This is a genomic window from uncultured Slackia sp. (assembly GCF_934630525.1).
Lineage (GTDB): Bacteria > Actinomycetota > Coriobacteriia > Coriobacteriales > Eggerthellaceae > Slackia.
In genome coordinates this window covers 173,014-230,684 of the sequence record NZ_CAKTVX010000003.1, presented here as the reverse complement: position 1 = coordinate 230,684, position 57,671 = coordinate 173,014, and the positions used below count along the sequence as shown (strand labels likewise).

47 protein-coding genes and 2 pseudogenes (2 of these 49 only partly in view) are annotated in these 57,671 nt (G+C 57.8%); 37 read left to right on the top strand and 12 right to left on the bottom strand.

All coding sequences use genetic code 11. The annotated features are described in order from the left end of the window. A protein-coding gene (locus tag Q0D41_RS04270; protein WP_294375693.1) for a hypothetical protein crosses the window boundary here: on the top strand, window positions 1-1,019 show its end. Its footprint begins 1,741 nt before the window's first position; the window shows 1,019 of its 2,760 coding nt (coding positions 1,742-2,760); its start codon lies off the left edge, out of view; it ends in the stop codon at window positions 1,017-1,019. Between the two features lie 39 nt (window positions 1,020-1,058). Here Q0D41_RS04270 and Q0D41_RS04265 read toward each other — a convergent pair whose 3' ends face one another. From Q0D41_RS04265 to Q0D41_RS04240, 6 genes are all read right to left on the bottom strand, one after another. After that, a complete protein-coding gene (locus Q0D41_RS04265) occupies window positions 1,059-1,394 on the bottom strand; it encodes a hypothetical protein (RefSeq protein ID WP_294375690.1) in 336 nt (111 codons plus the stop codon). A 369-nt stretch (window positions 1,395-1,763) separates the two neighbouring features. Further along, window positions 1,764-3,506: a protein kinase gene (locus Q0D41_RS04260; RefSeq protein ID WP_294375687.1), complete on the bottom strand. Its 1,743-nt coding sequence runs from the start codon at window positions 3,504-3,506 to the stop codon at window positions 1,764-1,766. Window positions 3,507-3,555: 49 nt separating this feature from the next. Continuing rightward, entirely contained in the window at window positions 3,556-4,803 is a 1,248-nt protein-coding gene (locus tag Q0D41_RS04255; protein WP_294375683.1) for an OmpA family protein, read from the bottom strand. A 15-nt stretch (window positions 4,804-4,818) separates the two neighbouring features. Then, window positions 4,819-5,799, bottom strand: a complete 981-nt coding sequence (locus Q0D41_RS04250) for a hypothetical protein (protein ID WP_294375680.1) — start codon at window positions 5,797-5,799, stop codon at window positions 4,819-4,821. 3 nt (window positions 5,800-5,802) lie between these two features. Beyond that, on the bottom strand, window positions 5,803-6,237 hold the full coding sequence (locus Q0D41_RS04245; RefSeq protein WP_294375678.1) for a hypothetical protein: 435 nt from the start codon (window positions 6,235-6,237) through the stop codon (window positions 5,803-5,805). A 3-nt stretch (window positions 6,238-6,240) separates the two neighbouring features. Further along, complete coding sequence (locus Q0D41_RS04240; RefSeq protein ID WP_294375672.1) at window positions 6,241-6,963, bottom strand: hypothetical protein; 723 nt, start codon at window positions 6,961-6,963, stop codon at window positions 6,241-6,243. Between the two features lie 1,532 nt (window positions 6,964-8,495). On the opposite strand from Q0D41_RS04240, the gene Q0D41_RS04235 reads away from it, so the two are divergent. After that, window positions 8,496-9,416 carry a metallophosphoesterase gene (locus tag Q0D41_RS04235; protein WP_294375670.1) on the top strand — a complete coding sequence of 307 codons (921 nt, stop codon included), beginning with the start codon at window positions 8,496-8,498 and terminating at the stop codon, window positions 9,414-9,416. A 43-nt stretch (window positions 9,417-9,459) separates the two neighbouring features. Here Q0D41_RS04235 and Q0D41_RS04230 read toward each other — a convergent pair whose 3' ends face one another. Next, on the bottom strand, window positions 9,460-10,851 hold the full coding sequence (locus Q0D41_RS04230; RefSeq protein ID WP_294375668.1) for an MFS transporter: 1,392 nt from the start codon (window positions 10,849-10,851) through the stop codon (window positions 9,460-9,462). Window positions 10,852-11,248: 397 nt separating this feature from the next. Here Q0D41_RS04230 and Q0D41_RS04225 point away from each other — a divergent pair, with 397 nt between their 5' ends. From Q0D41_RS04225 to dzr, 13 genes are all read left to right on the top strand, one after another. Further along, entirely contained in the window at window positions 11,249-11,728 is a 480-nt protein-coding gene (locus Q0D41_RS04225; RefSeq protein WP_294375665.1) for a hypothetical protein, read from the top strand. Window positions 11,729-11,917: 189 nt separating this feature from the next. Next, window positions 11,918-12,514, top strand: coding sequence for a Holliday junction branch migration protein RuvA (gene ruvA, locus Q0D41_RS04220; protein WP_294375662.1), 597 nt, complete (start codon window positions 11,918-11,920; stop codon window positions 12,512-12,514). Window positions 12,515-12,553: 39 nt separating this feature from the next. Then, the gene (gene ruvB, locus Q0D41_RS04215) at window positions 12,554-13,621 is read left to right on the top strand and encodes a Holliday junction branch migration DNA helicase RuvB (RefSeq protein ID WP_294375855.1); all 1,068 of its coding nucleotides are present in this window, start codon (window positions 12,554-12,556) and stop codon (window positions 13,619-13,621) included. Between the two features lie 273 nt (window positions 13,622-13,894). After that, on the top strand, window positions 13,895-14,311 hold the full coding sequence (locus tag Q0D41_RS04210; RefSeq protein ID WP_294375659.1) for a hypothetical protein: 417 nt from the start codon (window positions 13,895-13,897) through the stop codon (window positions 14,309-14,311). A gap of 254 nt (window positions 14,312-14,565) precedes the next feature. Continuing rightward, window positions 14,566-14,769, top strand: a complete 204-nt coding sequence (locus tag Q0D41_RS04205; protein WP_114615674.1) for a cold-shock protein — start codon at window positions 14,566-14,568, stop codon at window positions 14,767-14,769. 253 nt (window positions 14,770-15,022) lie between these two features. Then, complete coding sequence (locus Q0D41_RS04200) at window positions 15,023-15,790, top strand: response regulator transcription factor (protein WP_294375650.1); 768 nt, start codon at window positions 15,023-15,025, stop codon at window positions 15,788-15,790. Between the two features lie 356 nt (window positions 15,791-16,146). Beyond that, complete coding sequence (gene ddrc, locus Q0D41_RS04195; RefSeq protein WP_294375647.1) at window positions 16,147-16,620, top strand: dihydrodaizein racemase (ifcA); 474 nt, start codon at window positions 16,147-16,149, stop codon at window positions 16,618-16,620. A gap of 18 nt (window positions 16,621-16,638) precedes the next feature. Continuing rightward, window positions 16,639-17,361 (top strand): putative electron transfer flavoprotein beta subunit IfcB, encoded by a 723-nt coding sequence (gene ifcB / locus Q0D41_RS04190; RefSeq protein WP_294375644.1) that lies wholly within the window; start codon window positions 16,639-16,641, stop codon window positions 17,359-17,361. Beyond that, window positions 17,361-18,269 carry a putative electron transfer flavoprotein alpha subunit IfcC gene (gene ifcC / locus Q0D41_RS04185; protein WP_294375642.1) on the top strand — a complete coding sequence of 303 codons (909 nt, stop codon included), beginning with the start codon at window positions 17,361-17,363 and terminating at the stop codon, window positions 18,267-18,269. The genes ifcB and ifcC overlap by 1 nt, the downstream gene beginning before the upstream one ends. A gap of 75 nt (window positions 18,270-18,344) precedes the next feature. Beyond that, a complete protein-coding gene (gene tdr / locus Q0D41_RS04180; RefSeq protein WP_294375640.1) occupies window positions 18,345-19,805 on the top strand; it encodes a tetrahydrodaidzein reductase in 1,461 nt (486 codons plus the stop codon). 135 nt (window positions 19,806-19,940) lie between these two features. Then, a complete protein-coding gene (gene ddr / locus Q0D41_RS04175; RefSeq protein WP_294375638.1) occupies window positions 19,941-20,801 on the top strand; it encodes a dihydrodaidzein reductase in 861 nt (286 codons plus the stop codon). Between the two features lie 141 nt (window positions 20,802-20,942). Further along, window positions 20,943-21,428: a hypothetical protein gene (locus Q0D41_RS04170; RefSeq protein WP_294375634.1), complete on the top strand. Its 486-nt coding sequence runs from the start codon at window positions 20,943-20,945 to the stop codon at window positions 21,426-21,428. Between the two features lie 84 nt (window positions 21,429-21,512). Then, entirely contained in the window at window positions 21,513-23,447 is a 1,935-nt protein-coding gene (dzr, locus tag Q0D41_RS04165; RefSeq protein ID WP_294375631.1) for a daidzein reductase, read from the top strand. Window positions 23,448-23,621: 174 nt separating this feature from the next. Here dzr and Q0D41_RS04160 read toward each other — a convergent pair whose 3' ends face one another. After that, entirely contained in the window at window positions 23,622-23,741 is a 120-nt protein-coding gene (locus Q0D41_RS04160) for an SDR family oxidoreductase (protein ID WP_294375628.1), read from the bottom strand. Window positions 23,742-24,111: 370 nt separating this feature from the next. Here Q0D41_RS04160 and ifcE point away from each other — a divergent pair, with 370 nt between their 5' ends. The 5 genes from ifcE to hydF all read left to right on the top strand — a co-directional run bounded on the left by ifcE (window position 24,112) and on the right by hydF (window position 31,554). Next, window positions 24,112-25,950: a putative FAD-dependent oxidoreductase IfcE gene (ifcE, locus tag Q0D41_RS04155; protein WP_294375625.1), complete on the top strand. Its 1,839-nt coding sequence runs from the start codon at window positions 24,112-24,114 to the stop codon at window positions 25,948-25,950. After that, window positions 25,943-27,661 (top strand): [FeFe] hydrogenase, group A, encoded by a 1,719-nt coding sequence (locus Q0D41_RS04150; protein WP_294375623.1) that lies wholly within the window; start codon window positions 25,943-25,945, stop codon window positions 27,659-27,661. Before ifcE ends, Q0D41_RS04150 begins: the two co-directional genes overlap by 8 nt. A 1-nt stretch (window position 27,662) precedes the next feature. Continuing rightward, window positions 27,663-28,745 carry a [FeFe] hydrogenase H-cluster radical SAM maturase HydE gene (hydE, locus tag Q0D41_RS04145; RefSeq protein WP_294375619.1) on the top strand — a complete coding sequence of 361 codons (1,083 nt, stop codon included), beginning with the start codon at window positions 27,663-27,665 and terminating at the stop codon, window positions 28,743-28,745. A gap of 24 nt (window positions 28,746-28,769) precedes the next feature. Continuing rightward, window positions 28,770-30,221: a [FeFe] hydrogenase H-cluster radical SAM maturase HydG gene (gene hydG / locus Q0D41_RS04140; protein ID WP_294375616.1), complete on the top strand. Its 1,452-nt coding sequence runs from the start codon at window positions 28,770-28,772 to the stop codon at window positions 30,219-30,221. A gap of 73 nt (window positions 30,222-30,294) precedes the next feature. Next, on the top strand, window positions 30,295-31,554 hold the full coding sequence (gene hydF / locus Q0D41_RS04135) for a [FeFe] hydrogenase H-cluster maturation GTPase HydF (RefSeq protein WP_294375614.1): 1,260 nt from the start codon (window positions 30,295-30,297) through the stop codon (window positions 31,552-31,554). Window positions 31,555-31,978: 424 nt separating this feature from the next. On the opposite strand, the gene Q0D41_RS04130 is transcribed toward hydF, so the two are convergent. Next, window positions 31,979-33,721 carry a hypothetical protein gene (locus tag Q0D41_RS04130; protein ID WP_294375611.1) on the bottom strand — a complete coding sequence of 581 codons (1,743 nt, stop codon included), beginning with the start codon at window positions 33,719-33,721 and terminating at the stop codon, window positions 31,979-31,981. Between the two features lie 839 nt (window positions 33,722-34,560). Here Q0D41_RS04130 and Q0D41_RS04125 point away from each other — a divergent pair. The 9 genes and pseudogenes from Q0D41_RS04125 to fdhD all read left to right on the top strand — a co-directional run bounded on the left by Q0D41_RS04125 (window position 34,561) and on the right by fdhD (window position 44,705). Next, the gene (locus Q0D41_RS04125; RefSeq protein ID WP_294375852.1) at window positions 34,561-35,760 is read left to right on the top strand and encodes a helix-turn-helix transcriptional regulator; all 1,200 of its coding nucleotides are present in this window, start codon (window positions 34,561-34,563) and stop codon (window positions 35,758-35,760) included. A 144-nt stretch (window positions 35,761-35,904) separates the two neighbouring features. Beyond that, on the top strand, window positions 35,905-37,596 hold the full coding sequence (locus Q0D41_RS04120; protein ID WP_294375608.1) for an FAD-dependent oxidoreductase: 1,692 nt from the start codon (window positions 35,905-35,907) through the stop codon (window positions 37,594-37,596). A 211-nt stretch (window positions 37,597-37,807) separates the two neighbouring features. Continuing rightward, window positions 37,808-38,710, top strand: coding sequence for an NrfD/PsrC family molybdoenzyme membrane anchor subunit (gene nrfD, locus Q0D41_RS04115; protein ID WP_294375605.1), 903 nt, complete (start codon window positions 37,808-37,810; stop codon window positions 38,708-38,710). Window positions 38,711-38,761: 51 nt separating this feature from the next. After that, entirely contained in the window at window positions 38,762-39,169 is a 408-nt protein-coding gene (locus Q0D41_RS04110; RefSeq protein WP_294375602.1) for a GntR family transcriptional regulator, read from the top strand. A 33-nt stretch (window positions 39,170-39,202) separates the two neighbouring features. Next, a complete protein-coding gene (locus Q0D41_RS04105) occupies window positions 39,203-40,144 on the top strand; it encodes a slipin family protein (protein WP_294375599.1) in 942 nt (313 codons plus the stop codon). A gap of 338 nt (window positions 40,145-40,482) precedes the next feature. Further along, window positions 40,483-43,191, top strand: coding sequence for a molybdopterin-dependent oxidoreductase (locus Q0D41_RS04100; protein ID WP_294375597.1), 2,709 nt, complete (start codon window positions 40,483-40,485; stop codon window positions 43,189-43,191). A gap of 14 nt (window positions 43,192-43,205) precedes the next feature. Continuing rightward, window positions 43,206-43,271, top strand: a pseudogene (locus Q0D41_RS10050) (4Fe-4S binding protein); the annotation flags it as partial. A gap of 96 nt (window positions 43,272-43,367) precedes the next feature. Next, the gene (locus Q0D41_RS04095) at window positions 43,368-43,838 is read left to right on the top strand and encodes a 4Fe-4S dicluster domain-containing protein (protein WP_367113808.1); all 471 of its coding nucleotides are present in this window, start codon (window positions 43,368-43,370) and stop codon (window positions 43,836-43,838) included. 66 nt (window positions 43,839-43,904) lie between these two features. Next, window positions 43,905-44,705, top strand: coding sequence for a formate dehydrogenase accessory sulfurtransferase FdhD (gene fdhD / locus Q0D41_RS04090; RefSeq protein WP_294375592.1), 801 nt, complete (start codon window positions 43,905-43,907; stop codon window positions 44,703-44,705). Between the two features lie 115 nt (window positions 44,706-44,820). Here fdhD and Q0D41_RS04085 read toward each other — a convergent pair. Further along, window positions 44,821-45,093, bottom strand: a pseudogene (locus tag Q0D41_RS04085) (FAD-binding protein); the annotation flags it as partial. A 209-nt stretch (window positions 45,094-45,302) separates the two neighbouring features. Between Q0D41_RS04085 and Q0D41_RS04080 the strand changes: the two are divergent. The 6 genes from Q0D41_RS04080 (at window position 45,303) to Q0D41_RS04055 (ending at window position 53,402) form a co-directional block, all read left to right on the top strand. Next, window positions 45,303-47,915 (top strand): molybdopterin-dependent oxidoreductase, encoded by a 2,613-nt coding sequence (locus Q0D41_RS04080; protein WP_294375590.1) that lies wholly within the window; start codon window positions 45,303-45,305, stop codon window positions 47,913-47,915. A 14-nt stretch (window positions 47,916-47,929) separates the two neighbouring features. After that, window positions 47,930-48,508: a 4Fe-4S dicluster domain-containing protein gene (locus tag Q0D41_RS04075; RefSeq protein WP_294375587.1), complete on the top strand. Its 579-nt coding sequence runs from the start codon at window positions 47,930-47,932 to the stop codon at window positions 48,506-48,508. Between the two features lie 114 nt (window positions 48,509-48,622). Beyond that, window positions 48,623-49,294, top strand: coding sequence for a molecular chaperone (locus Q0D41_RS04070; RefSeq protein ID WP_294375584.1), 672 nt, complete (start codon window positions 48,623-48,625; stop codon window positions 49,292-49,294). Between the two features lie 163 nt (window positions 49,295-49,457). Next, complete coding sequence (locus tag Q0D41_RS04065; protein WP_294375582.1) at window positions 49,458-51,179, top strand: DUF3365 domain-containing protein; 1,722 nt, start codon at window positions 49,458-49,460, stop codon at window positions 51,177-51,179. Then, a complete protein-coding gene (locus Q0D41_RS04060; protein WP_294375580.1) occupies window positions 51,172-51,888 on the top strand; it encodes a response regulator transcription factor in 717 nt (238 codons plus the stop codon). The genes Q0D41_RS04065 and Q0D41_RS04060 overlap by 8 nt, the downstream gene beginning before the upstream one ends. A gap of 38 nt (window positions 51,889-51,926) precedes the next feature. Then, the gene (locus tag Q0D41_RS04055; RefSeq protein WP_294375577.1) at window positions 51,927-53,402 is read left to right on the top strand and encodes a radical SAM protein; all 1,476 of its coding nucleotides are present in this window, start codon (window positions 51,927-51,929) and stop codon (window positions 53,400-53,402) included. Between the two features lie 327 nt (window positions 53,403-53,729). Here Q0D41_RS04055 and Q0D41_RS04050 read toward each other — a convergent pair whose 3' ends face one another. Beyond that, a complete protein-coding gene (locus tag Q0D41_RS04050) occupies window positions 53,730-54,557 on the bottom strand; it encodes an Abi family protein (RefSeq protein WP_294375574.1) in 828 nt (275 codons plus the stop codon). Window positions 54,558-54,848: 291 nt separating this feature from the next. Here Q0D41_RS04050 and Q0D41_RS04045 point away from each other — a divergent pair, with 291 nt between their 5' ends. After that, window positions 54,849-55,070, top strand: coding sequence for a helix-turn-helix domain-containing protein (locus tag Q0D41_RS04045; RefSeq protein ID WP_294375572.1), 222 nt, complete (start codon window positions 54,849-54,851; stop codon window positions 55,068-55,070). A 215-nt stretch (window positions 55,071-55,285) separates the two neighbouring features. Here Q0D41_RS04045 and Q0D41_RS04040 read toward each other — a convergent pair whose 3' ends face one another. Then, window positions 55,286-56,800 carry a response regulator transcription factor gene (locus Q0D41_RS04040; RefSeq protein ID WP_294375570.1) on the bottom strand — a complete coding sequence of 505 codons (1,515 nt, stop codon included), beginning with the start codon at window positions 56,798-56,800 and terminating at the stop codon, window positions 55,286-55,288. A gap of 298 nt (window positions 56,801-57,098) precedes the next feature. Here Q0D41_RS04040 and Q0D41_RS04035 point away from each other — a divergent pair, with 298 nt between their 5' ends. Next, window positions 57,099-57,671, top strand: partial view of a molybdopterin-dependent oxidoreductase gene (locus Q0D41_RS04035; RefSeq protein WP_294375568.1) — the beginning only. It continues 2,184 nt past the right edge of the window; the window shows 573 of its 2,757 coding nt (coding positions 1-573); it begins with the start codon at window positions 57,099-57,101; its stop codon lies off the right edge, out of view.

Below are 57,671 nucleotides of genomic sequence, written 5' to 3'. Positions count from 1 at the left end.
GGGTGCCGGGCGAGGCTTTCTCTGAAGAAGACCCGTGGCGCGTGCTTTTGTGGCATTTCTTTTTCGATGAAGCGACCGACACCGAAATCGAGGAATTCGTCGCGGCGCTGAAAGGTGCGCTCATCCACGATGCGGCGGTTACAGGGTCGAGCGAGTACGTCGCATCGACGGCGCGCGCCTATGTGGTGAAAAGGCTGCTCGCGTCGGCAGCGGCGCGCGGCGACGACTGGGATCGCGCGCTTGAGCATGCGCTTGGTCTTATGTTGTGCTGGATGTTCGACGTTGAACGCGCCGACGACGAATCGGTGGCGCTTGCGAACGACGGCCTGCTTACGGGCGGCGGCGTGGCGCCTTCTCGCAAGAAGCCGAAGGCGGGCCGCGTGCTTTCGTTTGACGCGTATATCGTTGACGGCCCTGCGCGCATCGACCTCGAAGAGGGTCGTGAGCTGCGCGTTCACCCGTGGCTTCGCCCGCGTGTGGGCATTGGGCATGCGTTCGAGAAAGACGAATGCCGCCAGCTTGGGTGCCGCCGCGCGGAATTCTCAGGCGAAAAGTCATGGGGTGCCATGAATCTTCCGGGGCAGCAGGAATGCTTGGCCCTTGGTGCAAATGGTCGTGCGCAAGACCCGGTTTCCAGAGAGCATGCCTTGCTGCTGTATGCGGGAAGCGAACCGCAGGGCAAGGAAAAGGGGTGGCTTGTCTTCGATTTGGCGTCCACGAACGGCACGCTCATCGTGCGTTCGAATGCCGATGGAAGCATGTCGAATGTGATTGCCGGCTTTGGTGCGAACAACTACGCCGATGCGAGGGCGCTGTCGTTTGGGCCTGCGTGCGCGGGCGATGAGCTGCTTCTGCGCGAGGTGGCCAGGCGTGCGGGTGCGGTGGTCCAGATGTGCGGATCGTGCATTATGCCTGGTGACACGCTGGTATTCGGCTTTGCCGTGATGGAAGATGCCAACGGCGTGGTTTCGTTCGGTGCGCGAAACGGTGCGTTGTGCCTGCGCGTGCGCGAGGCTTAGCGGGCGCGTTTGGCCGTGCGCGTGCATGGGGCATTCAGTCTAGCGAACTGAAACGTTCACCCAGCCCGAATGCTGCGAAGATGTGATGCGGCTTCCCTCGACAAGAGCGCAGCTTAAACCGGGGCGCAGTTCGAGCACGTTCGTGGTTGAGAAGCTCGGTTGCTGCACATAAAGCGGGCGCTCGCTTGTGTTGGTCGCGATCCAGCGGCCGTGGTTGCTTTCGTCGGGATGCACGGCAAGCCCGCCAATCGTGCGTGGGCACTTGCACACCTGGTCGGCATCGATGCGCGTCGCGACGGAGCAGGTGTAGAAAATGATGCAGCGGGAGCATGCGGTGGCATTGCCTTCATAAGGCGTATTGGTGGCGTATTCCATAGTTGCTTCCTGTGCTTTCGTTGCTGAAGTTGTTTGACCTGCGATTATGTGCGCGGTCGTAGCGGCCGGGCCGTGTTTGCATCGCGGCAGAGCTGTGCCCGCTTGTAGTTGGGCAATGCCTGCATCGCGGTTGGGCGGCGCTGCGTTGGCGTCGGTCGTGCTCGTCGGCCATTTCCGGGCGACTCGCCGCGCAGTTTCGCCCTTCGACCTTGCGGCAACCTGTTAAACGCTACGAGCATTTAACAGGTTTCAGCCCGCGTTGGCGCCGTGCGCGCCAATTCTCCCGATCGCTTCGGGCGACTTCAACGCGCAGCGTGTTCTCCAATCCCCGCTCGTTGTGCGTGATTCTGCCTTAGCCCATGTGCGGCCCTACTCTGCGTGTTCCGCGAAGCCGTTTTCCCTAAGCCACGCTTTCGCGGGTGGGAAGCCTTCCTTTTGGTGCGCCTCGTCATGCGCGGCCGACTTTCTAATATAGGAAAGCCCGAGCTCGCGATTCTCCTCGACGTGGTGAACCGCGCCCTGCGCGATGTATGATCCTGAATACAGAGCACATCCCAGGAAGAACTGCGCCACCACGGCTCCCTTCGCCGCCGCCTCGCCCATAAACAGCATGACGTCGGCTTCTGAATACTTGATCGAAGTTCCCCCGAGGTTGTCGCGGGCGCAAATGGCGAGGTAGTACAGGGCGCTCACGCAGCCTTGGCGTGCGAGCCGCTCGAACACGCCTACTGCCTGCGCATAGTGTCCCGAGTTGAACTCGTCAAGCGCTTGCGCGAGCGTGCCCGCCTCGAACGAAGGCGCGTCTTGCGCCAAAATTCGTCCGCCGCCAAGGGCCGCGTTCAGGCCAAGCAGGTGAAGCTCGTGGCGATACGATGCCTTGTCGCGCGGTAGGGCATTCTTCAGCTGCGTCGTAGTCGGACGCTGGGCGGCGTTGACGGCCAGGCATGCTCCGAGCGTCGCGCGAAGCTTCGCATCGAACGCGTCGACTGCGGCGCGTGCCGCCTTCTCGACGGCAGCGGCGGATTCTTCGGTGCCATATGTCGAGCGCAGGGTTTCGGCGATGTCTTTCTTCAAGAAATCGAGCGTCTCGGCGTCGTGCGTGAAATCGTTGAGCGCAGCTTCCTCGAGGTAGATGCCTTTTTCTCGTGCGTATTCGATAAACGCGGGAAACGGCGTGATCGAGCGTTCGTGCGCGAAGCGTTCGCGCTCGTCGGTCCAAGCAGGGTCGTATCGAAGGCTGCCGTCGCTATTCTGGGCGACCACGCCATACGCGGGCGGCTTGTTTTCGCCTGCGAGCAGCGCGAGCATCGTTGCCGCGAGAGAATACGCGTCGCTGCCTTTGCGCAGGTCAGTTTCGCCACTTGAAGGAAAGCAGCTTTCTGGAGACGAGAAGCCCTGCGTCCCCCAGGCGAGTCGAGCCTGGTCGCGCGAGGTTTGCGCGATGCCGAAGTCGATGAGGCGCACGCATCCCGTTGAATCGAGCAAGATGTTGCTGGGCTTCACGTCGTGGTGGATCACGCCTACGCGAAGTTCCGTTTCCGCCGTGGCGAGGAAGGCGATGACGGGCGACATGGTCGAAAGCATCTCCTCGACCGTCATGCCTCTTCCCGTGCGGCGAAGGTGCTTCGCAAGGGTGTCGCCATCGAGCCACTCCTCGACGATACAGCTTTTTTCTTGGGCGCCGACTGCGTGCGGCATGCACACGGTGCCATGCGCGAGGGCATTGGGAAGCACGCGGAAGTTCGAAAACTTCTTCAACGAACGCCACTCGAGCAGGCACTCTTCGCTATTCTCGAACACCTTTACTGCGACGGGCGTGCCGCTGGGAGTGTGCGCTTTGAAAATGGTCGCTTGTCCGCCGCGGCTCGCCACTTCCTCGAATGCGAGATTTTGCGGTGTTTGGCGAATGTCGCTGCGCTCGGGTGTGGCGGGGGTGAAAAGCAGCTCGCGCGAGAAAGGGGTGCTTGGTGCCGGCATGGCGGCCGAATCCGCCAGCGTAGGCGCTGATGCATCTGCCAACATAAGTGTTGTCGATGGCGGGGTTGCCGCCACGGCTTCCGGCATCGCTGTCGAGGTCGACGACCCCGTTCCCGTGAGAAGTTCTTGGCTCATGCCGACCTCCTTTCGCGCTCAGACCTTTGCGTGCGATGCGGCTTTGTGATTACGCTAAGGATAGCGTAATCACCACGCGGCGGTCGCTCTTAGCTGCTGTTTCGTCGAACGTTCCGGTGTTCATGGAGGTTGCGCCTTCATCGCCGCGGCCAATCGCCTCGATAGAGCCGGGGTTGACGCCCGCTGCGATTAGGGCGTCGCGCACGGCTTCCGCGCGGCGCTGGCTCAAGTCGACCAGGTCGCTGCGCGAGAATGCGGGGGAGGTGGCGGTGTAACCTTCGACGATCACGGTGGCGCCGCTGTTGCTCGTAATGGTGCCTGCGAGTTCGGCGAGCGTCGTTTTGGCCTGGGCGGGGTCGATGAATTCGGCGGAGTCACCCACGAAGGCGAGCACCGTTTCATTCAGAACAACCTGGGCGCTCTGGCCGCGCTCAAGGTGGGGGAAGCTGAGCGAATCCTGTTCGAAATCGATGGTCGAAACGGTTGACAGGTCGGCGTCGCAGCCAAGGCGCGTGAGCACGTCGGGCTCGACAACCGCCACGCCGCCGGTCGCTTCAACGAGAGTGGGATAGAGGCTTTGGAGCTTTGTCGCGATGGAGCTTGGGATCACCTGCTCGCCGCTCGCCTGGCCGAGGCCGTAGAAGTGCACTTCGATGCCCGAGAAATTCGCGAGAGCGCCCATGCTTGCCAGCTGGTTCGCGATGTCGTTCGCATCGGCGTTCAGAAGGTCGCTCGATCCGGCCAAAAGCCCCGTGGGGTTCAGACCCGAGCTAATCACGTTGATCACCATTTTCGAGCCGTTGTCGTGGGCGCGCAGCTCGTTGGCGGCGTTGTTGAGGGCGGAAAGGGTATCGATCTCGCCGGTTTGGGCGCGGGCGCCGCACACGCTCGTGAAGTAGTCGGCGAGGAATGAATCGATTTCTTTTTCTTGGCCGGCCTGCGAGTTCTTCGTGGTGGCGAAGGTTTTCCCGTGCGGGGTCGAATTTGCGTCGCAGGTGAGGTAACCCGCGTAATTGCCCTGCTCAATGGCCGCCTTTGGGTAGGCGAGGCACGTTGTGGGAATGCGGAACGCGCTGTTCTGGCTAGCGGAAGTCACGACCATGCAGCTCACCGGCTCGGTAATGGTGGATGAATCGACCGCTGCGGGGTCGATGGCGTAGCTTCCGGGCGCGGCGCTTTGCGCGCCGCTGGAACCCTCGGCCGCGCAACCCGTGGCGAATGCCGCGATGAGAAGCGTGAGCAGAAACGATGCTGCGATGGTTGCCGTGCGAAGGGCGGTGTTGTTCTTGAAGCTCATGGCAATCGGTCTCCTTTACGCTGCTTTTGCCTGGTCAGAGGCGGAGTTTTCAGTGTCTACGATGTCGTTGGGGGCGGCGCCTGCGGTCGGGTCGCCTACGGTCTCGCTGGCGTCGACTGCGGTTTCGGCGTCGGCAGCGGTGCCGGTCGGGTTGGCGGCTGCAGCGTCAACGTCGGCCGCCGCGTTGCCGCCCGTGTCAAGGCTGTTGGCCGCTGCCTCATTCGTCGCTGCGGCTTCGGCTGTGGGGGCATTCTGCTCGGCGGCAATCGCGTTGGGGTATTTCTTTGCGATGCGTGCGTCGAATTCCGCGGAAAGCGTGGCGAATTGCTCGCGTTCCGTCTTGCGCTGGGCCTCGATTTCGTCCACGAAGCCGATGAAGCAGTTGTGGCTGTCGTCCGATTTCGCGACGAGTTGCTGGAATACCTGCTCGCACGAGCCCTTCGCCGCGGCGATGCTCTGGCGTCCGGCGGCGAGCGCGACGCGGGCGGCGGTGGCGATGTCTTCGTCGATGTGGTTTTCGATGATGCGCATGCGCTCGATTTCCGCCTGCAGGGCCTCGGCTTCTGCGCGAATGTCGAGGCTCTTAATGAGGAAGGCCGCGATGGCCTCGCCAAGCGCGATGCCTGCCATGATCAGGACAAACGCCATGCTGTCGATCGAGAGGCCGGAAACGACCTCGCCCGAGACGCTCGTCGTGGTCGAAGCCGCTTCGGTGGTCGCACGCAGGAAGGCGCCGGCCATGGCCACGAAAAGCGATCCGATGATCGCGCATGCGGCGGGGCCCTTTTCGCCGGCGGCGATTTTCTCCGACGCGACCCAAGGCAGAATGATGAGCAAGAGGCTTTGGGCGACGGCTACGAGTCCGGCGAAGAAGTTGTTCGGGCTGAAGGTGCCGAACGGGTCGACGTCGAGGAATACGCACACGGCTGAATAGTCGAGGCCTGCGTTGGCCAGCGCCAACATAAGAAGCAGCGCGGTGCTCGTGACTTTGTTCATGGCCTACTCCTTCGTCTCGAGGGTTGCGCGCGGTGCGCGCGGCTGGCTGGTCTGGCGTGCCTGGTGGGCCGCGCGCTTCGGGGTGATGCGCTCCAGGCGCTGCTCGGCCTGGATGATCTGGCTGCGAACGGCTGCGCGGTAGGTGGATTCCATCGTTTCGGTGTAGCGGGTGAGCGCCTCCTCGATTTCCGCGAGGTGCTTTTCGGCCGTGCAGGCGGTTTCGTGGTAGAACAGGCCCACGCCTGTTTTGAAGAACGTCGCGTAGCTGTCGGAGCGCGCCAGCTGGCGGCCGCGTTCCTCGTCGTAGTTGGGCGCTTCGGGAATCACGAGGCCGATGCTCGCGGCCGGGTTGCCGATTTCCTTCTTCGATGCGGAAGGCGAAACCGACATGCGGGCGGGGCCTTCAGGCAGGGTGATCTTCTTGCGGAACAGGTTCATTTCCTAGCCCTCCTTCTCGATGACGTCGACGTTGCGCGTGCCCAGCACGCCGACCAGGTTGTAGGGCGGCTGCACGTTTCCGCGGCGCGCGGCCCATTTGAGGTGCGTGTCGCTGAGCACTTCGTAGTTGCAGGCGGTGAAGGCGTGGCGCGCTTCGAGCGCTTCCGACGTGCGGTTCACCATGCGGTTCGCGCGCGTCTGCATGGCGGTCCAGGCGGAAAGCTGGCTTTCGACCTGGCGCGCGGCCGCTTCGCGCTTGGCCACCTGAACGGCCTTGTCGTGCTGCTTGATGGCCTCGCGATCGGCTTCGGGCAGTGCCGAGATGTTGCGGTCGTCCACGTGGACGGGCTGGTCGACGGCGGCTCGGGCTTCGTTGGCCGCGCCGCTGAGGCGGCTGCATGTCTCCTGGCACACGGCCTGCACCTCTTTCGCGGTGTTCATGACGCGGCTCAGCTGGATTTCCTGGAGGCTCTGGTCGCTGCGCGCGGAGCCTTCGAGCTTCGAGAGGAAGGGCGAGTTGCAAACGTGGTCGGAGGTTTTCTGCTTGACCTGCTTCGACCACAGGATGCCGCTAATGGCGGTGGTCCACTTCTTCGGCGAGAAGATCGCCTTGCTCGTGATGCGTATGTTGCGGTCGAGCTTGTCGAGCTCGAGGTCGATCCACTCCAGAGCCTCTTCGCACTCCTTGATTGTCGTGATCGACGTTGGCTTTTTGACTTTGCCCATGGCGCGCTCCTTTCCGGCGGGTGCTTGTTGGGTGGGCCGCTTTCGCGTTTCGCTTTCGCGGTTCGCCTTCTACATGGAAAACGGCGGTTGGTTTTTCTGGAAAACTGACGCCGCCTTGGCCGGCGGGTAAAGCACGGTTGCGTTGTCGCGGGGCCGTGCTTCGCGCTCTATTCCGGCGAGGCGGCGTGGGGCAGGTGGGGCGGCCTAGTACGGATAGGCTCTGCCTCCGCAGTGGGGGCATTGGGTCCACAGCACCTCGGTGGTGTGCTCCTTATTGAAAACTTCGTAGCAGTTGCTGCATTCAAATGCTTGCTCGACCATGGCGGGCTCCTTTTCCGGCGGGGGATGCGTTTCGGACGCGCCGCCGTTCGCGCGTCTTGCCCTCTACATGGAAAAGTGCGGCTGCTTTTTCTGGAAAATGCGAAAGGCCTGGTGGGAGTGGCATTGGAGGTTTGGTGGACATGGAGTTGGGTATGAGGCTAGCGGCTTGGCGGGCGTGGCGTCGGCGTGCCGCTTGCGGCCTGGTGGGCGATGTGGGAAATGCCTGGTGTTCGAAATGCTGGCTGTGCTGGCGCGGCCTCGCGGTCGAGATGCTTAGGGCTTGGGTGCGCGGAAACGTAGCTCGTGCCGCTTGCGATTTGGTGCGCGGGTCGGATGCGGTTGCGGTCTGGCGGGTGAAATGATGCGCGTGCCGTCTGTGGCCTGGTAAACAGATTGTCGACCTCCCGTTCAAACCTTGCGTTGCGTCTTGTTGGGTCGTTTCTGCCAGGAAATGCCACAAGGGGGCCTCATTGCAGGCATGTTGTTCGGACGAAATGGGGAATTCGGCGTTGAAGATATTTGCGACCTGCGGTTTTGCGGTCGCAGTATCGGATTGCTCGTTATGGGGAGCCTAAAAAGAGGCCCCCTTGCGGCGTTTTCTGACAATTCGGAACGATTTCTCTGCAGGGAGGCCCCATCGTGGCATTTTCTGCCGGTTTTGGTTTCTTTGCTGGGCGTTTCTTCTGCGTTGTTTTCTGCTGGGTGGCGACGATGTGAGTCCGGACCCCATGTGCCAAGTGGGGAAGGTCGTTCGTTTGATAGCTAAAATATCCCGGTGATTCGCGCCTCCTCGAAAGGGTTTTAAGGATGCTCGATAATCGGCGGCGATGCGCTCGTGGAATCGTTATTTGTATGCTCGCAAGGAGTATACTCATGCCCACACGAGGCTTGATGTTGCCGACACGTGAAATTGGGTCGTGTCTTTCAGATAAGAATAAAAGCCTGGCGGGCTCAATCGCTTGCGCAGCCGCCTGTGTAGCAGGGCGGTTTCGAATGGTCGTTCTGAATGGGCACAGGCATGTTGACAAAACAATGTGCAGGGGATTCGCGCGATTGCCGGGTCCTGCTATTTGCATGGGCATTGCCTCGTTGGACACGCTATGGCCGAAATTGCGTAGAGTACGGCCGGGCTCGTTGTTGCCGATGCTTTTTGAATTCGAGGTTCTGCTGACGTGGGCGCGCGAATTGCGCTTGGAATACGAGGTGGGCTCATGAAAACGCTGGTTGTGGGCGATTTGCATTTGAAGCAGCAATTTGTGCTGCCCCGCATTGACGAGATGCTGGCTGGTGATGCGGAAATTGGGCGTGTCGTATTTTTGGGCGACGCGTGCGATGACTGGGGCGCGAACGAAGCCGATGAGCTAAACGCTATGGAGTTTTATGCGAAATGGGTTCGCGAGCATCGCGGGCGCGGCATGCGAGTCGACGTGCTGCTGGGCAACCACGATTTTTGCTACGTGCGCGGCAAGCGTGGCCCGGGCTCGATTATGTCCATCATGCGCAATCTGCGAACGATTCTGGAAGATGCCCTGCAGGCAAAGGTCGCCTGTGCAGTTGGGCCGTATTTGTGCTCGCATGCGGGTGTGACGGGAGTGTGGGCGAAGCGGTTTTTGGCCGACGTGCCTGCTGATGCGGTATCGATTGCCCAGCGCTTGAATGAGATGCTCGCCGATTCGTCGCATTGGGGCGATTTGGACAGCTGTCCGCCATCGCGTGGGGGCTGGTCGCTGCCGGGGCCTTTGTGGGCCGACTTGCGCGATATGCTCGACGATGCATTGCCCGGCGTGCCGCAAATTGTGGGTCATTCGCCGGTCGAGCGCGTGGAGAACTATGCTGGCGGTTGGATGGCGGCAGGTCGCGACCCCCTGTGGGCATGCGATACTATGTCACTCATGAGCTATGGTGCGCCCATCGGCGATGGGTCGATGTTGCTTGTTGGCGAGCCGGGTGCAATGGATGGGTCAACCGGGTTGTGCGGCTCGTGTGACCCGGGCGCTCCCGGCGAACTGCGCAGCCTGGGCGTGTCGAATGGGGCAGGTGATGCCGCCGAAACGCTTGAAGCGTACGCAGTGCCATTTCCTGGCGAGGGCACATTCGCCGAAGCGTGCAAGCGATATTGGGAAGCACGCTAGCCGGCGACGTTTTGGGCTGGTCCCGGCGCCGGTGGCTTCCTCCTTATTTCTTGCGGTAAAACGCCATGCACACGAGGGAAATAATGCAGAACGCCGCCGCGCACAGCAGCATGTGGAAGAAGCCCTGTGCGCCCGGCGTGGCAGAAACAAAACCGAGCAGCAGCGCTGGTGCCACGGTGGTGCCCACTTGACGAACCAGCGCAATGGTTGCGATTGCGGCTCCGCTTTCTGTGGGGCTCGTGTTTTCGAGCACCATGTAGTTGGTGGGTGCGCCCATCGCAAAACCCATACCCAGGCCCATAATAGACAAGCTGACGATGAGCAGAATTGCGTTTGCGCTGTTCAGGCTTACAAACGCGAGGAATAAAAAGCCCGCGGCCGCCACGGAGAGGCCGCCCATCATAACGGGTTTAGAACCGAATTTATCGATAAGCTTGCCGCCAATCGGCGGGCCGAACATGCTCACGATGCCTACGGGCAAAATATACAAGCCGCCCGAGCCGACCGGCGCGCTCATGATGAACTCGGCGACTTCGGGGATAATCGTCATGGTGATAATGACGCAGCCCACAAAGAAACTCACCACCATGGTGATGACGATAGGCCTATTGCCGAGGTATTCCAAATGGAACACGGGGCTTTTTGCGCGACGCTCCGCCAGCACGAATGCGGCGAGTGACGCGACGAAGCCCAAGGCGGGAGCAAGTACTTCTGCAGATGCGAGCGATTGGCCGACGTGCCGCACATCGATGTGTTGAACTGCGAACAGGAACAGCAGCACCGTGACGACGAGCAGTATTGAGCCGGGGATATCGAGTGGCGTCGAGTCTTCGACGTTGTGGTTCGGAAGAACGCGCAGGCTCGCGACAATGAGCGCCAAGCATACGGGAATGGCGAAGAAGAACAGCGCCGACCAGTGATCGTTTCCTACGATGGCCACGACCAGGCTGCCCACGGCGGCACCGATAACGTTTGCGATGCCAGCAACGGCGGCGGCTATGCCGAGCGCCATGCCTTTCTTTTCTTGAGGGAGCGTCGCCCCTATTTCGGCGTTCGCTACGGGAATAATGCCGCAGGCGCCAACGGCTTGTACCAAGCGGCCGGCGAGCAGGACGGGGAAGCTATCAAACATTTGCGACAGGCCGCAAATAAGCGAGCCTGCCATGAACACGAGCAAGCAACCGATGAAGACCGGCTTGCGGCCGCGGATGTCGGCGAGCTTGCCGATAACGGGGATACATGCGGCGTAGAACAGCGTGTAGATGTTCACCATCCAAATGCCCGCGGTGTCGCCTAGGCCGAAATCTTGCTGGATCACGAGACGTACGGGTGAAATCATGCCCACGTATAGTCCGCCGAGCAAAAGGCCCAAAAGATATATGGCGAAAATGGCGCCAACGCCGCTTTGCGTGTTCGATTCGATATTTCCGCGCATGAAGGTCCCCCGTGAAGCGTTCAAACCCCTCTATGGTAGCACTGGGAAATCGGGTTCGTGGTTTCTGCACGAGAGCTTAATGTGAAGGGTGCAAGGTGCAGGGGGAATGCGACGCGTGGGGTGCGAAACGCCGTCCGGCTCGAGGCTTCTCTCGTTTCGCCCGTGAATTTCTTGGGCAAAAATGGCGTGCTTTTCATCAGGCATCTTATTGATGGTTACGGTGCTAATTTGCGATTGCCACGGGTGTGGAAGCTCTTTTTCGGGCCTGTTTACTCCTGTTTTTCGCTTCTTGCCTGTCCTATGCGTTCCCGCTTCGTTTCTCGACGCACAAGGCGCTCGTATGGGACAATGCGAGCAACGAACAGCTCAGCGAAAATCGGGCGAAAGGGAGGCGGCAATGGCGAAGCATATGACGAGGCGTGCATTCGTGGCGGTGGCGTGCGGCGTCGTTGCCGCGGCGGCGTGCGGTCCTGTGGCCGCGACGATGCTTGGCTGCACAAAGCAGGACGCGAGCGACTCCGCGTGGACGTGGGAAGAAGACGCCGACTTGCCCGTGTTGTGCATGGAGGTTTCCGGTGGCGCGATTGTCGCCATGCCGGGCAATGGCTGGAAGCCGCAAGGCGAGTGGATCCAGCTGCAGCTTTCGGGCGGCTCGATTCCGGGAAAGGAAATCGAGGCCATAACTCAGGAAGGCGCCACGCTGGTCGTGCGTTTGAAGAAACCGGCAAGCGACATGGAGACCATGGATTTGTGCCTTACCGAGTATCGCGTGGCTGGCGGTGACGCCTCGAGCGTTGAATCGGTCGTGGTTGAAGACAAGGGCGAGCGCCTTGATGCTCAGCTCGGCGTCGATGGCGAGGCCCGCGCCGTGCAATAGGAAGAAACTTCGTGCGCCCTTTCCCCGTCGACGCTTTTCGTCTTAAGGGCAAAACGTGCAGTTGTCGCAAAAAGAGCGGCGGCTGCGCGTTTTTGTTTGTGCCGCTATGGTATATTTGCGAACAGACGTTTGTAGATTGATTCGTGGCACGCGCGGTTTTCGCCGCTTGTCGCTTGTGAGAGGTTGCCGATGATTGCATTCCTGAAAGGCACGATGGCCGGCCGAAGCGTCGATGTGGCCTTCGTCGACGTGAACGGCGTCGGCTTCGCCGTGTACATGCCCGCGACCGACATTGTGAAACTTCCCGAGGCGGGCGCCGACGTGGCGCTGTTCACGCATCTTGCCGTGCGCGAAGACGCCATGACGCTGTATGGTTTTTTGTCTCAGGAAGAGCACACGTTGTTCCTGCGCCTTATTGGCGTGTCGGGCATTGGCCCGAAGGCGGCCCTTGCGGCGCTTTCCACATTCAAGCCGGCCGAGCTTATTTCTGCCATTCAGTCGGAAGATGTGAAGGCCGTGTCGACCATTCCGGGCGTGGGCAAGAAAACTGCGCAGCGCCTTATTCTGGAATTGAAAGGCAATTTGGCGCAGGCGGGCGAACAAGACCTGTTCAGCGCCGCGACGGCAGCGGCAACCGAGCGCTTGCAGGGCGCGCGCGACGGCCTGCTTGCCATGGGCTTCACGCTGGCCGAGGCCGATTTGGCGCTGAAGGGCGCTCCCGAGGAACTGAATACCGAGGGCGCGCTGTTGCAGTATGCTTTGAAGCGACTTGGCTCGGTGGGGTAAAGGAAGTAATTCGTGGCTGAAGGCATTCAAATAGAGGGCATGGTGTTCGAGGCGTCTTCGGGCGGCTCGGCGGCGGGCGGCGCGGGCTTCGCGCAGCAAACGCCGCGCGAGCGTGTGGTCTCGAGCGACCTCACCGAAGACGATTTGGCGCTTGATCGCTCGCTTCGCCCGAAATACCTGGACGATTATCTGGGCCAAACGCGCGTGAAAGACAGTCTGTCTATTCTTATTCAGGCGGCCAAGCAGCGCGGTGAATGCATGGACCACGTGCTGTTCAGCGGCCCTCCGGGCTTGGGCAAAACCACGCTCGCCACGGTTGTCGCCAATGAGCTGGGCGCGAATATTCGCACCACGAGCGGCCCGGCCATCGCGCGTCCGGGCGATTTGGCGGCTATTTTGACGAATCTCGAAGAGGGCGACGTACTGTTCATCGATGAGATTCATCGCCTGAATCGTCAGGTGGAAGAAGTGCTTTATCCCGCGTTGGAAGATTGCGTGCTCGATATTGTGGTGGGCAAGGGGCCGGCTGCGCGCAGTATTCGCCTCGACCTGCCGCACTTCACGCTCATCGGCGCAACCACGCGCACAGGCTTGCTTACCGGGCCTTTGCGAGACCGCTTCGGCATCGTGTTTCGCCTGGATTATTACACCCCCGAAGAGCTGGCCGATATCGTGAAGCGCTCGGCGGGCATTTTGGATGTGGCGGTCGACGGAGAAGGCGCCATTGAAATCGCGCGCCGCAGCCGCGGTACGCCGCGTTTGGCGAACCGCCTGCTCAAGCGCGTGCGCGACTGGGCGCAGGTGCGCGGCAACGGCGATATCGACGAAGATACCGCAGCGGCAGCGCTGAGCTTTTTCGAGGTCGACTCGCTTGGGCTCGATGGCCTTGACAATAAAATCCTTGAGCTTCTGTGCGATTCATTTGCGGGGCGTCCTGTAGGTCTTACCACGCTTGCATCGGCGCTTTCGGAAGATCCGGGCACGGTGGAAGACGTGTATGAGCCATTCCTTATTCAGCAAGGGCTCATTATGCGCACGCCCAAGGGCCGCCAAGCAACGGCGAGAGCGTTTGATCACCTGGGGCTGAAGATGCCCGGAGCGGAATAGCGAATGAGCCTGGGTATGCGCTAAAAGCCAGCGAGCATGCTGTTTCGCCGTTCTGCCGAACGGCGAAAGTGGCCGATGCTGTGCGAAAGCGTGGCGGGGATGAGCTTGGTCAAGAACTAAGGGTCAGCGAGCGCGAGATTCGCGGAGCGAATTCGCCCAAAAGAGGAGCGAAGCGTACTTCGGTACGCGAGCGACGATTGCGAGCGAAGGCGACCGCGCAGCTCGCGCGCAGCGTCGAGCGGTTTCTCCGTTCGGCAGAACGGAGAAACAAATATGTTTCAGCAAGATTATTTGATGCGCCTAATTTGGCAATTCGTCGAGGCGATGCGTCGCACGGTCGAGAAAGACGACGATCCCGATGCGAAAGCCGAATCGGTGGAAGACGCTATCGCGAATGCGCTCGAAATGGACGCGAACGTGGTGCTGGGGTTGGCGCCCGAAAGCTTCGCGGGCATTCTGAGCGTTTCGGGAACCGACCCGCATGTGGTCGAGTATTTGGTGCGCGGCATGGCTCTCGAATCGTATTACCTTGAGCAAGCCGGCAAACAGCAGGCGGCCCAGCTGCGATTCGACCAGGCTTGTGCGCTGGCCGCGGCATACGGCATCGACGCACCTGCTGCGGGCGAGATTCCCGTGATGGACGATTTCGACGAGATGCTCGAAGCCGACGGCATCACGGGCGAGGAGTAGTTTTCGTTCGCGCGTTTTTAACCGCACGTCAACAGTTCGCGGGCGAATTGAAAGTTTTCAAAATTCATAAAGAAATGCCGCGCAATCTCACTAAAATGATAACAATCGCCGAAGTAAGACCGAATGGCACCCGTGCCGTCGTGGACGATGGAAGCGTTTTGTTCCATCGTGAACGGTGGGGCAGGTTTTGGTGGACCCAGAGCGATCTGGGCAGATTACTTCCCCGGTAAGTCGGGGAGAGAAAGAGGCCGAAAATGGCTGAAGGAACTGTCAAATGGTTCAACCCCGAGAAGGGCTACGGATTTATTTCCCAGGCCGATGGCGAAGATCTCTTCGTCCACTTCTCCGAGATCAAGATGGACGGTTATAAGACCCTCGACGAAGGCCAGCGCGTGTCTTTCGAGGTTACCACGGGCCAGAACGGCAAGCTGCAGGCCAGCGACGTTCATAAGCTCTAAAGCGCAAAGTACCAAGCGCTCGCTCTAACAGAACCACGAATCGAAGGAGGCCGTCCCGCGGGGCGGCCTCCTTGCGTTGTGGGGCATGCTTGGATGCGCCTGTTAAATGCTCGTAGCATTGAGCAGGTGCGCTTGGCGGGAATCACTCGGATAAAATCTAATATCCGAATGATTAAAAAGTGGCATCAGAACAGGACGTATAATTAGACAGTACGATGCAAAAGTGTTCAAATGGGACAAGGGGCGGTGCGTTGTGGCTGACTTCAAAAACGATGGCACGAAGGGGAACGATTATTTGGATGCTTCGTCGAGAGAACTCTACGATATTCATATGGCGCTGCGGGACGACCCAAGCGTTGGCGCCGAGCCGCTGAGGGCCGTTGTCGCTGATGATGACAGCATTTTTGTCGAAGGCATCGCTGCGCTTGTGCATGAATGGGATGAATTCGACCTGGTGGGCAAAGCAACGACGCTCGAAGGCGTGCGCGCGCAATGCCGCGAGAAAAAGCCCGCCGTTGTTATGATGGGCGCCACGTTCCACGGTTCAGGCAGCGCCGATACTATTCGCGACATTCTTGCCGAAGATCCCAACATTCGCATCATGGTCGTGGCGTCGATGGGCGAGAGTGGCTTCGTGCTCGATGCGCTGCGCGCCGGCGCAAGCGGTTTTGGGTCGCGGGACGAAATGACGGCCGATAGGCTTCGTTCGCTGTTTTGGGCTTTGGCCTGCGGCGATATCGCCTTTTCCGGGTCGCTTGGCACGGTTCTTCAAGGCGCTCTTATGAATGATATGGCTGGCAAGGCGGCTGTTTCCGTGGCAAGCGAACGCTTCGATTCTCTCGATGAGCGCGAGCGCACGGTGTTGGCGGCGCTTGAAGAGGGGCTTTCGAACGCGGAAATTAGCGCGCGCCTCTTTTTAAGCGAGCCAACGGTGAAGAAATGCATCGGCAGCATTATCCAGAAGCTTCATGTAAGCAATCGCGTGCAGGCGGCGGTGCTTTCGGCAAAACGCGGCTTGTAGAGCGTTCGGTCCAACGCGTGCGATACCTGCGCATATGCAAGTTCGCGTGGCATTTTCTGGACGGTAGATTCTGTCCAGCGATGCTTTAATTTCATAGACTAACCTTATGGATTCCGCTTTGTGCGGGATCCATTTTTTATTCTTTCAAGATGCCAGTCGTATATTCGCCAGGTTCGAAATGCTTATTTTTACGAGCCAATGGCTACTCCTCATTATCCCCACAGAACGCGTTAGCCCAGCAACAATAGCGGTGTCAAAGCGCGTCGATTTCGTTGCCAGTCATGCTGCTCAAGGGCGAGTCTGCAGCATTGGCACTCCATAACGCGGCGCGCGCCTCAAACGAAAGGGGATTCGTTATGAAAGCTCAACTGAATCGTATTGCCCTGCGCGCGGCAGACGCCGATAAGGCCGTCGCCGACCTGCATGCCCTTCTGGGCGTGACTTTCTATGGGCCGTATGACGATGAGCACATGGGCTTGCGCGTTGCTCTGCCCAAGACTGGCGGCATCGAGGTTATGGCTCCCATGCACGACCACGACGCCATTGGCGCGTACCAGCGCCTGCAGACCGAGGGCGAGGGCGTGAGCGGCATTGCCGTGCGCGTTGATGACTTCGAGGAGGCTCGCGCCGCGTTTGCCGCAAAGGGACTCAAGCCGATTTCCGAGTTCTGGCACGGCAAGTTCCACGAGATGATTTTCGCTCCCTGCCCCGAAACTCACGGCCTCGAGATTGCCGTGAATGAGTTCCCCGATGCCAATGGCGCGGCTATCCAGGTTGCCTTGGACATGGGCGCCGACTGGAAAGACGTTTGCGACGTAGACGCTGAGTAGAGGAACGGTTGGGGACACATGACAACGATTGCGATTTTCAAGTGGGCGATGGACCCGCATGACGAGAGGGTTGGTGTTGACGGCAACGTGAAGTGGTCCGCCAATAAGCCCGTCGCCGGCGACGACGATCATGAAGTCGTGAAGGTTGCGCTCGACATTGCCGGAGAAGGCGAAGTCGTGGGCATGACGATGGTAGGCGGCGATACCGCTTTCGCGGCCGCTCGTGGTGCAAAGAGCACCATCGCCATCGAGGGCGTCGACGCGCTGGCGCAGCCCGTCGAACTCGCAGGCGCTTTGGCTGCTGCGGTTCGTGCGCAGGAAGGCGTGGACGCGGTTGTTATCGGCGATAGCGCCTGGGAGCCGATGGTGCCGAGCCTGCTTGCGAGCATGCTCGGATGGCCGTGCGTTCTTGCCGCCGATGGCGCCCGCCGCGAAGGCGACGCGCTGGTCGTGACCCGTCGTTTTGGCGCGGGCACGCAAGACGTGCAGGTTGATTCTCCTGCGGTTATCGCTGTGGCAGCTCGCCGTGAAGAGGAGAGCAAGCCGGGCATGCGCGCGACGCTTGCAGCCCGCAAGCTCCCGGTTGAGAAAATCGCTGGCAGCGCAGAAGGCTTTGCGCATATGGATTCTCAGGGCACGCATGCTCCCGAAAGCGCTCCTGCGCGCATTTTCGACGGAACGAACCCCGAGGCAGCTGTCGAGCAGCTCGTGGCGGCCTTGAAGGCAGAGGGGGTGCTGTAATGAGCAACGTATGGGCAATTATCACCGACGAAATGTCGGCTGCTGCAGTGGCGGGCGTGGCACTGCGCTCGGGCACTCCCGCCAAAGCGCTCGTTTTCGGCTCTTCGGAGCTTGCGAATCGTGTTGCTGGCTTCGGTGTTGAAAGCGTGACCTGGTACGATGCCGACAAGGCGCTTCCCGAGGCCATGGCGGGCACCATTGCCAAACGCGCCGAGCAGGAAAAACCCGTCGCGGTTGTCTCTTCCGATTCGGCGACGTCTCGCGCTCTGCTCGGGCCTGTTGCGGTCGCCTTGGGAGCGGCTGTTACGGGCAAGGTCATTGCCGTGAAGGTTGACGGCGAGGCTGCGACTGTCGAGCGCTTGGTTGCCGACAGCGAAGCGGTTGACGTGCTTGCGGCGCCCGGCAGCGTGGTATGCACGATCGCCGATGGCGTTGATGAGGCGGAAGCCTCCGAGCCGGTTGTCGTGTCTGAGGGCGCATTCGATGAGGATGCTCGCATGAAGGTGCTTTCCACCAATGCCGAAGGCGAAGGTGGCGCGGGCCTGCAGCAAGCAGAACGCGTGGTCGGCGTTGGTTTGGGCATTGGCCCGAAGGAAAACCTCGCGCTCATCGACGAGCTTGCGGGCATCATGGGCGCCGAAGTCGCTTGCACGCTTCCTTTGTGCGACAACTACCACTGGTTCGAGCACAATCGCGTGGTGGGCACCTCTACCCAGAAAATCTCGCCTCGCTTGTATCTGAGCTTCGGTTCCTCGGGCGCGCCCCAGCATATGACGGGCGTGCGCGCATCGAAGGTCATTGCGGCTGTGAACAATGACCCCGAAGCCCCGATTTTCCGCGAGTGCACCTACGGCATCGTTGGCGATGTTGAAAAGATTCTCCCTGCATTTATTCAAGCCCTGAAGTAATTGCAGCTGCGGCGGGCGCAGCCGTGCGGGCTGCGTCCCTCAGCGGCGCGATTTAGGCATACCAAGGAGGAAACAATGGCAGAATTCGACGTTGAATACGATCTCGTCGTCGTCGGCGGCGGCGCGTCGGGCAAATCGGCAGCGCTTATTGCCGCGCGTGCGGGCAAGAATGTCGTCGTTATCGAGAAGATGCCCGAAACCGGCGGCCTCTCGGTGTTCGCCGAGGGCACGGCTGCATTTGAATCGAGCGTGCAGAAAGAGCTGGGAACACCCCGCCTGAGCAAATACCATTTCCCCACCAAGCAAGAGGGCCTCGATAAAATCATGGGCTACAGCCACCAGCGCGCGAACTACGAAGTTGCCCGCGCGTTCGTGGAGAACTCCGCCGAGACCATCGACATCTATCGCGACCTGGGCGTTGTGTATAAGACTTGCGACATCGCGGCGGAAGACGACCCCAATGAGGTTTGGACGTTCCATTTGCCCGATGGCTTGGGCGCGCATTGCCAGGAGGTTCTGCTCGACGCCATTCAGAAGCTCGATGTGGACATCTTCACCGAGACCCCGGCCAAAGAGCTCATCATCGAAGACGGCCGCGTCGTGGGCGTTGTGGCCGAATCGGAAGGCGAGCCGCTTCGCATTGGCGGCAAGGCAGTGATTCTGGCGACGGGCGGCATGGGCTCGAGCCCCGATCGCATTTTCAAGTACAGCTGGTTCGCGCCGGCGGCGTACAACATGAACGTGCTCACCCCGCTGCAGAACGTGGGCGACGGCCTCGACCTCGCGCTTTCTGCGGGCGCCGACCCCAACACCATTACCACCTGCCCGCTGCTCGCCGCAGGCGGCCGTGACATGACCATGGATTCCCAGGTCGGCGGCGCAGGCGTGAACCCAGGCGTGTGGATCAATAAAACCGGCCATCGCTTCGCGGCCGAGTCGGTTGCCGAAAACCTCGGCGATATCGGAACGTATTACGGCAAGCAGCCCGGCGGCATTGTGTGGTCCATCCTCTCCCAGGTAGACGTTGACCGCCTGGTGAGCGAGGGCTCCGAAATCGCCATCGGTGAGTTCGTGGTGTACCACAAGCCCATGACGGGCCTTCTGCCCGAGCTTGAGGCGCATTTGGAATCGGGCCTGGTGAAGAAGGCCGATACCTTCGAAGAACTCGCCGAGCAGATGGGCGTGCCCACCGATGCGTTCGTCGAAACCATGACCGCCTATAACGAGGCGTGTGAGAAGGGCGTCGATGAGGCGTTCTTCAAGAAACCGCAGTATCTGCGCGCGCTGGCCGAGCCGCCGTTCTATGGCATTCCTTTGGCAACGGGCACCATGGGTTCCGCCGGTGGCATTAAGGTCAACGGCAATATGCAGGTCATCACCTCCGACGGAGACGCGATTCCGGGCCTGTATGCGGTCGGCCTGGATGCCACGGGCCTGTACGGCGATTCCTACAACATGGAAATTCCTGGCTGCGCGAACGGCTTCGCCCATACTTCGGGCCGTATCGCTGCGCGCCACGCGATCGCAAACATGTAATTGTTCACCGCGGCTGTACGGCATGCGGCCGCGGTGCCTCACTCATTCTCACAAGGACCTCAGGGCGCATATATGCGCCTGAGAATATGGCTTCCCGTGCGCGTGGGGCGCGCGGGCCAATGAAAGGGGAAACTCATGGCACAAGAGGTTAAGGCTCCGAAGATTTCCGGTGCTCCCGAATTCGGCAAGTGGATCTCTCCCGAAGAGTCGGTCGGCCAGCGCTTGAAGGGCAAGAAAATCCTGCTCACGGGCACCACGAAGGGCGTGGGCCATGTGGCGCAAGAGCTTCTGTGCGCCCAGGGCGCCATCGTATGCGGCTCCGGCCGTTCCAAGGGCGTTGCCGCGGCGTATGCCGAAGAGCTTCGCGCTAAGGGCTACCAGGCTTACGGCGATGACTGCGACCTGTCCGATTACGAAGCCGTGAAGAAGTGGGTCGCCGAGTGCGCCGAGCGTATGGGCGGCATCGACGTCGTCATCAACAACGCGTCGCACCCTGGCATGGCTCCCTTCGGCGAGATGACTCCCAAGATTTGGAACTATGGCATCGAAAACGAGCTCAACCTGGTCTACAACGTGTGCAACTGCGCATGGCCGTACCTGCAGAAGGCCGAGCACGGCGCTTCCATCATCATCACCGCTTCCACCTGCGGCCTGCAGGGTTCCAACTCGCCCCAGGCATGCCATGCTGCCGCTAAGGGCGCCTGCATCGCCATGGCTCGCCAGCTCGCCGCTGAAGGCGGCCCCTTCGGCATTCGCTGCAACTCGGTGACCCCGGGCCTGGTGTGGACCGAGGCTATGGCCAACATCCCGAAGGAAATGGCGACGGGCCTCATCGCTGCGCAAACCACTCAGCGCGCCATCGACCCCATGGACATCGCCTACACCTACTTGTTCCTGGCTTCTGACGAATCTCGCCAGATCACCGCGACCAACATTGCCGTCGACGGCGGCTGCGCTGGCGCTGTGACGGGCGGCATGCAGGGCGAAATCGAGTAGGTTCACGCCTGCAAGCTATTGATGTCCGGCTATTTTGCGTGACGCGTCGTTTTTCGATGTGTCGTTTCGAAAGCTTCTTAATTTGTTTGGTTGCAAGGGGATTTCTCGGAAGCGGGAATCGACCAACGCATTGGAGGAGAAATGAGCAAGTTTAAAGGTCCTCAGGGCTTTGGCGAGTGGATGAACATTTGGATGAATGTGGCGATGGGTCTCATTATCACGCTTGCCATCAATGTTGCTGTTTGCATGCAGCTCGGTATGAACATCATCACCTCTGAAGCCGTTATTGCTTCGTGGGTTTCTAGCTTTGTTATTGGTTATACGGTCGGTAATTTGGGTGATCCTATGGGTTGGGCGCTTAAGCTGGCCGCTTCCGTAAAGGCGAAGGGATTCGCGACGTGGCTTATTCAGGCCGTGGTGTTGGGCACGTATTTCGGCATGCTGATTCTGCTTGGAAATATGCTCATCAATAATCTGCCCCAGGGCTTTGGCGCTTTTATCGGCGGATTTGCGACGTGGGCGTTGTTTGTCGAGATATGCGCTGTTGTTGCCGTGTTTGTCATTATCAAGCCCTTCATGGCCCTGTCTGCTGCTCTTTCGGGGTTCGACCCGAAAAAGGCCGAGTAGCAAAACCGTAGCACAGATGTTACAGAGCGCTTCCGCTTCATGCGATAAGGCGCTCGATTACCGAAATGAACAAGGGGGTTCGCTATGCAGCATCCTAAATATCCTAACCTGTTTTCCAAAGGCAAGGTCGGTAAGCTCACGGTGAAGAATCGCGTGATTCGCAATTCCATGGGCACGTACCTTAATATCGGCAAGACCTGCGATTTGTCCGACCGCAATCTGAAGCATGCGGCTGAAGCTGCCGAGGGCGGCCCGGGCATCGTGTTTTTGGACAACTGCCTTATTATGAAAGGCTATCACATGGGCCTTGCCGCCTATGACGACACCTACATTCCGGGGCTTTCCATGCTCGCCGAGGCGATGCACGACCACGGCGCCATCGCGGGCATGCAGCTCGCGCATCCCGGCCGCGACATGGGCTTTGCCGGCGGCGACGACGCCGTCGCGCCTTCGGCGGTGCTGCCTGAAATCATGATCAATGCCGGCGCTGCCATTCCGCGTCCTTTGACCATTGACGAGATTTACCAGGTCGAAGATCAATACGGCAAAGCCGCGCTTCGCGTGAAGCAGGCTGGCTTCGATTTGGTGGAAGTCCATGGTGCATGCGGCTGCTTGCCGTGCAACTTCCTCTCGCCGCACGACAACCAGCGAAACGACATCTACGGCGGCTCGCTGTTCAACCGCCAGCGCTTCTTGGTTGAAGTCATTCGCACCATCAAACGCTATGTCGGCCCCGATTATCCGGTGAGCGTGAAGCTCGACATGGACGACTGCGAGCCCGACGGCATTCGCCTGGACGAGTGCATCGACACCTGCAAGGTGCTCGAGCGCGAAGGCGTGGCGCTTTTGAACCTCGTTACCGCGACGCATGTGACGGCGAACTTCTCCACGAGCTTCTATCCGTGGTCGTATTGCGCCGACATGGCCGCCAAGGTGAAGGAGCAGGTGCATATTCCCGTTATGGTGACCGGCGCCATTCAGTCGCCCGAGGCCGCCGAGAAGATTCTCGCCGATGGCAAGGTCGACTTCGTGGGCACCGCGCGCCAGTGCCTGGCCGACCAGGCATGGGTCGAGAAGGCTCGTACCGGCCACGAGGAAGATATTCGTCCCTGCATCCGTTGTCAGATCGGCTGCACCGACCGTGGCATTTTGGGGCATCATCCCATTTCGTGCGCGACCAATCCCACGCTGTTCCATTATTACGAGGAGCTCTACCCCAAGGCCGAAACGCCGAAGAACGTCGCCGTTGTGGGCGCGGGCCCTGCGGGTTGCGAGGCTGCGCTCACGCTGAAGAAGCGCGGTCACAATGTGGTGGTGTTCGAGAAGCGCGAAATCGGCGGCACGATGATCGAAGCTGGCGCCGCGTGGTATAAGTCGGACATCAACCGCTTCATCGAATACCATCGCACTCAGCTCAAAAAGCACAACATAGAGGTTCGCAAGCAGGAAGTCACGCCCGAGGACATTGCGGCGGGTGGCTTCGACGCCTGCATCGTGGCCATTGGCGGCGAGCCGCGCAAGCTGCACGTGCCGGGTATCGACAAGCCCATCGTGACCGAGGGCATCGATTTCCTCTACGGATCGAAGAAGGTCGAAGGCAAAACCGCTGTTGTGGTGGGCGGCGCTACCACCACGGCCGAAATCGCGCTTGATTTGGCCGAAAAGGGCATGGATGTGACCATCGTGAAGCGTGGCACGAAGTTCCTGAACCCTGCCGGTTGCCAGATGGATATCGAATACACCATTCGCCTTCAGCAGCATGGCGTGAAGCTCATGACGGGCTATCGTCTCGACAGCGTGACCGACACTTCGGCCATCGCCATCGACCAGTATGGCGAAACTGTCGAGCTTCCCTGCGACAACGTGGTTATTTCCGCCGGCTTCCTTAATCGTCCTGGATTTGCTGAGAAGCTCGAGGAAATCAGCGACATGGCCGTGTATATGGCAGGCGACTGCAAGAAGGTCGCCGAAATTCCCGACGCGACCCATGCTGGCTACGCTGTAGCGCGCATGGTGTAGAAGAACGCCTCTCCTATGTGCCGCGCGGGCTTACGCCTCGCGGCACGATTCCTCTCGCAAAAAGAAGCCGCCCATCATGGGCGGCTTCTTTTTTGTGCTCCACGGAGCAGGCGAAGGGAGGGAGAAAAAGGGTGCCTGCTCCAGGAAGGAAGGGAAGACAAACGGGTTTGCGTTCTAGGCGATTTGCTGGCCTCCGTCGAGGGCGAGGAATTCGCCCGTGCAGTATGACGCCATATCGCTTGCCAGGAACAGGATGCCGTTGGCGATTTCCGTCGGGTCGGCAGTGCGGGCCATGGGGACGGCTGCTCACGGTGTTGCGTCGACGCTGAAAATCAATGACGAGACCGATTGGCGATTCCGCCGAGGAGTTGACAATCGCGGAGACGCTTTCGAAAGCCGTTGGGTATTTTGGCGATATTGGTGCTGTTGTTGTGGCCAGGGGCCGCTTGTTTGCGGGGCTCCGTGTGGGTAAATTTCTACCGCACAAATACCCTATCGGATGAGCTAATTAGCCTATACGAACGTGGGAGAGCCAGCTTTTCCACGGTACACTTTCAGTGCTTGAGAGCATAGCCTGGCGGCAATGCGAGGGCTTGCGGGGTGGCGAGCTCTTGGTGGGGTTGCCGCACGGCTATGGGTCAACCCACATATCAAAGGGGGATATATGGCGAAATTGTCCGTAGTGCCGCGCGCCAAAGACGACGGCAAGTTCGGCGCGTTTCTCGAAGAGTACGGGCGGCGCGTCGAGGCGACGCCTCCAGGCATGTGCGCGGTGGCGTTCCAGCTCGACCTGCTGCGCGCGGGCGGCTGCCAAACGTGCGGCAAGTGCGTGCCGTGCCGCGAGGGGATCGGCCGCATCGAGGAGCTGCTCGAGGAAGTGCTCGCGTTTCGGGCCGAGCCCGGCGCGCTCGACGAGGTCCGCGCGCAGGCGAACGTCGTGCGCGACACGGCCGATTGCGCTATCGGCTGGCATGCGGCCGAAGTGCTGCTGCGCGGCCTCGATGCGTTCAAGGCCGAGTTCGAAAGCCATGTGAATCAGGGGCAATGCCGCGAAGGCGTCGCCCAAACGGTGCCGTGCGAAACGCTGTGCCCGGCGCATGTGGACGTGCCGGCGTACGTCGCGCTTGCGGGCGCGGGCGATTATGCGGGCGCTATTGGCATGATTCGCAAAGACAACCCGTTCCCCACGGCGTGCGCGTACGTGTGCGAGCACCCCTGCGAGAACCGCTGCCGCCGCACGCTCATCGATGCGCCGGTGAACATTCGTGGCATTAAGAAGTTCGCGGTCGACCAACTCGCCGCCGACAAAGTCGCAACGCCCGCGCCTGCTGCCGCGACGGGCAAGAAGGTCGCCGTCGTGGGCGGCGGCCCGAGCGGTCTGACCTGCGCGTATTTCTGCGCGCTCATGGGGCATGAAGTGCACGTGTTCGAGATGCGCAAGCAGCTCGGCGGCATGATGCGCTATGGCATTCCCGCCTATCGTTTCCCGCGCGAGCGCCTCGACGAAGACGTGCGCGCCATCGTGGGGGCGGGCAACATTTCCGTGCATTATGAATCGCGCATCGACGCCGAGGGCATGAAGCGCCTTTCGGATGAATACGACGCGGTCTATGTCGCCATTGGCGCGCAGGGCGGCAAAACGCTCAAGCTCGAAGGCGCCGCCGCGCAGGGCGTGATGAGCGCCGTGGAGCTGCTCACCAAGATCGGCGATGGCGAATACCCTGACTTCACGGGCAGGAACGTCGTGGTCATCGGCGGCGGCAACGTCGCTATGGACTGCGCGCGCACGAGCGTGCGTGCCGGCGCGGCGAGCGTGACGGTGGCTTACCGTCGTCGCCTTGAAGACATGACGGCCCTTCGTGCCGAAATCGATTCCGCCATGCAGGAAGGCGTCGAGATGATGACGCTTCAAGCGCCCGACCATATCGAGGTCGAGGACGGGCACGTGGCGGCGCTGTACACCCAGCCGCAGTTCATCGGCCCGGTGAAGCGCGGCCGCCCCGCGCCGCAGAAGGCCGACAAGTCGCTTGCGCGCATCGACGCCGATGTGGTGCTCATCGCCGTGGGCCAAGATATCGAAAGCGCGCCGTTTGAAGAGGCGGGCATGCAGGCCGATCGCACCTACTTCGAGGCCGACGAAGGCCTGAAGTCGGTCGGCGAGCTTGACAACGTGTTCGTGGGCGGCGACTGCCAGGTTGGCCCGAAAACCGTGATCATCGCCATTGGCGCCGGCAAGGTCGCCGCGCGCAACATCGACGATTTCCTCGGCTTCGACCACGAGCTCGACTGCGGCGTGGAGGTTCCGTCTGCGGCTGCGAACTGGCGCGATGCCTGTGGCCGCGTGAATATCGTGGAGCGCCCCGCGCGCGAGCGCAAGGGCGACTTCAACGCCGTTGAGGTGGAAATGACCGCCGAAGAGGCGTTCCAGGAAGCGCGTCGCTGCTTGCGTTGCGACCATTACGGCTGCGGAGTTCTCGACGAGGGAAGGGTCCAGTATGTGTAAGGTTACCATCGACGGAATCACCGTCCAGGCGCCCGAGGGCTCGACCATCCTCGATGCGGCGAAACTCGCCGGCGTGGACATTCCCACGCTGTGCTTCATGAAGGAAATCAACGAAATCGGCTCGTGCCGCGTATGCGTGGTGGAGGTTGAAGGCGAAGACGCCTTGGCCGCCGCATGCAACACGCCCGTCTTCGACGGCATGGCAGTGCGCACGAACACGCCGCGCGTGATTGCAGCGCGCCGCGCGAATGTGGAGACCATTTTGGCGACCCACCGCAGCGAATGCACCACGTGCAAGCGCAGCGGCACCTGCGCGCTGCAGGCCGTGGCGAACGGCTGCAACGCGGCCGATTTGGGACGCGACCCCGACTACGAGTTCGAGGCGTGGGACGAAACGTTCCCGCTACAGCGCGACGCCACCAAGTGCATTCGCTGCATGCGTTGCGTTGCCGAATGCGCGAAGGTGCAGCAATGCGCCGTGTGGGAGGTATCTGGTCCCGCTGCGCATCGCGGCGTGCGCGTCGCCGGCGGCGCCGACATTGCCAGCGCGAACTGCGCGCTGTGCGGCCAGTGCGTCACGCATTGCCCCACGGGCGCCCTTACTGCGTGCGACGACACGTCCAAGGTGCTTGCGGCTTTGGCCGACCCCCAGGTAATAACCGTGGTCCAGGTTGCGCCCGCTATTCGTTCGGCGTGGGGCGAGGGCGTGGGTGTGCCTCGTGAAGAGGCGACGCAGGGGCGCATGGTTTCCGCGCTGCGCGCGCTCGGCTTCAATTACGTCTACGACACCGATTTCGCGGCCGACCTCACCATCATGGAAGAAGCCAACGAGTTCATCGAATGGGTGAAGGCCGAAAAGCCGCGCCCGATGTTCACGAGCTGCTGCCCGGGTTGGGTGCGCTTCGCCAAGCAGCACTACCCCCAGTTCGTCGGTCAGCTTTCCACGAGCAAGTCCCCGCACGAGATGCTGGGCGCCACGGCGAAGGCGCTTATGTCGCAATCGGCTGATAAACAGGATAAACGCGTGTTCGTCGTGTCGGTTATGCCTTGTATTGCCAAAAAATACGAGGCGAGCGTGCCGCAGCTTTCGACCGAGGCGGGCAAAGATGTCGACGCGGTGCTCACCACGCGCGAGTTTGACCGCATGCTACGCATGTTCAACGTGAATTGCGCCGATTTGCCCGAAGGCGACTTCGACGATCCGCTGGGATTGTCCACAGGTGCGGGTACTATTTTCGGCCGCACGGGCGGCGTGATGGAAGCGGCGCTGCGTTCCGCGGCGTTCTTCCTCACCGGCGAGAAGCCTGATTTCAGCACCTGCGACACGACCGCGGCAACTCCCGAGCGACCCTGGGTCGATAAAACGCTCGATATCGCCGGAATGCAGCTTCGTATCGCCATTGCGAGCGGCCTTTCGAATACGGCTGCGCTGCTCGATGCACTCGAGGCCGGCGCGGCGAGATACGATTTCGTCGAGATCATGGCGTGCCCGGGCGGCTGCGTGGGCGGCGGCGGCCAGCCCATCGCCTTCAACCAGGAGCTCGCGCGCGAGCGCGCCTCGGTGCTCAATGCGCTCGACGGCGCCGATACGCTGCGCTTCTCGCATGAGAACCCCGACATCAAGGCGCTCTACGACCGCTTGCTCGGCGAGCCCCTCTCCGAGAAGGCCGAGGAGCTTTTACATACCAATCAGGCGGAATGGGACATCTAACATGCCAACGACGTGCGACATGACTTCGTTTGAGCGGCTGGCGGACAAGCTGTCGAACAATCATGCTCTCACGTTTGAGGAATACGAGCGGCTCATCGCGCGGCGCACGCCCGCGATGGCCGCTGGTCTTGCGCGTCGTGCGGTTGCGGCGCGCAAGGCCGTGTATGGCGACGCCGTGTTCACCCGCGGCCTTATTGAGGTGTCGAGCTGCTGCAAGAACGATTGCCTGTACTGCGGCATTCGCCGGTCGAATGGGAGCGCGCGCCGCTACCGGCTTTCGCCCGACGAAATCGTCGAATGTGCGAATACTGGCTATGAACTGGGCTTTCGCACGTTCGTTTTGCAGGGCGGGGAAGACGCGTTCTTTTCCGACGATGTGCTGTGCGGCGTGGTGTCGCGCATTCGCGAGGCTCACCCCGATTGCGCGGTAACCCTTTCGTTCGGGGAGCGCAGCCGCAAAAGTTACGAGCGCTTGTTCTCTGCGGGCGCCGAGCGCTATTTGCTGCGCCATGAAACGGCGAGCCGCGAGCTGTACGCGCGCTGGCACCCCGCCGACATGTCGTTCGACGCTCGCATGCGCCGCCTTTCCGACTTGCGCGAGATCGGTTACGCGGTGGGCGTGGGCTTCATGGTGGGCGCGCCGTTCCAAACCGCGGCCGACTTGGCGCGCGATTTGCGGTTCATCGAGCGATTCCAGCCCGAAATGTGCGGCATCGGCCCGTTCGTGCCGCATCACGCAACGCCGTTTGCGGCGTACGGGGCGGGCACGGTGGAGCTTACGTGCTACCTGCTCTCGATCATCAGGCTCATTAAGCCCAATGTGCTTTTGCCTGCGACCACGGCTCTTGGCACTATTGCGCCTGATGGGCGGGAACAGGGCATTCTTGCGGGGGCGAACGTGGTGATGCCGAACCTCTCGCCGGTGGCCCACCGCAAAGACTACGACCTGTACGACAACAAGATATGCACGGGCGAAGAGGCCGCGGAATGCCGCGGATGTCTGGGCGCGCGCATGCTTTCCGTCGGGTACCGATTGGTGGTCGACCGCGGCGATATGGCGCCGTTGCCTTCCGCCTGCATCTAATGTGTTTTATGAAGGAAGTGTCTCATGGGATATTCGTACAATCCGAAATCGTTGTGCGCCGACGAATTCATTAACGACGAGGAAATCCAGGAAACGCTGGCCTACGCCGATGCGCATAAGAACGACCTGCAGCTGTGCTACGACATTCTCGAGAAGTGCAAGCCGCATTTGCACCCCGCGAACGAGCACGGCGCCATGATTACGCACCGAGAGGCGAGCGTGCTTCTGGCCTGCGAAAACAAGGGTGTCAACGATGCCATTAAAAAGCTTGCGCACGATATCAAGCAGGCATATTACGGCAATCGCATCGTGCTGTTTGCCCCGCTGTATTTGTCGAATTACTGCGTGAACGGGTGCCTGTATTGCCCTTATCACGCCAAGAATCGCGAGATTCCGCGCCGCAAGCTCACCCAGGACGAGATTCGCGCCGAGGTCATCGCGCTGCAGGACATGGGCCACAAGCGCCTGGCGATCGAGGCCGGCGAAGACCCGAAGCACAACCCCATCGAGTACATTCTGGAATCGATGAACACCATCTATTCCATCAAGCACAAAAACGGCGCCATCCGCCGTGTGAACGTGAACATCGCCGCCACCACGGTGGAGGAATACCGCATGCTCAAGGAAGCCGAAATTGGCACGTATATCCTGTTCCAGGAAACGTACAACAAGGAAGGCTACAAGAAGCTGCACCCCACGGGGCCGAAGAGCGACTACAACTGGCATACCGAGGCCATGGATCGCGCCATGGAAGGCGGCATTGACGATGTGGGCCTGGGCGTGCTGTTCGGCCTGGAAAGCTATCGCTACGAATTCGCGGGGCTCATCATGCACGCCGAGCATTTGGAGGCCGTGCACGGCGTGGGACCGCATACCATTAGCGTGCCGCGCGTGAAGCCCGCCATGGATATCGACCCCGACGTGTTCGACAACGGCATTCCCGACGAGATGTTCGAGAAGATCATCGCGCTCATTCGCATTACCGTGCCGTATACGGGCATGATCATTTCCACGCGCGAGGGGCAAACGGTGCGCGAGCATGCGCTGCAATACGGCATCAGCCAAATTTCGGGCGGCAGCCGCACGAGCGTGGGCGGTTATACGGAAACCGCGCGCCCGCACGATACCGAGCAGTTCGACGTGAGCGACCAGCGCACGCTCGACGAGGTGATCTCGTGGCTCATCGACCAGCAGCATGTGCCGAGCTTCTGCACGGCGTGCTACCGCGCGGGGCGCACGGGCGATAGGTTCATGAGCTTCTGCAAGAACGGGCAGATTCTGAATTATTGCCATCCCAATGCGCTCATCACGCTGGCGGAGTACTTGGTCGACTACGCGACGCCCGAGACGTTCCAGAAGGGCTTCGAATTGCTCGAGCGCGAGATGTACAAGATTAAAGACGACAATCGCCGACACCAGTGCGTGGAGGCGATCTATGCGATCGTGCACGAAGGCAAGCGCGACCAAAGGTTCTAAAGCAGGTCGTGGGGCGTCGCAATAGCTTGAAAAGCGCAGGTGGCAGCGGCGTGGCGAAAGGAATGGTGCTGGTATGGGTTTGAACGAGACGCCTTCGGGCGAGCGCGTGCGCATTGGCTTTTTTGGCGTGCGCAATGCGGGCAAGTCGAGCTTGGTGAATGCCGTGTGCGGCCAGCAGGTCGCGCTCGCAAGCGATGTGGCTGGTACCACGACCGATCCAGTGAAAAAGGCCATGGAGCTTCTGCCTTTGGGGCCCGTCGACGTTATTGATACCCCCGGCATCGATGACGAGGGCGATTTGGGCGAGCGCCGCGTTTCCCGTGCGCGCGAGGTGCTGCGCACATGCGATGTGGCGGTGCTGGTGACCGATGCCACGCGCGAGCCGGTGGAAGCCGAGCGAGAGCTTGCGGCGCTGTTCGCCGAGCGCGGCCTTCCGTGCGTGATCGCGCGCAACAAGCTCGACCTGCTTGGGGATGCGCCCGCTGGCTGTGGATGCGCGGTGGATGGCGGGCAGGACGGCGCCTCGCCGCGCAATGCCGACCCTGCCGCCTTCGCGCCTTGCGTTGAGCTGCTCGTGAGCGCTCGCACGGGGCAGGGCGTGCGCGAGCTGAAAGAGGCCATCGCCCGCTTGGGAAGCGCGGCTGTGAGCGAGCGCCGCGTGGTGGCCGATTTGCTCGCGCCGGGCGACAGGGTCGTGCTCGTGGTGCCCATCGATTCGTCGGCGCCGAAGGGGCGCATCATTTTGCCGCAGCAACTCGTGCTGCGCGACGTGCTCGATGCCCATGCGAGCGCCGTGGTGTGCCAGCCCGAGGAACTCGACGGTGTGCTCGCGTCGGTGGGCGACGTGCGTCTCGTGATAACCGATTCCCAAGTGTTCGGAAAGGTATCGCGCATTGTTCCGGAAGCGTGCCCGCTCACGTCGTTTTCCATTCTCATGGCGCGCTACAAGGGCAATTTGAGGACGCTCATCGAAGGCGCGTCGGCGCTAGGCGCCCTGACCGATGAAAGTCGCGTGCTTATCTCCGAGGGGTGCACGCACCATAGGCAGTGCGAAGACATCGGCACCGTGAAAATGCCCGCGTGGATTCGCCAGCATTGCGGCGCAAGCCCGTCGTTCGAATTCACCCAGGGCAACGATTTCCCCGAAGACGTGAGCGGCTACGATGTGGTGGTGCATTGCGGCGCCTGCGTGCTCAACGGAAAAGAAATGCAGCGGCGCCAATCGGCGGCCGCGGCAAGCGGCACGCCCATGGTGAACTACGGCGTGGCAATCGCCTGCATGCACGGCATCCTCGAGCGCAGCCTGCAGCCTTTGCGCGGCTTCGGGATTTAACAGACATCGCCGCCGGTTCGTCCTCCGACCTGTTAAGCGCTACGAGCATTTAACAGGTGCAGGAGTCAAAGCGGGCGCTCATTTAAAACTCGCTCATAAAAATGCGAAAATCTCGGGAAAGTCGCTCATAAAAGTGTAGAGAAAGGCGAAAAACTCGCTCATAAAAATGTATAACGCCTGGTGAAGTAGCTGTTGCGTGTATTGAAGACAATGAAGCCCGCTTAGTGATGGAAACACTGAGCGGGCTTCTTGATGCAATACGCGTTTTGTCCAGGGGCGACTGGTTGAATTTCGTCCAAGCGGTCGCCCCTCGTTTCGTCGGCCACGATGTGTTTCGCTGGTCGCGGCGCGTCATGCCGGTTGCGATGCGTTATGCCGGCCGCGTCTTGGTTCGGCAACCGCTTCGTCTGATGCCTCTGGTACCCTAGCAGACGTCGTGCTCCTTGCGCATCTTCTTGGCCGCGATCGCGACGGTCAGAGCGCCTGCGACCATCAGCAACACGGCAAATTCAATGGCCAGAGCGTTGCTGTCGCCCGTCTGGGGAATGTTTCCTGCGGCGGGTTTGTTATTCGCTGCGGGCTTGGTGCTGGCGGCCGGCTTGTCACCAGTCGCGGGCTTGTCGGCCGCGGCGGGAGCGGCCTTTTCCGTATAGACGTTTTCAAACGTCATGCTCGCTACGGGCATATCCTGCGTTTTCTCGTAGAACGCACCGTTGTCGGTCTCAACGAGCTGAACAGGGAAAATATCGTAGCTCGACTGGGTGGCGGACTGACCGTCGGTCGCAATCTCGTATTCGTAGCAGAAGATGTAGTAGACGGCGTCGGAATAAGTCCAGTTCGCCACGCCCGTGTTCTTCTCGCGCACGCAGAAACCCTCGCAGGTTATGTCGCGAATCTGGCTCTTTGGACCCTGGATGGTGAGAAGCCCCTCGTATTCGCCCGCGCCATTCGTGGTAACGGTTGCCGTTACGGTTACGTCAGTGTAATCCTCAATCTGGCCAACGCCGACATTGAAGATCTCGAGCTCGAATTCCTGCGTTCCGGGTGCGACGTCGCCGTCCTTCTTAACGACCTTTGTGAAGGGGAAGGAATAGGTGGCAGACTTCTCGCTGGTAACGAAGTGGATGTTCTTGTAGAGATACAGGAAGCTCTTTGCCTGCTCGGCGCCGTCATGCTCGATGAGGTCGATGGTCGTGCCCTCGCTATCGACGGCGACGGCGTAGGTCAGGCCGAAATCTTCGCCGATGGTGAGGCTATCGAAAAGCGCCGGGATGTTTTCGTCGTTGGTGTTTTTGGCATCGATTTCGGCCGCGTAGACCGTGAAGTTGCCGTTGCAACCAGCGGGGTATTTTCCATCGAGCGTGACGTGTGCGTTGCCGCCAATGGTCAAGTCACCGACCGCCCACAAGGCGGCATCGGCGGTGGAGGTCGATTGGACGGAGGCGCCGCTAATCGTCAAATTGCCGTCGGCGAACAGGCCAGGATAGAAGCTCTTCGCCACGACGTTGGAGTTCGAAATGCGAATGTTGCCGCCCGTTGCGCCGCCGCGGGAGCTGATGAATGCGGCGTTGCAATTGTCTTCCGCCGCGGAGATATCGGCCACGCTGCCGTTTTCGACAATGAGGTCGATGGCGTCGATGCCTGCATACAGCGCGGCAGACGTGACCTGCGCGTTGTCGAGCGAGACCGTGCCGTCGCTTGCGATGCCAACGCCACCAGGGGCGTTAACGATAAGGCTCGTTTCGCGTACCGAGACGTTGCCGCCAACGCTTAAGCCATCCCTAGTTTCTCCTGCGACGTTAATTGCGAGGTTGCCTGGCCCCGTGATCTCGATGCTCCCTGCGGCCATGATGCCCATATTGTCGTCAAAGGTGATGGAATTGCTGCCTTGAAGCGCAATGGTTAAATCGGTCGTCAATTTCGAATTGATGCCGCCATAATCGATTGCATTCGTGACGGATGCATTGTTCAGCGTAAGAGTGTGCGTAGCGGGATCGTACGTTGCCGTACCCTCGCCGCATTCGATGGTGAGATTGTCGCTAGTGAACTGCTCGCCGTTGACGTACAGGTCGTAGTACGACGTATCGGCGAAGGCCGATGCCGGCAGCATCACCATGGCGAAGGCAAGCGCTGCGGCAAAGCCCATTAGTTTCCGTATCTTGCTCATGACGCTCCTCTCGTTTTGGCGGGTTCGCAAAGGGGCGTAAACGGCGGCGGACGGGTGGGCTCAGGAAAGCGTGGGCTTCGTTGCGCCCCCAACAGCTCGGCGCTGCTTTCGACGTGGTGCCGTTTTTTTCGATAGCTTTGCGATCATATGCCATTGTACGAAGGGCGAATGTCCTGCTCATACCGCCCCAAGGCTCAATTTCCGATGAAGCACGGGCCGTATGGCCCAGAAATATGACCGAGTGAGTGGCGCTTGCGGAAGGCGTGGTCTGGGATTGCCGTGGCGTGGGCGCAGGGCGAGCCTGCTCGAGCCTGCTAAATGCTCGCAGCGTTTAGCAGGTGCAGTCGCGTGTCAAGCGACACTGGTGCGCCCCGTGGCTTGATCCGTGGGCGCGCGGCGTGGTGCTACGGCCCGACGACCTGCTAAGCGCTGCGAGCATTTAGCAGGTCGTTTAGCAGGTTTTGAGGCGGTAATGCTTTGGTGACGGCGTGGGGGCGTAGAGATATTCTTGACTGTCTTTCGATTGAGCCGGCGCGTTCGATGAGCCGTCTTTCCGCGCTGCTAAAATAAAGCCGTTATTGTTGAGGGGATTGCAAGTGGGGTTAGTTTTGGGGAAAGACGATAAAGAAAAGCTGAACATCGCGGCTTTAATTGGCTCTGGCATGTATTGGGCGTGGTTCGACGCTCTGTTCATGGGCGTGTTCTTTATTTCGGGAAATGCTGGCCACCTTCCCGAAATGGCGGCAGTCTTCACGTTCCTCGTCGTCGCTTTGGTGTACGCATCGGTTTTTCTTGCCGAGGAGAAGGTGCGCAAAGTTCTCGAGGGGAAAACCGCCTTGGTGGTTATTGGCGCTCTCGGCATCGTTGGTTCGGTCCTTTTCATTGCTTCTGGCGTAACGTTTTCCTGGCCTCTATTGTTGGCGGGCGGGGTATTCAGCGGGCTTTTCATGGGTTTCTTGGGGCTTTGCTGGGGCGGCGTGTACTGCAAGCAGGGAACGAAGAGCACCATTCAATATTTGGCTGGCGGTTTCGCAATGGCCATTGTTTTGGATGCTCCTCTTCTTTTCATGATTCCCGTTGCATCGTCCGTCTCGTTCGCGATCATGCCGATCGTCTCGTCGGTTCTGTTCGTGCTGACTGATGCGTCTCTGAAAGGGTATGCTACGCCCGTTTCGGCAAAGCCCGAAGGGGAGGGTCCGGCAACGTTCATGTCGCGCTACCTCGGCGTATCCGCGTCTATTCTTGCGGCGCTCTGCCTCGTCATGGCTGGATTCGGATATCTCCAGCATTTGGTGTCTTTCTCTCTTGTCGAAATCAACGGCGGCGTAATAATCCAGGCTATTCGAGGTATCGTTGCTGTTGGATCGTTCGCGTTTCTTTCAACGATGCCATCGAAATCGAGCGTTTTATATCGCGTTGGTTTGCTTGCGATTATTGCTGGGTTTGCGGTGATGGCATTTCTTTTTGGGACCGATTCGTTCTGGATTGCGGGCGCCGTCATCATCTCTGGGTATACCGTATTCGACATTTTGAAATGGGCGGTATTCTCGTCCATTGCTAGCGGACAGTCTAAAGACTCCCTTAAGACGATTGCGGTCATGAGAACGGTTGATGCGGTTTTCTATATCGTTGGCGCTTTGGTTGCAATTCTGCTGGGTGCGAGTCCTGCGGGTACGGCGTTTTCCGCGCAAGAATCGACCGTTGTTGGCTACTTAATGGTGATTGCTGTAGTGCTGTTGCTGAGCAGCGAAGACATCTGGGGCCTTTTCATGTGGAAGAAAGCGGCGTCGGCAGGTGGGCAACAAATCGATCTCGCCTCCTATTCCGAAAAATGGGGGCTCACTCAAAGGGAGTCTGACATTTTGGTGTACCTAGTTGCTGGACGAACGAAACCCTGGATAGCTGAAAATCTGGTCATTTCTGAAAACACCGTCGGAACCCATGTTCGGCATATCTATCAGAAGGCGGGCGTGCATGGTAGGCAGGAGCTGCTAGATTGCCTGTTCAGCAGCCAATCACCCGATTCACGTGAGGAATAAATTTGGCACACCAACAACGCGTTAAGTTGTGGAATGCGTTGGTTCGTGCGTTGTGGAGACGGGCTTCCAGGGTCCATTCTCGAGGCAGACGCCAGGAGGGGCGTCGGCGCGATAGACATCGCGTATCGATGAATGGAGGGGACCATGGAGGTTACTCGTAGGAATTTTCTGAAGGGTTCTTTGACGGCAGCTGCTGCGACTGCGGCGGCGGGTGCTTTGGCTGCATGCAGCCCGAGCGGAAACTCTTCGTCGGCTTCTTCGACGGATGCGAATGTCGCTTCTTCTGAGGGAATGAAGCACACGTGGGAAATTGCTCCGGAACCTATTAAAGATATTGCCGAAACCAAAGATTACGACATCGTGATCGTTGGCGCTGGCATCGCTGGCAACTCTGCCGCCGAGGCGGCCGCTCGCAATGGTGCTAAGGTTGCGGTCATCGAGCGCACCGATGGTATTCAGATGCATGGCATCGACGTTGCGGCGATTGGCAGCAAGTTCAAAATCGACAATGGCGTCGACATTGATATTGACGAGGCGTGCCGTCTTCTGTATCTGTGGTCACAGCAGACCACCAACTACAACCTTATTCGTACTTGGGCAGAAAAGACTGGTCCGGTAATCGACTACATCGAGGGAATGGTAGCCGAACAGGGATTCAAGATGGTTTCTGCGTTGTCGAAAACCGCGAAATACGGATGGGAAACGCTTCCCGAGCGTTGGCGTGTGTATCCCGATGCTGTGTCGTTCGTAAGCGATGCCGAACCTGGCGCGGTGCGTTCTGACAAGAAGACCTGCAATTGGAACCTTGGCGAAGCGCTGTATAAGTCGGCGACGGACAACGGCGCAGAATACGTGTTCAATACGCATGCTGAGCAGCTGGTAGGTGATGCGAAGAGCGGCATTACTGGCGTGATCGTCACCGATGCGGACGGCAAGTACGTGCAGTACAACGCTTCCAAGGGCGTGATTTTGGCGACGGGCGATATTAGCGGCAACCAAGAGATGGTGAATTGCTGGGCGCGCATTACCACGCGTGCCGATGGCAACGTGTACACCCCAGAGGGCGGAAATACCGGCGATGGCATTCTGATGGGCTGCTGGGCTGGAGCCGCACTTTCGAAGAGCCCCGCGGCGCCGATGGTTCACCAGTACACTCCGAGCTCCAAGAGCTTCAACCTTACCGCGTTCGTCATGAGCTGGCTTGCGGTTAACCGCAACGGTGAGCGCTATGGTGCGGAGCTTCCTTTCGAGCCTTATTTGACTAATGGCCGCATGAACACTCCCGGTGACAAGGCCTGGTCGATTTTCGATGCGAACTACGAGAAGTGGGTCAAGCAACAGTGGCCGACCAATTATGACGTGCAGCTGAAGGGCCTCGATGAGGAAATGGAGAAGCGCCTGCAGGACGGTAGCCTTATTAAGGCCGATACGATTGCCGAGCTTGCTGGAAAGCTGGGCGTTCCCGCAGACAAGCTCCAAGAATCTGTTGATGGCTACAATGCGGCATACGAAGCAGGCAAGGACGTAAAGTTCGACGTGCCGGCGCAGTTCCTTTCGGAAATCAAGACGGCTCCGTTCTACGCGACGCCCGTTGTGTGCTCCGTGCTGACCATTCCGTTCGGCCTGCATGTGAACGACGATTCCCAGGTGTGCACGGAAGAAGACGAGCCCATCGAGGGCCTGTTCGCTGTCGGTAATGTTCAGGGCGACTTCTTCGGTCTGAATTACCCCGTGCATTGCCCTGGTGTGAGCCATGGCCGCTGCCTGACGTTCGGTCAGCTCGTTGGCGAGGCTCTTGCGACGGATACTGTTATCACGAAGCTTGAGTTCAAGTAAGGCTGACGCAAAACGATATACCCGAAGCCGCTTTCCCTCCCGTGCGGCACTTCTCTAAAGGCCTCGGCGTAATGCCGGGGCCTTTCTGCGGAGGTTTGCATAAGACGGGTAGGCGCCATCTTCGACGGTGTGTTTGCGCGCGTCCCCTTATCGAATGGTATGATTTTCCCAGAGTGCGAATGCGTCAGCCTTATGAAGCGGGTGAGATATCGTGGCGAGTGCCTATATTGCATGGTACTTATTTTTTGCCGGTGCTGGTGCTGGCGCGTTTGCGATTGCCTCTGCCGTCGATTTCGCTTTAAGATTGGGCCCTCGTCCTCATCTGTTGAAAATTGCGCCAATTACGGATATCGGAATGATTCTTGGTCCGATTATGGTGGTCGTGGGGTGCGTTTTTCTGCTTCTCGACCTTGGCGACCCATCAATTGCCTTCAACGTCTTCCTCAGGCCGTCGAGCATTTTGGGGTTCGGCTCGTGGGCTATCGCCCTGTTCTGCCTCTTTGCGGTGTTGTCTCTGGCGTTCGGCCTGATGCCGCATTGCCGCGCATCAAGGCTCATTGAGCCCCTTTCGCAGTTTCTGGCAATGGCTCTCTCCATTGCCGTCATTCTTTATTCAGGTGTCTTCTATTCGCTTTTCCCGTCAGTTCCGTTTCTTAATACCCCGCTTGTTCCGGCGCTTTTCACGGCTTCGGCATTTTCATCGGCGGCGGGCTTGCTCGTTGTTGTTGGCTTTTTCAGGCAAACGCACGAAGGCGTTCTTGGAGGCATGAATGGCCTATCCGCGATAGACGCCGCAATTGTTGTTGCCGAGGCCCTTTTATTGACGGCTCTTCTGGTCCGCTCGGTGCTTTTCTCGGAAAGCGGAGCCTCGCTGTCCTCTTCCGCCCTTTTGTTCGGCGACTTATCGTTGCTATTTTGGGTAGGCGTCATCGTCGTCGGCTGCGTCATTCCTTTAGTGGTGGACTTGACGTGTCTTGTTCACCCGCGTTCGACTGTTCTGTGCATTGGCGGCATATCCGCGCTTGTCGGCGGTGTTTGCTTAAGGTTCTGTATTCTTATGGCAGCATCGAGGTTTGCGATTGGTTTTGTTGCCGTGCAGCCATTTTGGGCATAGCTCACAACATCGAAAAGGGAAATCGAGTGCACGGGAAAGGGGGCAGCTGTAATGGAGCCATCGGGCATTTTCCAAATTGACGAGAGTAGCGGCGTCCCCATTTGGATTCAGATTCGCAAGAGGCTCATCTATTTAATTGGGTCGGGTCATTTTAAGTCTTCCGAAAGGCTGCCTTCCGTAAGGGAAATGTCGGTTCGCTTTGGCGTTAACTACAACACGATTAACAAGGTCTACCAGGACCTTGAGCGGGATGGATATATTTACACGAAGCGCGGGCTTGGCACGTATGTTGCCGAGGGGTTGCCCGAGTCCGCTTCGATCGACGATGATATTGCCTCCATGGCAGACGAGTTGTCTAGCCGGGCGGTCGAAAAAGGAATGTCTCTAGGCGATCTTCTAGAGATTGTTCGAGTGCACTATTCGAGGGCCGCCGCACGTGGTGCTCGGAGCGATTTATAGCAACAGGAATGCGGATAGGCGATAGGGGCGGTTATGCGCAGCAAAGAGAAAAGGGAAGTCGAGAAAAGCGAAGCTCGGAACGCTTCGGCGAATAAGAAGGCGGCGGCGCCTCAGCCGAAGCACACTTCCAAGGTCGGCGTATTCTGCTTCGCTGCGGCGATATTCGTTCTATTTTCCCTGATAGGGACGGTTCTCATTTCTCTGGCCGTGGGTTTATCTGCTTGGACATGCATTGCGGGCGCTTGCTTCGGCGCTATTGGGTGCTATTCGATCAGAATCGCAAATCAGTGGGAACGCGTCGTTATTCTTCGGTTAGGAAAATATAACCGGCAGGTTGGGCCGGGTTTGTACTTTATCATCCCCATCATCGAATATGCTGCCGCGCATGTCGACCAGCGAATCATAACGACGCCCTTTATTGCGGAAGAGGCTCTCACGGCCGATTTGGTTCCGTTGGATATTGACGCGGTTCTTTTCTGGATGGTATGGGATCCGAAAAGCGCGTGTGTCGAGGTGGAAGACTATTCATCCGCAATATGGTGGGCTGCTCAGACGGCGCTGCGAGACGCTGTTGGCCGCATTAATTTGGCGGAGGTCGCTACTCGTCGTGAGCAAATCGACGAGGAAGTCAAAAGCATACTCGACGAGAAAACGAACAGTTGGGGAATCACCGTTGTCTCGGTTGAAATCAGGGATATCGCCATACCGTCCGACTTGCAAGATGCCATGTCGAAAGAGGCGCAGGCTGAACGTGAAAGAAATGCCCGCCTTTTGCTTGCCGAGGTTGAAAAGGATATCTCTGAGATGTTCGTCGACGCCGCTTCGGTGTACGACAAGAACGATAAGGCGCTGCAATTGCGAACGATGAACCTCATTTACGAAAGTGTCAAGGAAAAGGGTGGGCTCGTTATCGCCCCGAGCGCTTTCAGCGAAGGCTTCAACAACATTGATAGCTTCAAAGATATTTTGAAATAGAGCGTATAAAGGCTTCCTCAGGAGGCCTTTTCTATCCTAAAGATAGGATAGTTCAAGCAATTGAGTGTCATATAACTGTATGTTACCATAGCGCCAACGAGGGAATTAGATATCGAAAAAAGGGGTCTCTATGGGGGTAGGGGTTTCGATCGGTAGTTCTTCCGGGGCGACGCGTTTTTCTATGTCGCTCTGCAACTGAAATCACCAAACAATTCAATTAACGGCGCTGGAAAGCCCAGCGTTTCCATGTGCATTGCAAGGCTGTCTAAACAACAGTCTTAAGTTTGCGCGCTAAAAGCGTGCATCGATAGTCGTGTATGCAGGGAAAAGGGGGAGATATGGGAAAGCATCAACCTGCTATTTCACGTCGAGGCTTCGTTGCGGCATCGGGAGCTGTCGCCTTGGGCGCAGGCCTGGGAGCCACGGCAACGGGGTGTTCTTCCGGCGGCGATGCGGCAAAGGGAGGGGATGCCCAAAAAGAAGACAAATGGGTTCCTACGACATGCAACATGTGCTTCAACCAGTGCTCCATTCTGGCCCACGTGGTCGATGGGAAGGTTGTTGAGCTTAAGGGCAACCCCGATAGCCCTGTCGGGCGCGGGCATATTTGTGCCAAGGGCGCATCGGGCATTATGCAGCTCTACGATCCGAACCGAATCACGAAGCCGATGAAGCGCACTAATCCCAAAAAGGGCTTTGACCAAGATCCTGGTTGGGAAGAGATCAGCTGGGATGAGGCCTACGAACTCGTCAACAAAAATATCAGTGAGGCTATTGAGCGCAGCGGCCCCCATGCCGTTACGGGCATGTCGATGGTTGCAAGCCAGGCAGGAAGCCTCGTGCGACACACGGCCCTTGGCGTTATCTACGGCAACGCAGAGGGAAGCTGCTCGGACATCTGCGGCGCCGGCGTGCACCAACTTGAGTATCTGCATACTGGCTCAGGCAATGCGATGCCTGACTACAAATACTGCAATTACATTGTCCAATTCGGAACCAACGCCGGTACGGCGACACGTCATGGCTTCAACATGACGGTCGAGCCCTTCTCGGAGCGCCGTAAGGAAGGTTTGCGCCTCGTGAGCTTCGACCCCCACATGGGCGGATCTGGCGAGCAGGCTGACCTTTGGGTTCCCATTCTGCCCGGAACCGATGCTGCAGTGGCTTTGGCCATGGCGTACGTTCTTGTTCATGAAGAGAACCTCATCGATGTCGACTTCCTGACGAATCGAACCAACGGCCCTGCGCTTGTCGACCTTGAAACGAAACGAATCATTCGCGCCGAGGGCTCGAATAAGGCTCTCTACATGGACCTTTCCGACAATGCCGTGAAGCCTTATGACGAGTGCGAGAAGCCTGCGCTCGAAGGTACGTTTGAAGTCGATGGGAAGACGTGCTCGACTGGTTTTACCTTGTACAAAGAGCACATTAAGACCTACACGCCGGAATATGCGGAAAGCATCTCGACCGTTCCCGCCGCGACGATTCGCCAGATTGCGAAAGAATATGGCGAGGCGGCTCATATCGGAGAGACGATTACCATCGATGGCGTGACGCTGCCGTATCGTCCTGTGTGCGTTGATGCGTTTTCGGGCATTACTCGCCACAAGCATTCTTTCTTGACGTGCTGGTCGGTGTTCTCGCTCAACAATCTTGTTGGTGCGACGAATGCTGTCGGCGGCTTTATCGGCTTTGATCCCGCATGTAATGGCTGGGCCGATAACAATCCTCAGATGGCCTTTCGCCCTGGAATTTGGGAAGAGGACGGCTTTATCGAAGATGTGTCGCTCATGCTTGCGTTCCCGCATTCTTATTATCAGAAGATTCGTGAGTCCGACTATACGCCGACGACGATGGGCATGCTTGAGCTGCAGCCTATGTCTGAAGACAACCACTTTGAGCATGTCGCGCAGGCTCATCCGGACCTTTACCACACCCAGGCGGCCGAGGTGGCGTTCTGCTACGCATGCAACCCGATTAAGTGGTGGGGAAACTACGACGAGCAGGCCGAGATTTTCAAGAGCTACAAATATGTCATCGGCGTCGATATCTTCCTTAACGAATCCTCGTACTTCTACGATGTGATTCTGCCTGAGTGCTGCTATCTTGAGCGCCTTGAACCGCTGCCTCACTTCGCTCTCAACCATCGCGTTATTGGCGGCCTTGATAATCCGTGGGCCGTTACGGTGTGGCAAAAGGTTGTTGAACCGAAGGATGGGGCGCCGTCGAGTTTCCAGCTCTTTGCCGAGCTGGCGCACCGCGCTGGAAAAGACGCCGAGTTCATCGCGACTTTGAACGCCATGTATCGCGTGAAAGACGAGTATTCGGTTCCTATGGACCAAAAGCTCGAGCCTGAGGCGTTCGCCGATTCGGTGCTCAAGAGTATCATTGACGAAGAGCATGGTATCGAGTGGATGAAGGAGCATGGCGTTTACACGTATCCCAGGAAGATAGACGAGGTCTATATCTGGGCAAACGATGCTCCCGGAAAAGTTCCTCTGTATTGGGACTTCATGCTTGAGGCAAAGGAAAAGGTCGAAGCGAAGGTTGCCGAGCTTGACATTCCGTGGGAAACCGATGACTATCAGCCGCTCCCCGATTGGAAGCCTGGTTGCGGATTCGATATTGAGGACCCGGATTACGACATCATCCCCGTCTACTACACCGATGCGGTCAATACCGATTCGTGGCTCATGGAGAACCCCTGGATCAATGAGATCAATGAGGCGAATCCCTATGGCTACACCATCGAAATGAACAAGGCGACTGCGGAGGCGAAGGGCTTGGCGAGCGGGGACAGCGTTCGTCTCGAAACTCTCGAGGGCGTTTCTGTTGAAGGCAAGCTTGCGGTTTCCGAGGGCGTTCATGCCTCGTGCGTCTCGGTTATCGGTGGCGACTGGGGCTCGAAGTCGGAGTTCATGCCTATCGCGAAGGACAAGGGCGTGCCGATTGTGCACCTTCTTCCTGGTCAGACGCCCGATCGCATGGACCATGTTTGCTCCGCGTTCGACCAGTGCATCCGCGTCAAAATCGAGAAAATCGCTTAAGGGGGTTGTGAGCTATGGCATATGGAATGCTGATTGATTTGAAAAAATGCGTCGGTTGCCATGCGTGCGCGACGGCATGTAAAGGGGCGCATGGAACCCCTCCGGGGGTAACCCGTTCTCACGTTGAGCGAAGCTTTGAGGGCACGTATCCAGACGCGAGGAAAACGATTCTGCCTGTGTTGTGCAACCATTGCGAAAACGCGCCCTGCGTCGAAGCGTGTCCTTCGGGTGCTACGACGAAGAGGGAAGACGGCATTGTCGTCATTGATAAGGAAGTGTGCATCGGCTGCAAGGCATGCGTTTCCGCGTGCCCCTATGGCGCTCGTTACTACTACGAGAGCGAAACGGGCTATTTTGGCGAGCTCAACGAGTATGAGCAGGTCAAGTATGCGGAAGATATGCCTACAGGCAAGGTCGACAAATGCACGTTCTGCGCCGACCGAATTGATGCGGGCAAAGGCGAGGTCCAGGCTTGCGTCGCGGCATGCCCGGCGGGAGCTCGAGTTTTCGGCGATCTCGAAGAGATAAAGAAGAAGGCCCTGGACGAAGGCGGCTTCCAGCTTGCTCCGGAAAATGGCACCAATCCATCGGTTTGGTATATTCCGAATAACGTTGTGGAAGCGGGAGAAGCGAAATCCCAGAATTAGGCCGTTGGCGTAAACCATGAATAGAGAAGGGCGTGCGGGGCACGCCCTTCTTTGTAAGGAGTGCCCATGTCGGAAAGAAACGCTAGTTTTAGAGTTGATGAGCAGGGGTTTCATTGCCTGCGTGTGCCCTCGTTTCATTATGGTTCGGCTGGGCTTGCTCCTTTTGAATCTTCGGTGGTGCAGGAGCTTGTCGTTCGCATGTTCGTTAATGGCCAGCAGGTTGATACGCTTACGTGCTCGCCTTGGAACGTCGAAGAACTGACCTACGGCAGGTTGTATTTCGATGGGATTATTAACCAGGCGAGCGACATAACTGACATGCGGATTGATGTCGACGCTGGCTTGGTTGATGTTTTGATTTCCGACATGATGGGCGCTGCGTCCGGTTCTCTTTTGAGGGAGCGTAGCGTTCTTTCATACGTGACGCCTCGCTGGATTATTGACAATATGGCTCGATTTGAAGCGAATTCGGGCCTATTCCGTCGTACGGGTGGAATGCATGGAGCGGCAATCGCCGATGCGGGCGGCTTCCTTGCTCGTTTCGATGATGTCGGGCGACACAATGCGATGGATAAGCTCGTGGGGTGGTGCCTGAAAAACCGCGTTGATACGAGCGATAAGGTCGTTTTGTTTAGCGGTCGTGTTCCTATGGGGATTATCGACAGGGTTGTTAAGTTGGACGCATATGCGATTGTTTCCCCAGGCGCTCCGACCGATATGTCGATAAAGGCTGCAGACCAGAATCAAATAATGCTTGTGGGGTTTGCCAAGAACGGCGAATTCAACATTTACGCCCATGAAGAGCTTTTATCTGATGGGGCGGAGGAAGAACGCTCTCGCTGTTTGAGGGCGGTAAATGGTATTTGATGCGGTTGAGGCCCGTCTCGATGGTGCTTTTTACAATCTACTTCAATCCCGAAACAAAGGAACCCGTCCCAAATGGAGCGGGTTCCTTTTTGCCTAGCGGGAGGGGAGGGATTAGCTAGGCTGCGAGTTGTTGCAGTTTTGCCAAAATGCGGCCCACGAGCATGCCATGGGTAAGGGCGAAGCCGTGGCTCGCGCCAGGCGCGGGCAGGGGGTAGTCGACGAGGAAGCGACCGCCCTGGGTATTGCCAACCGCATACAGGCCGTCGATGACCTTGTCTTCGGTGTCGAGCACTTCGAAATCAACGGTGGTTTCGAGACCGCCAAGGGTCACCAGAATGTTGCAGTTCGTGATGGGGAACGCGAAGAACGGGCCCTCTTCAATCGGGAAGAGTCGGTCGGCGCGCTTGCCGACTTAGACTTATGCGTCGCGCAGGGTTTCTAATCCTTGCCTGTCGATTATTAATTCAGAAAGATTTGATTAAGAAACAGTGCAGGCGATAGGGATTGCCATTAACAAATGGTCTCCATATTATCTTCAATATCGATATGGGGTTATCGATGTGAGAAAAACAATTTCAAAGGGGGAAAGGGGAGACGATGAGCTACCTCGAACGTGTGCAACAGTCGTCAGGCATAAGCCGAAGGGATTTCGTTGCTGCTTCGGCCGCAGCGTTGGCCGCCATGGGTCTCGCTGGCTGTGCGCAAAATGACGTCAAGCCAAAAAAGGATGAAAATGTTGCCGGTGATGGTAGGGATATTGTCACGGGCGAATGGAAGACCGCAGCTTGCTGGCATAATTGTGGAGGTCGTTGCCTTAACAAGGTTTTGGTCAAAGATGGCGTGGTAGTTCGCCAGAAAACCGATGATACGCATGAGGATAGCCCGGATTATCCTCAGCAGCGTGCATGCGTCCGCGGTCGTTCTCAGCGCAATCAGGTGTTTTCTGCAGACCGTCTGAAGTATCCTATGAAGCGTAAGAACTGGCAGCCCGGTGGTGGCGAGAATGCCCATGGAGATTTGCGCGGCGTTGATGAATGGGAACGCATCAGTTGGGACGAAGCGTTTGATTACATTGCAGACGAAATTAAGCGAATCGTCGATGAACACGGCAATCGTGCATTGTTCGCGGATGGCGGTGCTGTTTCTAAATTCCTGAGTTTGTACGGTGGCTACATTGGCCATTGGGGAACCACCTCTCGCGGTGCCTGGACCTATACTCCCGATGTGGTCGGTATTGCGCCGCAATCTCAAGAGGGAATTAACGACCGTTTGGATATGCAGAATAGTGACGTTGTTATAATGCTTGGCGTCAATCCTGCGTGGTCCTCTGCTGGAAATCCGTCCTATTTTATGGAGCAAGTCAAGCAGGCTGGGGCGAAGTTTGTGGCGGTTGATCCGTTCTACAATGACTCCTACGCTCTTGCGGATGCTGAATGGATCCCATGTCGCCCTTCTACCGATATGGCCCTGTTCCTTGGTATTGCAAATGCAATGCTCGAAATGGATGGTGAGAAAGGTCTAGTCGATTGGGACTACCTGAATACCCACACTATCGGTTTCGACGCTGACCATATGCCGGAAGGTGAGGATCCGACGGGCAACTTCAAAGATTACCTGCTCGGTACCTATGACGGGACTCCGAAGACGCCTGAATGGGCTTCGAAGCGCTGCGGCGTAACTGCGGATAAGATTCGCTACCTTGCTGAGCTTATGGGCAAGGGCAACAAGGCGGCTATTTTGATGTCTTGGGCCCCCGCGCGTACTCACAATGCCGACTGCCTGCCTCAGCTGGCCATGACGCTTGGTGCCATGGGCGGTCATTTTGGCAAGCCTGGCCACATGTGTGGTATTTCCTGCCATTCTCGCTCATTTGGCGGCGGTACGTATCTGATTGGCGCTGGCGGCAATGGTCTTCCTAAGATTTCCAATCCGCTTGCAGGTTCCGAGAACATTAACGATACCGAGCTGTGGAATGCCATTTCCGATGGAGAGTACACCTATGCAGGTGGTGGCACGAAAAAGGTTCCTGGTGAAGCGCGCGATATCGATATCAAGCTGATTTATCACGATAGCATGAATGCCAAGCTGCAGACCATCGAAGGCCAAAACAAGGGTATCGAGGCTCATCGTAAAGTCGATTTGGTCGTAACCCATTCTCTGTTCATGACCACGAATGCCATGTATTCCGACATCGTTCTCCCCATTGAATCGTATTGGGAGAAGGAAGGTGGCTTCCTTCAGGGTAATCGTGAAGCGTTGATATACCACAGCAAAATTATCGAGCCGATGTATGAGTGCAAATCCGACGAGGCGATTGCCTCCGAGATTGGTACGCGTCTCGGTCTGGATCCCGCAGAGGTTTATCCCTTTGACACTAAGCAACAGCTTTTTAACCAGTTCGTTGGGGCGTACATTATTGACGAGGCGGGCGAAAAGAAACCGCTGATTACGATTACTGAGGAAAATATTCAGGCATGGGGTTGCGAGGGCGAGCCGCAGGAGGGCACCGTGGCTATGGATGACTTCATCGCGACCGGTTGCTATCAGATTCCTCGCGCCAAAGGCGATTCTTATGGTTATATCGCGTACAAGGATTTTGTTGCCGACCCAGAGGCCAATCCCATGAAAACCGAGTCTGGCAAGCAGGAAATTTACTCTCGCGTGATGCGTGATGAGATTAACGCCATCGGTTACAGCGCCATCGAAGCGATTCCTACTTATATTCCTCCGAAGGAAGGCTACGAAGCAACGTTCAGCGATTTCGAAAATGGCGTTAAGGGCGAGTATCCGTATCAGGTTTACAATCCACATTATCTGCGCCGCTCCCACACGGTTTTCGACAATGTGCAGTGGCTTCGTGAGACCTGGCCCAATCCAGTGTTCATCAACGCTTCCGATGCGGCGGAGAAGGGCATTGTGACGGGTGATACGGTTCTTTTGACCAGCCCCCATGGTCAGTGCTTACGTAAGGCTAGCGTGACAAATCGTTTCATGCCTGGTGTCGTTGGTGTCCCTCATGGCGCATGGGTCGATATCGACGAGAAAACCGGCATTGATCATGCGGGCTCCGACAATATCCTGACGGGTCAGATTCAGTCTGGCCAGGGTGTGTCTGGTTGGAATACGTGCATCTGCAATATCGAGAAGTATTCCGAGGAGATTCCTAGGGATATCGATGTTGAAATGCGTATTCCTTCGGCTCAGGAATAGAGGAGTGAATCGAAATGACGAAACAAGGTTTCTATTTCAATATGGATGCCTGCATTGGTTGTAGAACGTGCCAGGTCGCATGCAAAGATAAGAATGACCTTGAGATTGGTACCAAATTCCGCCATCTGCGCGATTTCGAAGTGGGGGAGTATCCCTCAGTTGGGGCCTATCATTTTTCCGCCACGTGCAATCATTGCATGGACCCGGCTTGCGTAAAGGCATGTCCTAACGGAGCTATGTTCATCGACGAAGAAGATGGAACGGTTCAGCACGATGACGCGAAATGTCTCGGTTGCCGGTATTGCGTTGAAGCGTGTCCTTATGCCGTTCCGCAGTATATTGAGTCGGCTAACCTAACTCGTAAGTGCGACGCTTGCAAGCAATTGCGAGAAGCGGGCGAGCAGCCAGCATGTGTCGCAGCTTGTCCCATGCGGGCAATCGAATTCGGCCCATATGATGAACTTATGGCTGCGCACGCAGATGCGGTTAGCGATATTGCTGCGTTGCCCGATTCATCGCAGACCAGCCCATGTACATTGATTAAGCCTAAGGCTGTGGCGCTGGAGACGGACTTCGTCGAAGCGTGGATGTAGTCTTGGCGTGGATTGGCATATGATGACAGGTCGCCAATCATAGTTGTTATCGACGGACCACGGTACTCCCTCCCTTTGCCGTGGTCCGCTGATGAGGGATTCGAGGTTTGGCTTATGGATACGATGTTGGCGGCGTTGGCAAATCGCGCGTTTCTCTATCGCTATCTTTGGCGTTGGTTTGCGGGCGCACCCGATGATGCTTTGGTAGCAATTTCGGTCGATGGGGAGACTGTCGATGAGTGTAAATTATTGGCGGGTGAAAACTCAGTTGCTGTGCAGTCTCAGATTGAAATATCAAACCGCTTGTCGGGTGGTGCTTATCCACAGGCTGAATTGAAGCAGCTTTATACGAAGCATTTTGAAGGCCCCGGTCGTGTTCCTGCTCCACCCTGGGAGTCTGTGTATCTGAACGGAGAGGATCTTCTTTTCCAGGAAAGTACGCTTGACGTTCGGAATGATTATCGCGCGGCTGGTTATGAAGCTGCGGGATATCCCAAAGAAGCAGATGACCATATCGCGATAGAACTTGGTTTTATGGCGGCGTTGTCTCAAGATGCTGTTACTGCATATGAATCTGGTGATACGGAACAAGTGAAGGCTCTGCTTTCTAGACAGCTCATGTTTCTCGGGAAGCACTTAAACATCTGGCTTCCCAAGTATGTTGGGCGGATGGAGGAAAGCGAGAAGCCTAGGGCGGACGGGCTATATCTCGCGATAAGCCGCATGGTGGTGGATGTTTGCCGTCATGACAGCCGAGCGGTAGAAGAGCTGCTTTTAGCCCTCTAGTCGTTGGTGCGTTTTGCAGCCACACCATTATCAAAAGAAAATTCATAGATTCTCAAGTCTCGTTTTTTTGCATATTATGCGGGACTTGAGAATTTTTATCATATTGATGGAATCGATTGCTGCGGCAGGGGTTGCGCTAGGTGTAGATGATGGGGGGGGTGGCGTGAACCAGGTCAAGCTGAAAACAAAATTCGGCGTTCTCATGCTCGGTCTTTTTGTTGTGTCTATTGCGGGAAATGCTATATGGAATTACTGCAGTGAGCGCGATCAGATGGTTTCTGAACTTCATGAAAAAGGCCATGTCTTAAGTCAGCAAATGTCTGCGGTTTGGGATTTTATGTCGGCTAATCAGGATCGGCTTCTTGAGACGGCTTATGCAGATAATGGTGCATATCAAGGGCTCCATTGCGCGATTGTTGGGCGAAGCATCGGGATGCGATTTACTGCTGAATCTGGGTATGTAACCCGTTTTGTTAATTTTGATCCTCGCAACAAAGAAGATGAGCCTGATGACTTTGAGTCTCGGGCGCTTCAAGCCTTTATGAACGATTCGTCTCTTAAAGAATATTATGAAATAGATGAGTATGAAGGCAAAGAGGTGTTTCGCTATTCAGCTCCTATGAAAATCGAAAAAACGTGCTTGGAATGTCACGGGAAGCCGGCGGGGGAGATTGATGTAACGGGGCATTCCAAAGAAGGATGGGATATCGATGACATAGGCGGCGCTATTAGCATCATAATGCCTACGGATGCATATCGCGAATCCGCGAAATCAAGCATCCTCCAAAACTCGATGTATTCCGTTGCTGTTTTGCTTCTGTGCTTGCTGGTTATATATGTTGCCTTGAAACACTTGGTTACGCGTCCCTTGCAGCGTCTTCGTCGGGCATTTGGTAGCATACAGAAGGGTAACTTTGACGTGCGTCTTCCTGATTCTGAATCGTCTTATGAGCTCAATGCTGTGGTGGCTGAGTTTAATGAAATGGCGCATCAGCTCTCCGACCTTTATGACAATCTTGAGTTTCAAGTTGAAGAACGTACGGCTCAGCTTTCGCGGGTGAATGAGGCGCTTAAGGCTAAACGCATACAGCTCGAGCATGCAAACGAACACCTTCGCAATGAAAACCAGTATAAGTCTGACTTTCTTAGCATGATGAGTCACGAATTACGTACGCCTCTCACGTCTATCATCGCTTTTTCAGAAATGCTCAATCGCGCGGGTGGCCCGATAGATGAGAAAGAAGCGGAGATTCGTCGCGAGATTGAGGCGAACAGTCGCGTATTGCTTCTCATGATTAATGACATTTTGGAAATGAGCAGGCTCGATGCTGGAAAGACTCAGCTGGCAATGGAGCCAGTTGACATGGGCGATGTTGTGGGGCTTGTTCAGTCGGTGGTTGCTCCTTTGGCGCGCCGGAATGAAATTGTGTTTACGTATTCTATCGACGCCGATGTGCCGCTTGTTACTTGCGATGGCGATCGCATTCGCCATGTGCTCGAGAATTTGTGCGGCAATGCTATTAAGTTTACGCCTGCGGGTGGGTCGGTGACACTATGCGTAAGCTACGATGCCCCCTCCGGTGAAGTGTTGCTGAGGGTTGCCGATACGGGCATCGGTATTGCCGATGAAGACCGCGAGCGCATATTTGAGAAGTTTGTACAGGTCGATTCTTCGGCATCGCGTCGCTATCGCGGCACGGGTTTGGGGCTAGCTCTCGTACGCGAGTACGCTGCGATGCACGGCGGTCGTGTCGAACTTGAGAGTAAACTGGGGGAAGGCAGTGTATTCACCGTGCATCTGCCAGCTGAGCCGCCACTGGGATTTGAGGATGGACCCATAACCGATAATTCGTCGGTGGCTGGAAATGGGGGAGAAGATGAATAATGAGCCGTATAAGATCATGCTCATCGACGACGACGAAAGTGTGCACACGCTGATACGTCGCATTGTTGAGGATGCTGGCTATGGGTTTATTTCTGCCTACAACGGCGATGACGGCTTGCGTGTTTTGGCTGAACAACATCCTGATTTGTTGCTGCTTGATGTAATGATGCCTGGCACCAATGGCCTTGACGTCTGTTCCTCGATTCGAGCGAAGGGTCGTCGCATCCCCATTGTTTTCTTGTCCGCGAAAGGCGATATTGTAGATAAGAGTATTGGCTTCAAGGCCGGCGGGGATGACTACGTGGTTAAGCCATTCAGTCCCGATGAGTTGTTGCTTCGTATTGAGGCACACCTACGCAGGCATAAGACCGACCTGGCGTTTGCGAAGGCTGTCAGTCGAGAAGGCAGCAGTAAGACTGGTGATCTTGAGATTGTATTTAGCCATTACGAGGTTTACTTGCGGCATCAAAAGGTTGATTTGACTGCCAAAGAGTTTGAGATTCTGGCACTGCTGGCATCCAATCCTGGCCAGGTGTTCACGCGCAGCCAGATTTTCGAGCATATATGGGGTCGTGAGAGCAGCGTGGACGAAAACAGCATCACGGTGTTCATGCGCAAGATTCGTGAGAAAATCGAGGATAACCCTTCTCAGCCCAAATACTTGCTCACGGTTTGGCGCGTGGGGTACAAGTTTGCTGAGCGGGTATAGCGTGCTGTTTATGTCGGGCGAGCTGGAAGGCTAACGCTGTGAATGCGAAGGAGTACATTGCCGCATTTGACGTGGTGAAAGCCGATTTCGAGAAATCGGTCGCGGAATTCGGTTTGCCGTTTGAGGCGAAAGAGACGCAGCTTCGCGAGATGCGTGCGTGCGTGGCGGAGCAATGCGGCTGTCATTGCGAAAACGGGAATGCGAGCCTGTGGCGAAACTGGGTTTCGCCTGCGTGCATTGCATGCCGCACGGGCGAGCGAACGGCGACGTTCTTCGTTTCGCTCAAGTGTTCGAGGCATTGTTATTTCTGCTTCAATCCCAACCAGGAAGACTACGAGTATTGGCTTTCGCACAAGCGCGACATTGCGGGCGAGCTGCGCGAGGCACATGCCGCGGGGGCGAGCTTTGATTGCCTGGCGATTACTGGTGGCGAGCCGCTGCTGTTCAAAAGCGACGTGTACGCATTCCTCGATGCGGCACGCGAGTTGTACCCGCAGGCGCACGTGCGACTGTATACGTGCGGCGATTTTCTTGACGATGCGTGCTTGGCGGAGCTGCGCGATCGCGGCTTGGATGAGATTCGCTTTAGCGTGAAGCTCGATGGCGACGAGGCCCTTGCGCCCGAGCACGCGCGTACGCTCGATGCGATTGAGCGCGCGGTTGCCTTCATTCCCGATGTTATGGTCGAAATGCCTGTTGGGCCGCATGATGGGCCGGCGATGAAAGAGCTTCTGGTTCGTCTTGACGAGATGGGCGTTCGCGGCGTGAATTTGCTGGAATTCGGCTTCCCGCTGTGTAATGCCGAGGCGTTTGCTCAGCGCGGCTTGGAGCTTCGTCAAAACCCGTATCCCATTCTGTACAACTATTGGTATGCGGGCGGGCTGCCCATCGCGGGCAGCGAGGCGGAATGCCTGGAGCTTATGCAGTTCGCGGCCGAGCGTGGCCTGCGCCTGGGCGTTCATTATTGCTCGCTCGATAATAAGAATACGGGCCAGATTTATCAGCAGAACAAGGGCTTCCTGCTCGATAAGGCTTTCGCGGCGGCGCATGGTTGGCTCCATTTTGACGAAGGGGATTATTTCCTGAAGTGCGTAAAGGCTGTTGGCGACGATGCGAGCTCGGTTTTCAGTTGGGCCTTGGGGAAGGGCCCTGTCGCGGCGGAGCGAGATGCGACGAGCAATCGGGTCGCGGCTGGTGAGCGGAGTGCGGCCGATGAGCAGAGTGTGGCTGCCGAGCCCGATATGGAGAGCGAGCGGGTTGCAACGGTCGAGCGGGCTGCGGAAAACGAACGAAACGCGTCGGCCGAGCAGGCTACGGCGAACGAAGCGCCCTCGGCGGCTGTGCGCCTAGTTGATTACGACGAGTCGACGCAGGTAGTGGCATTCCCTTGCGCATGGCTGCCCGACGCGCGAAACGCGCTTCCGACTGTCGATTTCATCGAGAGCCTGAATGTGGTCGAGCTGGATGGTTCGGGTATGCCCGTCGTGCGCGAGGTGGATGCTCGGATTGTGTAGTAATAAGGCGGAAATTCGGCACGGTAATTATTACGTTCGCGATACCCAGCGCGCATATGATGGCGCCGTTGGAAAGCCCGTCCGCCTTCAGCTTCGGCGTCTGCTCCGCCATCTCCTCCGTGAACTTCGGCTTCGGTATCCCAATCGTCGCCTAAAACGTCGTTTTGCGTTGGCGGCGCTGTCGGCCACCGTCACTAACAGGCCCAAAGACGCAAGAGGCGGGAAGTTTCCGAGGGAATCTCCCGCTTCGCAAAGGCGTTCGCAAGTATAGTGAGTCCCGGTGACTTGAATCAGAGGTTGTTCCCGGGGCCATTAGACGATATGCCGCTAAAGTTCAACGGCGACGGGCGCGGGGTGCTCGTTCAGGAACTTCTCGATGGGCGCACCGCCCTCGCCGTACAGGTAGTCTGTGGCCTCCGGGCACAGTAGCCCTAGCAACTCGATGGCATCGGCATCGACTTTCTTAGGCGACAGCTCAGGCCGCTTCGGATCGAAGAGCCGTTCGTTGTGGGCTACGCGGTTGCGTACGCGTAGGATGCCGTACAGCCTTTCCTGCAGCTCGGCGCGGTTGGTGCCCTTGGGCCAAGCTCGGTAGAGACCCGAGCGCCAGATGACGGCCTCGCGGCTGCGGTCGCTCAGGTGCACCCAGAAGCCCAGCGTCAGGCCTGCTACCAGGCTGCCGGTTGAGAAGCCCTTGGACAGGCCGTCCACGGCGGCATCGATGGTTCTTCGGTTAATGCGGTTGGAGTCGAGCATGCCCCTGGCCGACTTCCTCATCACGGGTCTGCGTGCGGGTGAATTTTCGTCGAGCAACCAATGGGCGTCGCCCTGCCAGCTCGATTCCATCGCGGCGTTGCATGCGTTGCGCAGCGCCACTTCGAAGTTCGAGATGTCGCGCATGAGCAGCTGGGCCAGCGAGGAGTTCCATTCGTAGAGCGCGAGCGCCTTTTCGGCGTCGCCGCCGCAGGCCTTCAGATAGGGGGTCAGCCGCTCGGCGGAGAGCCATTTTTCGGCCCACGGCAAGGCGCTCGGAGCCTGTTCGTCCTCGGCATCGCTGTCGAAACGGCCTTTCCGCTCAGCGGGCAAGGTGCCCACGGCGTCGTCCGCCTTGTCGACGTTTTCCGCTGCTGGTTGGTCTTTTCGCTCGTCAGCCAAGAAAACTCCTATAGAGACAAATTGAGCCCCGGTGACTTGAATCAGAGGTCATTCCCGGGGCCATCGTCTAACAGTATAACGGCCCTACGGTGTTTTAGGCAAGCGACTGGAAGTTACAACTCGTCAACGCAACCTCCGTTACTTTTTCAACCAACCGCATGAATCGCTTAATAAGGCAGAAATTCAGCACGGTAATTATTACGTTCGAGATAATGCTGCTTTACTGCTCATAATTATCATGTTCGTTATAATCAATCCCATAAAACCATGAATTATTACGGACGTGATAATATGCGAATTTACGATGCGGCCGATTTTGGGCGTGCGGTAAGGACGTTCCGCAAAGCGAAAGGCTACACGCAGCAGCAAATTGCCGACCTGTCGGGATGCAGCCTTATGTTCGTCTCGAACCTCGAGCGCGGAAAGGAAACGGCCGAGCTGGGCAAGGCGCTCGCCGTTCTTGCGACCATTGGCGTCGACGTTCGCGCCGACGCGAAGGGCGGCGCGAAATAAGGCTGAACATCTGGATCGAATTCGATGACGGTTTATCCCGAACTGACTACTGCCAAGGGTCTCGTGTTGAGTGAGGGATGCAATGCTCGGCATGCCGTCACTCTTTATTCGGGATGGGCGGCATCGGCAAAACGTGTGCGGCCTACAATCCACGTCGATCGCTTTCGACTGGATTTGCTCGAAAACGGTAATCCTGCAGCAATCGGCTCGCTCCGTCACTTGCTCGCGTCGGCGCGACCCTCGAAATCGATGGCGTCGAGCAGCTCTTGCTGCGAGTGCACACCGGCCTTGCGGTAGATGCTTTTAATATGCGACTTCACGGTGCTTTCCGCGATATGCAGCTCATTGGCGATATAGGCGCAGTTGCGACCGCGCACCAGAATCATGAAAACGTCGCGCTCGCGCGGCGAAAAGCCGCGCGCGTCGGCCAAGTTGGTGCACGCCGAGTAAAAGCGCGTTCTGACTGGTCCCTGTCCAAACGGAGCTATCGACGACAACGGCGTCGCCGACATCTGGAAAACCGATATAAAAAGAATAACGAGAATCGCCGAGGCAGAGGTCATCGCCAGCTGGTAGGGACTTGTTACCGCGTGTGCGATGGTCGCTCCGACCATGGAACCTGTGATTTGGCCGAACTGCACCCCGAATGCGCCTGTCGCGGCATATTGGGCGTAAGGTCCTCCCAATCGGTGCGACAACACCGACCAATACGCCCAAATGATGGTGTAGAAGTATTGATACCCGAATTGGTGCACGCCGAAGCCGAGCAGATTCATGGGCCTGTCCAGCGCGAAAAGCAAGAACCCTAGCGCCATGAGCGGCAACGCGATTTGATAGGTAAGTCTGCCTAAATCCATCCGAAGCTGCGACATCATAAGGAAAATTGCCACGCATCCAAAAATGAGCGCGACGGCGTTGATCGCGTTGCGTACGACGATGTCAGATTCCCCGCTCGTCACGAACAGTCCCTTCATCATGCCATATGACATGCCGAATACGAGCGCTATGCCGAACAAACTCAAAAGGGCGCGTCCAAGCTTGGTTGGACGATGCTGATGCGCATTCCAAAGCGTGATGCCATCGGAGGGCTCATTGAGAGCGCTGCCATTTGCGGCCTCGGGGCCTTCGGCAATCGGGGCACGTTTACCTGAATCTTTGAAAAGATTAGATTGTCGTAGCAATAGAGCGATCTCGCCTAAAGGCATGAGAGCGGAAAGTATTCGCACCACGATGAGCTCAGAATACGAGGACCCTATTGGAGAGAGGAACAGGAAAATAATCGCGCTCAAGATAGTAGCGGATGTGAAGTACACAACAGTCTGACGCGTCCCCAGTACAATGAGCAACTCGCCCCATATAACAAGCTCGATTGCGCTCCCGACGCCTGTCAGAATCGCTCCAACGGCATATACGCCAAAGGCAACCTGGCGAGATGCGAACAACGTGGGGTCTATCACCAGTAGGGTGCCCACGGCCGTCATTACTCCAGCCGACGTTACGAGGGCTGCGCTACTGCCCAGCACACCCTTCTTCCGACTTACGAAAAACAGGGCGAGCAAAGTGCAAACCATAGCGGCGAGCGAAATGTTCCATAGCCATTCCAAGCCCTTGTCTGCGCCGTATTCCGAAGCCGCCGAGTAGAACTTCGTGCTCCAGAAAACCATCCACACCCAGCACCAATGGAGCGCGAAGCCTATGACGATTGACGGGCGAACGTCGAAATTCAGCATCTGCACTGTTCGAGAGAACGTTTTTCTTCCGCGATTTCCCATAACGACACCCCCAAAAACAAGTCCGGATTTCTTTCGGGCCCATTTATATTCTCCCCATGATATCCCATCGGCATTTTCAGACCTCCCCTTACGAGGGGGATATCGGTATTTGCCCCCAGGGGGAAGATGCGGGAAAGCGCTGCTGCCTGCGATTATTCGCTTTATAAGCAGCGCGTTTAAGGTGGATGAAAACGTGGGCGGGGTTGGGGGCCTCGACTGCGCCGCAATACGACGCGCCGTCAAGAAGGGGGTATTTATGGATACCGTCAAACCCCGCGATGGACAGAAAGAGAAGTCTGTCGTGAAGACGCCGTTCGGAACGATTACGCGTCGTAATTTTGTCAAAGCGGCGGCGGCAACCGCGGCCACGGCTGGCATAGCCGGTGGACTTTTGGGCTGCGCGTCAAACGATGAAAATCAATCCAGTGGTGGCGCGGCGAAGCAGGACGAGTGGATTCCGTCGATGTGCAACATGTGTTTCAACCACTGCAGCATTCTTGGCCACGTCGTTGACGGCAAGCTCGTTGAAATCAAGGGCGACGACCGCAGTCCCGCTGGATGGGGACATCTGTGTGGCAAGGGCACCGCAGGCATCATGCAGCTCTACGACCCGAACCGCATCACCGTTCCCTTGCGTCGCACAAACCCGAACAAGGGAATCGGGATTGATCCGCAGTGGGAAGAAATCACCTGGGACGAAGCATATGACGAGATTCTCGCGAAGCTCGACGAGCAAAAAGAGAAGAACAAGCCTGTCGTCGTGTTCGCCCTTATCACCTCGATTATCTCCTGGATCGACTCGATGACATGGCTCGGCACCAACGGCAAC

Excerpts from the sequence above, each read along its gene's own strand:
- Q0D41_RS04265 (WP_294375690.1), bottom strand. The coding sequence starts at position 1,394 with ATGGAATACGCCACCAATACGCCTTATGAAGGCAATGCCACCGCATGC.
- Q0D41_RS04260 (WP_294375687.1), bottom strand. The coding sequence starts at position 3,506 with ATGAGCCAAGAACTTCTCACGGGAACGGGGTCGTCGACCTCGACAGCG.
- Q0D41_RS04255 (WP_294375683.1), bottom strand. The coding sequence starts at position 4,803 with ATGAGCTTCAAGAACAACACCGCCCTTCGCACGGCAACCATCGCAGCA.
- Q0D41_RS04250 (WP_294375680.1), bottom strand. The coding sequence starts at position 5,799 with ATGAACAAAGTCACGAGCACCGCGCTGCTTCTTATGTTGGCGCTGGCC.
- Q0D41_RS04245 (WP_294375678.1), bottom strand. The coding sequence starts at position 6,237 with ATGAACCTGTTCCGCAAGAAGATCACCCTGCCTGAAGGCCCCGCCCGC.
- Q0D41_RS04240 (WP_294375672.1), bottom strand. The coding sequence starts at position 6,963 with ATGGGCAAAGTCAAAAAGCCAACGTCGATCACGACAATCAAGGAGTGC.
- Q0D41_RS04235 (WP_294375670.1), top strand. The coding sequence starts at position 8,496 with ATGAAAACGCTGGTTGTGGGCGATTTGCATTTGAAGCAGCAATTTGTG.
- Q0D41_RS04230 (WP_294375668.1), bottom strand. The coding sequence starts at position 10,851 with ATGCGCGGAAATATCGAATCGAACACGCAAAGCGGCGTTGGCGCCATT.
- Q0D41_RS04225 (WP_294375665.1), top strand. The coding sequence starts at position 11,249 with ATGGCGAAGCATATGACGAGGCGTGCATTCGTGGCGGTGGCGTGCGGC.
- ruvA (WP_294375662.1), top strand. The coding sequence starts at position 11,918 with ATGATTGCATTCCTGAAAGGCACGATGGCCGGCCGAAGCGTCGATGTG.
- ruvB (WP_294375855.1), top strand. The coding sequence starts at position 12,554 with ATGGTGTTCGAGGCGTCTTCGGGCGGCTCGGCGGCGGGCGGCGCGGGC.
- Q0D41_RS04210 (WP_294375659.1), top strand. The coding sequence starts at position 13,895 with ATGTTTCAGCAAGATTATTTGATGCGCCTAATTTGGCAATTCGTCGAG.
- Q0D41_RS04205 (WP_114615674.1), top strand. The coding sequence starts at position 14,566 with ATGGCTGAAGGAACTGTCAAATGGTTCAACCCCGAGAAGGGCTACGGA.
- ddrc (WP_294375647.1), top strand. The coding sequence starts at position 16,147 with ATGAAAGCTCAACTGAATCGTATTGCCCTGCGCGCGGCAGACGCCGAT.
- ifcB (WP_294375644.1), top strand. The coding sequence starts at position 16,639 with ATGACAACGATTGCGATTTTCAAGTGGGCGATGGACCCGCATGACGAG.
- ifcC (WP_294375642.1), top strand. The coding sequence starts at position 17,361 with ATGAGCAACGTATGGGCAATTATCACCGACGAAATGTCGGCTGCTGCA.
- tdr (WP_294375640.1), top strand. The coding sequence starts at position 18,345 with ATGGCAGAATTCGACGTTGAATACGATCTCGTCGTCGTCGGCGGCGGC.
- ddr (WP_294375638.1), top strand. The coding sequence starts at position 19,941 with ATGGCACAAGAGGTTAAGGCTCCGAAGATTTCCGGTGCTCCCGAATTC.
- Q0D41_RS04170 (WP_294375634.1), top strand. The coding sequence starts at position 20,943 with ATGAGCAAGTTTAAAGGTCCTCAGGGCTTTGGCGAGTGGATGAACATT.
- dzr (WP_294375631.1), top strand. The coding sequence starts at position 21,513 with ATGCAGCATCCTAAATATCCTAACCTGTTTTCCAAAGGCAAGGTCGGT.
- Q0D41_RS04160 (WP_294375628.1), bottom strand. The coding sequence starts at position 23,741 with ATGGCCCGCACTGCCGACCCGACGGAAATCGCCAACGGCATCCTGTTC.
- ifcE (WP_294375625.1), top strand. The coding sequence starts at position 24,112 with ATGGCGAAATTGTCCGTAGTGCCGCGCGCCAAAGACGACGGCAAGTTC.
- Q0D41_RS04150 (WP_294375623.1), top strand. The coding sequence starts at position 25,943 with ATGTGTAAGGTTACCATCGACGGAATCACCGTCCAGGCGCCCGAGGGC.
- hydE (WP_294375619.1), top strand. The coding sequence starts at position 27,663 with ATGCCAACGACGTGCGACATGACTTCGTTTGAGCGGCTGGCGGACAAG.
- hydG (WP_294375616.1), top strand. The coding sequence starts at position 28,770 with ATGGGATATTCGTACAATCCGAAATCGTTGTGCGCCGACGAATTCATT.
- hydF (WP_294375614.1), top strand. The coding sequence starts at position 30,295 with ATGGGTTTGAACGAGACGCCTTCGGGCGAGCGCGTGCGCATTGGCTTT.
- Q0D41_RS04130 (WP_294375611.1), bottom strand. The coding sequence starts at position 33,721 with ATGAGCAAGATACGGAAACTAATGGGCTTTGCCGCAGCGCTTGCCTTC.
- Q0D41_RS04120 (WP_294375608.1), top strand. The coding sequence starts at position 35,905 with ATGGAGGTTACTCGTAGGAATTTTCTGAAGGGTTCTTTGACGGCAGCT.
- Q0D41_RS04110 (WP_294375602.1), top strand. The coding sequence starts at position 38,762 with ATGGAGCCATCGGGCATTTTCCAAATTGACGAGAGTAGCGGCGTCCCC.
- Q0D41_RS04105 (WP_294375599.1), top strand. The coding sequence starts at position 39,203 with ATGCGCAGCAAAGAGAAAAGGGAAGTCGAGAAAAGCGAAGCTCGGAAC.
- Q0D41_RS04100 (WP_294375597.1), top strand. The coding sequence starts at position 40,483 with ATGGGAAAGCATCAACCTGCTATTTCACGTCGAGGCTTCGTTGCGGCA.
- fdhD (WP_294375592.1), top strand. The coding sequence starts at position 43,905 with ATGTCGGAAAGAAACGCTAGTTTTAGAGTTGATGAGCAGGGGTTTCAT.
- Q0D41_RS04080 (WP_294375590.1), top strand. The coding sequence starts at position 45,303 with ATGAGCTACCTCGAACGTGTGCAACAGTCGTCAGGCATAAGCCGAAGG.
- Q0D41_RS04075 (WP_294375587.1), top strand. The coding sequence starts at position 47,930 with ATGACGAAACAAGGTTTCTATTTCAATATGGATGCCTGCATTGGTTGT.
- Q0D41_RS04070 (WP_294375584.1), top strand. The coding sequence starts at position 48,623 with ATGGATACGATGTTGGCGGCGTTGGCAAATCGCGCGTTTCTCTATCGC.
- Q0D41_RS04060 (WP_294375580.1), top strand. The coding sequence starts at position 51,172 with ATGAATAATGAGCCGTATAAGATCATGCTCATCGACGACGACGAAAGT.
- Q0D41_RS04045 (WP_294375572.1), top strand. The coding sequence starts at position 54,849 with ATGCGAATTTACGATGCGGCCGATTTTGGGCGTGCGGTAAGGACGTTC.
- Q0D41_RS04040 (WP_294375570.1), bottom strand. The coding sequence starts at position 56,800 with ATGCTGAATTTCGACGTTCGCCCGTCAATCGTCATAGGCTTCGCGCTC.